This window comes from Micromonospora sp. NPDC049903, from assembly GCF_044460945.1.
Taxonomy (GTDB): domain Bacteria; phylum Actinomycetota; class Actinomycetes; order Mycobacteriales; family Micromonosporaceae; genus Micromonospora.
This window is the reverse complement of the sequence record NZ_JBITKL010000021.1, coordinates 55935-113605: the sequence shown is the minus strand read 5'-3', so window position 1 is coordinate 113605 and position 57671 is coordinate 55935. Positions and strand designations below refer to the sequence as shown.

The 57671-nt window shown below is 70.4% G+C and carries 46 protein-coding genes (2 of these 46 cut by a window edge); 17 read left to right on the top strand and 29 right to left on the bottom strand.

Annotated features, from left to right (window positions below):
* A protein-coding gene (gene pdxY / locus ACIBO1_RS25490) for a pyridoxal kinase PdxY (protein ID WP_350694592.1) crosses the window boundary here: on the top strand, positions 1 to 290 show its end. 562 nt of this gene lie to the left of the window's left edge; 290 of the gene's 852 nt are visible here — the last part of the coding sequence; the start codon falls outside the window, past its left edge; the stop codon is at positions 288 to 290.
* A 133-nt stretch (positions 291 to 423) separates the two neighbouring features.
* Here the strand turns inward: pdxY and ACIBO1_RS25485 are convergent, their stop codons facing one another.
* The 7 genes from ACIBO1_RS25485 to ACIBO1_RS25455 all read right to left on the bottom strand — a co-directional run bounded on the left by ACIBO1_RS25485 (position 424) and on the right by ACIBO1_RS25455 (position 8768).
* On the bottom strand, positions 424 to 2814 hold the full coding sequence (locus tag ACIBO1_RS25485; RefSeq protein WP_396750743.1) for a WD40/YVTN/BNR-like repeat-containing protein: 2391 nt from the start codon (positions 2812 to 2814) through the stop codon (positions 424 to 426).
* Between the two features lie 122 nt (positions 2815 to 2936).
* Entirely contained in the window at positions 2937 to 3404 is a 468-nt protein-coding gene (locus tag ACIBO1_RS25480) for a hypothetical protein (RefSeq protein ID WP_396750741.1), read from the bottom strand.
* A 17-nt stretch (positions 3405 to 3421) separates the two neighbouring features.
* Positions 3422 to 4297 carry a carbohydrate ABC transporter permease gene (locus ACIBO1_RS25475; RefSeq protein WP_396750739.1) on the bottom strand — a complete coding sequence of 292 codons (876 nt, stop codon included), beginning with the start codon at positions 4295 to 4297 and terminating at the stop codon, positions 3422 to 3424.
* Positions 4294 to 5292 (bottom strand): ABC transporter ATP-binding protein, encoded by a 999-nt coding sequence (locus ACIBO1_RS25470; protein ID WP_396750737.1) that lies wholly within the window; start codon positions 5290 to 5292, stop codon positions 4294 to 4296. Before ACIBO1_RS25470 ends, ACIBO1_RS25475 begins: the two co-directional genes overlap by 4 nt.
* The gene (locus tag ACIBO1_RS25465) at positions 5289 to 6575 is read right to left on the bottom strand and encodes an ABC transporter substrate-binding protein (protein ID WP_396750735.1); all 1287 of its coding nucleotides are present in this window, start codon (positions 6573 to 6575) and stop codon (positions 5289 to 5291) included. Before ACIBO1_RS25465 ends, ACIBO1_RS25470 begins: the two co-directional genes overlap by 4 nt.
* Positions 6572 to 7405, bottom strand: coding sequence for a carbohydrate ABC transporter permease (locus ACIBO1_RS25460; RefSeq protein ID WP_396750733.1), 834 nt, complete (start codon positions 7403 to 7405; stop codon positions 6572 to 6574). The genes ACIBO1_RS25465 and ACIBO1_RS25460 overlap by 4 nt, the downstream gene beginning before the upstream one ends.
* Positions 7406 to 7538: 133 nt before the next feature.
* The gene (locus ACIBO1_RS25455; protein WP_396750731.1) at positions 7539 to 8768 is read right to left on the bottom strand and encodes a PucR family transcriptional regulator; all 1230 of its coding nucleotides are present in this window, start codon (positions 8766 to 8768) and stop codon (positions 7539 to 7541) included.
* A 155-nt stretch (positions 8769 to 8923) separates the two neighbouring features.
* Between ACIBO1_RS25455 and ACIBO1_RS25450 the strand changes: the two genes are divergently transcribed.
* On the top strand, positions 8924 to 10033 hold the full coding sequence (locus ACIBO1_RS25450) for a DegT/DnrJ/EryC1/StrS family aminotransferase (protein ID WP_396750729.1): 1110 nt from the start codon (positions 8924 to 8926) through the stop codon (positions 10031 to 10033).
* 15 nt (positions 10034 to 10048) lie between these two features.
* On the opposite strand, the gene ACIBO1_RS25445 is transcribed toward ACIBO1_RS25450, so the two are convergent.
* From ACIBO1_RS25445 to ACIBO1_RS25435, 3 genes are all read right to left on the bottom strand, one after another.
* A complete protein-coding gene (locus ACIBO1_RS25445; protein ID WP_396750727.1) occupies positions 10049 to 10765 on the bottom strand; it encodes a class I SAM-dependent DNA methyltransferase in 717 nt (238 codons plus the stop codon).
* Positions 10766 to 10990: 225 nt separating this feature from the next.
* A complete protein-coding gene (locus ACIBO1_RS25440) occupies positions 10991 to 11356 on the bottom strand; it encodes a VOC family protein (protein ID WP_396750725.1) in 366 nt (121 codons plus the stop codon).
* Positions 11357 to 11630: 274 nt separating this feature from the next.
* Complete coding sequence (locus ACIBO1_RS25435) at positions 11631 to 12296, bottom strand: hypothetical protein (protein WP_191088645.1); 666 nt, start codon at positions 12294 to 12296, stop codon at positions 11631 to 11633.
* A 263-nt stretch (positions 12297 to 12559) separates the two neighbouring features.
* Here ACIBO1_RS25435 and ACIBO1_RS25430 point away from each other — a divergent pair, with 263 nt between their 5' ends.
* Both ACIBO1_RS25430 and ACIBO1_RS25425 read left to right on the top strand, forming a co-directional pair.
* Entirely contained in the window at positions 12560 to 13768 is a 1209-nt protein-coding gene (locus ACIBO1_RS25430; protein WP_396750723.1) for a methyltransferase domain-containing protein, read from the top strand.
* Positions 13761 to 15185, top strand: a complete 1425-nt coding sequence (locus tag ACIBO1_RS25425; protein ID WP_396750721.1) for an NDP-hexose 2,3-dehydratase family protein — start codon at positions 13761 to 13763, stop codon at positions 15183 to 15185. Before ACIBO1_RS25430 ends, ACIBO1_RS25425 begins: the two co-directional genes overlap by 8 nt.
* Positions 15186 to 15328: 143 nt before the next feature.
* Here ACIBO1_RS25425 and ACIBO1_RS25420 read toward each other — a convergent pair whose 3' ends face one another.
* The 13 genes from ACIBO1_RS25420 to ACIBO1_RS25360 form a co-directional block, all read right to left on the bottom strand.
* Positions 15329 to 16117 carry a DNA-binding response regulator gene (locus ACIBO1_RS25420; RefSeq protein WP_396750719.1) on the bottom strand — a complete coding sequence of 263 codons (789 nt, stop codon included), beginning with the start codon at positions 16115 to 16117 and terminating at the stop codon, positions 15329 to 15331.
* Positions 16114 to 17088: a DUF1702 family protein gene (locus tag ACIBO1_RS25415; protein WP_396750717.1), complete on the bottom strand. Its 975-nt coding sequence runs from the start codon at positions 17086 to 17088 to the stop codon at positions 16114 to 16116. The genes ACIBO1_RS25420 and ACIBO1_RS25415 overlap by 4 nt, the downstream gene beginning before the upstream one ends.
* Positions 17085 to 18281: a glycosyltransferase gene (locus tag ACIBO1_RS25410; RefSeq protein WP_396750715.1), complete on the bottom strand. Its 1197-nt coding sequence runs from the start codon at positions 18279 to 18281 to the stop codon at positions 17085 to 17087. Before ACIBO1_RS25410 ends, ACIBO1_RS25415 begins: the two co-directional genes overlap by 4 nt.
* Before the next feature lie 58 nt (positions 18282 to 18339).
* Positions 18340 to 20040: an FAD-dependent oxidoreductase gene (locus tag ACIBO1_RS25405; protein WP_396750713.1), complete on the bottom strand. Its 1701-nt coding sequence runs from the start codon at positions 20038 to 20040 to the stop codon at positions 18340 to 18342.
* A gap of 2 nt (positions 20041 to 20042) precedes the next feature.
* The gene (locus ACIBO1_RS25400) at positions 20043 to 21056 is read right to left on the bottom strand and encodes an NAD-dependent epimerase/dehydratase family protein (protein WP_396750711.1); all 1014 of its coding nucleotides are present in this window, start codon (positions 21054 to 21056) and stop codon (positions 20043 to 20045) included.
* Complete coding sequence (locus ACIBO1_RS25395) at positions 21053 to 22066, bottom strand: class I SAM-dependent methyltransferase (protein WP_396750709.1); 1014 nt, start codon at positions 22064 to 22066, stop codon at positions 21053 to 21055. The genes ACIBO1_RS25400 and ACIBO1_RS25395 overlap by 4 nt, the downstream gene beginning before the upstream one ends.
* 1 nt (position 22067) lies before the next feature.
* Positions 22068 to 23321, bottom strand: a complete 1254-nt coding sequence (locus tag ACIBO1_RS25390) for a beta-ketoacyl-[acyl-carrier-protein] synthase family protein (protein WP_396750707.1) — start codon at positions 23319 to 23321, stop codon at positions 22068 to 22070.
* 9 nt (positions 23322 to 23330) lie between these two features.
* The gene (fabG, locus tag ACIBO1_RS25385) at positions 23331 to 24116 is read right to left on the bottom strand and encodes a 3-oxoacyl-ACP reductase FabG (protein ID WP_396750705.1); all 786 of its coding nucleotides are present in this window, start codon (positions 24114 to 24116) and stop codon (positions 23331 to 23333) included.
* A complete protein-coding gene (locus tag ACIBO1_RS25380) occupies positions 24113 to 24916 on the bottom strand; it encodes a beta-ketoacyl synthase chain length factor (protein WP_396750703.1) in 804 nt (267 codons plus the stop codon). The genes fabG and ACIBO1_RS25380 overlap by 4 nt, the downstream gene beginning before the upstream one ends.
* On the bottom strand, positions 24913 to 26118 hold the full coding sequence (locus ACIBO1_RS25375; RefSeq protein ID WP_396750701.1) for a beta-ketoacyl-[acyl-carrier-protein] synthase family protein: 1206 nt from the start codon (positions 26116 to 26118) through the stop codon (positions 24913 to 24915). Before ACIBO1_RS25375 ends, ACIBO1_RS25380 begins: the two co-directional genes overlap by 4 nt.
* Positions 26115 to 26348, bottom strand: a complete 234-nt coding sequence (locus tag ACIBO1_RS25370) for an acyl carrier protein (protein WP_396750699.1) — start codon at positions 26346 to 26348, stop codon at positions 26115 to 26117. The genes ACIBO1_RS25375 and ACIBO1_RS25370 overlap by 4 nt, the downstream gene beginning before the upstream one ends.
* A 73-nt stretch (positions 26349 to 26421) precedes the next feature.
* Positions 26422 to 27462, bottom strand: a complete 1041-nt coding sequence (locus ACIBO1_RS25365) for an enediyne biosynthesis protein UnbU (RefSeq protein ID WP_396750697.1) — start codon at positions 27460 to 27462, stop codon at positions 26422 to 26424.
* Positions 27459 to 29234: a CRTAC1 family protein gene (locus ACIBO1_RS25360; RefSeq protein ID WP_396750695.1), complete on the bottom strand. Its 1776-nt coding sequence runs from the start codon at positions 29232 to 29234 to the stop codon at positions 27459 to 27461. Before ACIBO1_RS25360 ends, ACIBO1_RS25365 begins: the two co-directional genes overlap by 4 nt.
* A gap of 953 nt (positions 29235 to 30187) precedes the next feature.
* On the opposite strand from ACIBO1_RS25360, the gene ACIBO1_RS25355 reads away from it, so the two are divergent.
* Positions 30188 to 30727, top strand: a complete 540-nt coding sequence (locus ACIBO1_RS25355) for a hypothetical protein (protein ID WP_396750693.1) — start codon at positions 30188 to 30190, stop codon at positions 30725 to 30727.
* Positions 30724 to 31077, top strand: a complete 354-nt coding sequence (locus ACIBO1_RS25350; RefSeq protein ID WP_396750691.1) for a hypothetical protein — start codon at positions 30724 to 30726, stop codon at positions 31075 to 31077. Before ACIBO1_RS25355 ends, ACIBO1_RS25350 begins: the two co-directional genes overlap by 4 nt.
* A gap of 33 nt (positions 31078 to 31110) precedes the next feature.
* Here the strand turns inward: ACIBO1_RS25350 and ACIBO1_RS25345 are convergent, their stop codons facing one another.
* From ACIBO1_RS25345 to ACIBO1_RS25335, 3 genes are all read right to left on the bottom strand, one after another.
* Positions 31111 to 31680, bottom strand: a complete 570-nt coding sequence (locus tag ACIBO1_RS25345) for a nucleosidase (protein ID WP_396750689.1) — start codon at positions 31678 to 31680, stop codon at positions 31111 to 31113.
* Between the two features lie 66 nt (positions 31681 to 31746).
* Positions 31747 to 32469 (bottom strand): hypothetical protein, encoded by a 723-nt coding sequence (locus ACIBO1_RS25340; protein ID WP_396750687.1) that lies wholly within the window; start codon positions 32467 to 32469, stop codon positions 31747 to 31749.
* 44 nt (positions 32470 to 32513) lie between these two features.
* Positions 32514 to 33911, bottom strand: a complete 1398-nt coding sequence (locus ACIBO1_RS25335) for a PLP-dependent aminotransferase family protein (protein WP_396750685.1) — start codon at positions 33909 to 33911, stop codon at positions 32514 to 32516.
* Positions 33912 to 33951: 40 nt separating this feature from the next.
* Between ACIBO1_RS25335 and ACIBO1_RS25330 the strand changes: the two genes are divergently transcribed.
* Complete coding sequence (locus tag ACIBO1_RS25330; protein WP_396750683.1) at positions 33952 to 34827, top strand: DMT family transporter; 876 nt, start codon at positions 33952 to 33954, stop codon at positions 34825 to 34827.
* A 278-nt stretch (positions 34828 to 35105) separates the two neighbouring features.
* Here the strand turns inward: ACIBO1_RS25330 and ACIBO1_RS25325 are convergent, their stop codons facing one another.
* The 3 genes from ACIBO1_RS25325 to ACIBO1_RS25315 form a co-directional block, all read right to left on the bottom strand.
* Positions 35106 to 35372, bottom strand: a complete 267-nt coding sequence (locus ACIBO1_RS25325; protein WP_396750681.1) for a hypothetical protein — start codon at positions 35370 to 35372, stop codon at positions 35106 to 35108.
* A 52-nt stretch (positions 35373 to 35424) separates the two neighbouring features.
* Positions 35425 to 37185 carry a DUF6119 family protein gene (locus ACIBO1_RS25320; protein WP_396750680.1) on the bottom strand — a complete coding sequence of 587 codons (1761 nt, stop codon included), beginning with the start codon at positions 37183 to 37185 and terminating at the stop codon, positions 35425 to 35427.
* 107 nt (positions 37186 to 37292) lie between these two features.
* Positions 37293 to 37802, bottom strand: coding sequence for a DUF4352 domain-containing protein (locus ACIBO1_RS25315; protein WP_396750678.1), 510 nt, complete (start codon positions 37800 to 37802; stop codon positions 37293 to 37295).
* A 99-nt stretch (positions 37803 to 37901) separates the two neighbouring features.
* On the opposite strand from ACIBO1_RS25315, the gene ACIBO1_RS25310 reads away from it, so the two are divergent.
* The 10 genes from ACIBO1_RS25310 to ACIBO1_RS25265 form a co-directional block, all read left to right on the top strand.
* A complete protein-coding gene (locus ACIBO1_RS25310) occupies positions 37902 to 39845 on the top strand; it encodes an N-6 DNA methylase (protein ID WP_396750676.1) in 1944 nt (647 codons plus the stop codon).
* Positions 39846 to 40027: 182 nt separating this feature from the next.
* Positions 40028 to 43171: a DISARM system SNF2-like helicase DrmD gene (gene drmD / locus ACIBO1_RS25305; RefSeq protein WP_396750674.1), complete on the top strand. Its 3144-nt coding sequence runs from the start codon at positions 40028 to 40030 to the stop codon at positions 43169 to 43171.
* Positions 43168 to 47169, top strand: a complete 4002-nt coding sequence (locus tag ACIBO1_RS25300; protein ID WP_396750672.1) for an Eco57I restriction-modification methylase domain-containing protein — start codon at positions 43168 to 43170, stop codon at positions 47167 to 47169. Before drmD ends, ACIBO1_RS25300 begins: the two co-directional genes overlap by 4 nt.
* Before the next feature lie 38 nt (positions 47170 to 47207).
* Positions 47208 to 48386, top strand: a complete 1179-nt coding sequence (locus ACIBO1_RS25295; protein WP_396750670.1) for an AAA family ATPase — start codon at positions 47208 to 47210, stop codon at positions 48384 to 48386.
* Between the two features lie 83 nt (positions 48387 to 48469).
* Positions 48470 to 49063 carry a hypothetical protein gene (locus tag ACIBO1_RS25290; RefSeq protein WP_396750668.1) on the top strand — a complete coding sequence of 198 codons (594 nt, stop codon included), beginning with the start codon at positions 48470 to 48472 and terminating at the stop codon, positions 49061 to 49063.
* Positions 49063 to 52863: a DISARM system helicase DrmA gene (gene drmA, locus ACIBO1_RS25285; RefSeq protein WP_396750666.1), complete on the top strand. Its 3801-nt coding sequence runs from the start codon at positions 49063 to 49065 to the stop codon at positions 52861 to 52863. The genes ACIBO1_RS25290 and drmA overlap by 1 nt, the downstream gene beginning before the upstream one ends.
* Positions 52863 to 54758: a DrmB family protein gene (gene drmB, locus ACIBO1_RS25280; protein WP_396750664.1), complete on the top strand. Its 1896-nt coding sequence runs from the start codon at positions 52863 to 52865 to the stop codon at positions 54756 to 54758. Before drmA ends, drmB begins: the two co-directional genes overlap by 1 nt.
* Positions 54755 to 55525 (top strand): DISARM system phospholipase D-like protein DrmC, encoded by a 771-nt coding sequence (gene drmC, locus ACIBO1_RS25275; RefSeq protein WP_396750662.1) that lies wholly within the window; start codon positions 54755 to 54757, stop codon positions 55523 to 55525. The genes drmB and drmC overlap by 4 nt, the downstream gene beginning before the upstream one ends.
* An 8-nt stretch (positions 55526 to 55533) precedes the next feature.
* Complete coding sequence (locus tag ACIBO1_RS25270) at positions 55534 to 57516, top strand: class I SAM-dependent DNA methyltransferase (RefSeq protein ID WP_396750660.1); 1983 nt, start codon at positions 55534 to 55536, stop codon at positions 57514 to 57516.
* A gap of 40 nt (positions 57517 to 57556) precedes the next feature.
* A protein-coding gene (locus ACIBO1_RS25265; RefSeq protein WP_396750658.1) for a protein kinase crosses the window boundary here: on the top strand, positions 57557 to 57671 show its beginning. Its footprint extends 1544 nt past the window's final position; the window shows 115 of its 1659 coding nt (coding positions 1–115); its start codon is at positions 57557 to 57559; its stop codon lies beyond the right edge, outside the window.

The window sequence follows — 57671 nt, the reverse complement described above, 5'->3', positions numbered from 1 at the left end:
CGCCCGACTCGCTGGAGGTGGTGGCCGTCTCCGACGAGGGCGCCTGGGCGGTGACCACGCCACTGCTGCCGATCAGCCCGAACGGCGGTGGCGACGTCACCGCCGCGCTCTATCTGGCGCACCTGCGCAGCACCGGATCGCCCGCGACGGCGCTGGAACGCACCACCGCCTCGATCTTTGCGGTGCTGGAGGCGACCCTGGCGGCCGGCACCCGCGAACTGCAACTGGTCGCCGCCCAGGAGGCGATCGCCGACCCACCGGCCCGGTTCCCCGCCCGCCGGTTGCGGTGACCGCAGCGCACCACTGCCGGTGACCGCAGCACACTGGTCGTGGTGACCCCAGCACCGGAGGCCACCTCCCCTGGCTCGTGGGGAGGTGGCCTCCGGCGGGACCGGGGCCGGGGGAGGACGGCCTCCGGTCCGCCTAACCGGCGCGGCAGGACGCCAGGACGCCCACCACGCCGACCCCCGGGTCACGCACCGGCAGTCGGGTGGACGCGGCCGGGCAGCGGGGGACCGTGAGGTCGTAGATGCCCCGACCGAACGTCGCCGCCGTGAGCTGCCGCGACGGCTCGTGGTACCGCAGGTACATCACCGCCGCCTTCGGCAGGGCGGTGCCGAGCGCGGCCCACTCGCCGCCGTTCCACGCCGACACGAACACGCCCACGTCGGTGCCGACCAGCAGCAGGCCGTCGGCCGTCGGGATGACCGAGTTGACCGGCGCGTCGGGCAGGCCCCGTCCGATGTCGGTCCAGGTCCGGCCGCCGTCGCGGGTCATCATCACGTGCGCCCGGTCGCTGCCGGACCGGAAGGCGGAGAAGGTGGCGTACGCGACGTTCGCGTCCCGGGGGTTGACCGCCACCCGGGTGACCCAGGTGCCGGGCAACTGGGCCGGGTCGACCTGCTGCCAGGTCGCGCCGAGGTCACGGGTCCACCAGAGCCGGCCGTCGTCGGTGCCCACATAGAGCGTGGCGCTGTCGCTCGGCGCGGCGGCGACGGTGGTGATCGTGCCCCACGGGTAGCCGGACGGGTCGTTGGGGCCGCCGCCGGTCAGGTCCGGGCTGATCGCCGTCCAGGTCCGGCCGTTGTCCGTCGACCGGTTCACGATGTTGCCGGCGTAGTACATGACGTTCGGATCGTTCGGGTCGAACTGGAGCGGGGTCAGCCAGTTGCGCCGCTGCGAGGTGGTCTGGCCGGTCCCGATCGACTGGCGCGGGGTGCCGCCCGCGTTCTCCGACCGGTAGCAGGCGCCGTACTGGCTGCACCCGAAGACGATGTTCGGGTTCTCCGGGTGGATCAGGGTCTGCAACCCGTCACCGCAGCCGATCGCGTTCCACGGGCCGCCGACGCCGTTGTAGCCCCGGTTGCAGCCGTTGTCCTGGGTGCCGCCGACCTTCAGGCTCGGATCGGTCTGCGCCACGTCGACGGTGTAGAACTGGGTGTACCGCTCGTCGACGGCCTTCACCCACCCGCCGGTGCCGTTGGTCTGGGAGCGGTAGACGCCACCGTCGTTGCCCAGATAGACCCGGTTCGGCACCTTCGGGTCCCAGCGCATCACGTGCTGGTCGGCGTGCACCCCGCCGACGGAGGAGAAGCTCCGTGCGCCGTTGGTCGAGCGCATCAGGTTGACGCCCATCAGGAACACGTGGTCCGCGTCGCCCGGATCGACGAAGATCTTCCCGAACCACCAGCTGAACGTCGACTGCGACGCCTGGCTGGTGCTGACCGGCGTCTGCGTCCAGGTGTCGCCGCCGTCGTCGGAGCGGTAGAACGCCCGGAACGGGCCGAGGGCGGTACCCACGTACGCGTACAGGCGCTGCGGGTCGCTCGGTGCCAGGGTGAGCCCCCAGCGGCCCTGGTCGGCGTCGGTGGGCAGGCCGGTGGTCATCCGCGCCCAGGTCTCGCCGCCGTCGTCGGAGCGCCACAGGCTGGAGCCCGGACCCCCGTACGTGCGCTGGTGCGGCTCGCGCAGGTGGTCCCACATCGCGGCGTACACCCGGTCGGGATCGGTCGGGTCGATCACGACCTCGGTGGCGCCGGTGGTGTCGTTCGGCGGGGCGAGCACCTGCCGCCAGGTGTCCCCGCCGTCGTCGGTCAGGTAGACCCCGCGCTCGCCACCGGGCACGAACAGGTTGCCGCTGGCCGCCGCGAAGACGCGGTCCTCGTCGCTCGGGTCGACGGCGAAGCGCCCGATGGCGTGGCTGTCGGCCAGGCCGACGCGTTGCCAGGTCGCGCCCCGGTCGGTGGAGCGGTAGACACCGTCACCGCCGAAGGTGATCGACCCGCCGCCCGGCTGCGCCTCACCGGTGCCGGCGAACAGGACCCCGTCGCTGGTCATCGCGATCGCGCCGATGGCCTGCGCCCAGCCGTCCGGCCAGGCCGGGGTGAAGGTGGCCCCGGCGTCGGCGGAGCGCCACACCCCACCCGAGGCGGCGGCGATGAAGATCTGGTCGGGGACCTGCGGATCCACCGCGATGTCGACCACCCGGCCACCGATGTTGGCCGGGCCGAAGAAGGACCAGGGACGTTCGGCCAGGGGGCGGTAGGCGCTGCGGGTCCGGGTGGCGAGCCGGTCGGCCTCGCCGCGGGCCTGGGTGTACTTGACGACCGACAGGTCCCGGCTGCCGTCGCTCATCCGCTGGGCGGTCATCCACTCGTCGGGGACCTCCATCGGTCCGGTGGGATAGCTGGTGGCCAGCGACGGGGCGGCCGGTGGGACGGTGGCGGACGACGCCGTCAACGCGACCGTGGCGAGCAGCGCGACCAGCGCCGTCGCCGTCAGCCCGCGATGTCGCCGGACGAAGGTGGCCCTCATGCGGTCTCTCCTGATCCGAGCGCGGAAAGTGCTGTGTGCGCAGGCTAGACAGGAGATCGGCGAACGTCACCGAGCAGGTGTCGGGAAACGCGTCGTCCGGTTAGGACATCTGTCGAGGTCGATCAGCTGCCGCTGCGGAACTCGGGCAGTCCGGCGTCGTCGGAGTCCGGGCCGACCATCACGGTGAGCGTGCTGCCGTCGGCGCAGAGCGCCGAGGCCCGCAGGTACATCCGGCGCTGTTCGGCCCGGGTCAGCACCTCGGTCTCGAAGATCTCGTCCTCGATCTTCAGCAGGTCCACGTCGGCCCGCTGCTCGTAGTGCGCGCGGACGTCCAGCGGCGACATCCGGACGGTCGCCTCCACCGTGGTCAGCACGCCCTGCCGCACCACGGCGGTGACCCGGGCGCCGTCGGGCAGCACCAGGCCGGGCACGTCCGCCTCGACCTCCGGGTCCTCGTCCAGCGGCACCCGGTCGCAGCTGGGCAGGTTCGCCAGCAGGTCCCGTGGTCCGCCGTCGGGCGTCTCGGCACCGCCGCAGGCGGCCAGCACCGGCAGCAGCACGACGGTGACGGCGAGGTGACGCAATCTCACCGCAGCAGGATGCCAGCTCATCGGGGTACCCGCCAGCGGCGGACGGCGAGCAGCAGCCCGGTGATGATGGTCGCCGTGATCAGCATCAGCACGATGGTGACCAGCGAGCCGTACGCGAAACCGGAGAACTCGAAGGCCTGGTCGAAGATGTAGACCGGCAGGTAGAGCGTGGCGTTGGCCGGCCGCCCGTCGGTGAGCACGTACGCCGGGACGAAGTTCACCTGGAGGGTGAGCACGATGTCCCGCACCGCCAGCAGCACCAGCACCGGGGCCAGCAGCGGCAGGGTCAGTCGACGCAGTTGCCCGAACGGCCCGCACCCCTCCAACGCCGCCGCCTCGTACCACCGACCGGCGAGCAGCCGCCGGGCGGCCAGCACCACCACGAAGCCCTCGCCGATCGGGAACGCGAGCATCAGCACCACGCCCACCCGGGCCGTGGTCGGGTCGGCCAGCCAGTTGTAGCCGTCGTGCCCGAACAGCCCGAGCACCTGGTTCAACGGCCCGTAGAGCGGGTTGAGCACCCAGAGGAACAACACCGCCAGCGCCACGTCCGGCACCACCGTGGGCAGGTACACGGCGGTCCGGAACCAGCGACCGCCGACGCGCGGGGCGGCGAGCAGCAGACCCAGCCCGACCGCCGCGACGAACCGCAGCGGCACGGCCAGCGCCACGTGCACCAGCGACGCCTCCAGGCTGTCCAGCAGGAACCGGTCGTCGAGCAGTCGGCGGACGTTGGCCAACCCGACGAACTGCGGATCACGGGTCAGGCCGGTGTGGTCGGTGAACGCGTACCCGACGTTGAGCAGCGCCGGCACCGCGATCAGCAGGACCACCGCGACCGCGTACGGGGCGAGGAACACCCAGCCGGTCAACGACGTGCGGGTACGCCTCACCGGCGCCGCCCGTCGGCCGCGTCGAACAGGTGGCGCCGGTCGACCCGCAGCCGGATCTCGTCACCGGGCCCGACACCGGGGCGGGGACCGGTGCGGACGGTCAGCCGGGTGCCGTCCGGGCAGCGGGTCAACAGGATCGCCTCGCTGCCCAGCGCCTCGACCGCCTCGACGGTGGCGCCGACCGGTCCGGCGTCGTCGCGCACCAGGTCCTCCGGGCGTACGCCGACGGTCAGCGTCGGATCGCCGCCGAGCACACCGCCGCCGGGGACCAGGTTCATCGGCGGGCTGCCGAGGAACCCGGCGACGAAGGTGTCGGCCGGTGCGTCGTACACCTGCTGCGGCGGGCCGACCTGCCGGATGCGCCCGTCCGCCAGCACCACCACCCGGTCGCCGAGGGTCATCGCCTCGTGCTGGTCGTGCGTCACGTGCACGGTGGTGGTGCGCAGCTCCCGGTGCAGGGCGAGCAGGTCAGCCCGGGTGGCGAACCGCAGCGGCGCGTCCAGGCTGGCCAGCGGCTCGTCCAGCAGATAGACGCTGGGATCGCGCAGCAGCGCCCGGGCCAGCGCCACCCGTTGCCGCTGGCCGCCGGACATCTGGTCCGGGTAACGGTCGAGCAGGTCGGCGATGCCCAACCGCTCGGCGGCGGCCCGGGTCCGCCGGTCCGCCTCGGCGCGCCGCACCCGGCGTACCCGCAGCCCGAAGGTGAGGTTGCCGTGCACGGTGAGGTGCGGGAACAGCGCGTAGTCCTGGAACACCATGGCCACCGCGCGGCGGTGCGGCGGCACCGTGGCGACGTCGACCCCGTCGAGCAGGATCCGACCCCCGTCCGGCCGGTCCAGCCCGGCGATCAGCCGCAGGATGGTGGACTTGCCCGAGCCGGAGGGCCCGACCAGGGTGAGCAGTTCCCCGGCCCGGACCTCCAGGTCGACACCGTCGACGGCGACGGTGCGCCCGTACGTGCGGGTCAGCTCCTCCAGCCGGATGACACCCTTCACTTGCCCACCGGCAGGTCGAACAGCGGGCGGACGGTCTCCTCCAGCCGACGCAGCCCCTTCTCCCGCTCCACCCGGCCGTAGAACACCTCCTCCAGCAGGGTGTTCGTCTCCTTCTCGACGCGCGACCAGGTGCCGGTGCGGGGCGTGGCCCGCAGGTGCGGTTCGGCGTCGAGGAAGACCTGCGACGAGCGGGGCGCTCGGGCCGGATCGAGGAAGGCGGGGGAGTCGGCCACGTCGAGTCGGGACGGCACGGTCCGCCCCGACTCGGCCAGCACCCGCTGCCCGGTGGCGCCCATGGCGTACTCGATGAACCGCCACGCCGGCCGGTGGTCCGGCAGACCGGCGCTCATGCAGTACGCGTCGCTGTGCAGGATCGACGCCGGCACGCCACCGGGGGCCACCGGCAGTGGCGCGGCATCCCAGGTGAACCCGTCGATCGTCCGCAGGGTGGGCACGGCGACCCGGCTGTTGAGATACATGCCGAGCGTGCCGCGCAGGAAGCGGGCCTCGCTCGACTCGCTCTGCTCCTCCGCGTCCGGCGGCACGACGCCGTGGCGCAGCCGCAGGTCGAGGAACCAGTCCACGGCCGCGCGGGCGGCCGGGTCGTCGCGCAGCGTCAGCCGGGTCGGCCGATCCGGATGGTCGACCAGCTCGCCCCGGTTGGACCAGACGAACGGCGCCAGCCGCGCGACGGACGCCTCCACGCCCACCCCGTACCGGCCGTCGCGGGTCAGCGCCTTGCCGGCGGCGAGGAAGTCGTCCCACGTCCAGCCGGGGCGCGGGGTCGGCACACCGGCGGCGGCGAACAGGTCGGCGTTGTAGTAGACGACCAGCGAGGACAGGTTCTGCGGCAGGCAGGTCAACTCCTCGCCGTCGAACCGGAACGCGTCCAGGGCCCGGCTGCTGAAGTCGCTCTCCCGGATGGTGTCGCTGCCGTCCAGGTAGGACTGCGCCGGCTCGATCGCGCCCTGCGCCGCGAACTGCCCGTACCGGCGGTAGTTGAGCAGGAACACGTCCGGCGGGCGGCCCCCGGCGAACGAGGTGGTGAGTCGCGCCATCAGCTCGTCCTGGGTGGCGACGGGGGAGAGCGTGACCGGGACGTCGGGGTTCGCCGCGGTGAAACCGTCGACCAGGGTGTGGTAGCCGGCCACCTCCTCGGCGTCGCCGAACAGCACCACGGTGATGCCGCGGCGTTCCGCCGCCCGCTCGCCGGAGGTACAGCCGGCGGCGACGAGCAGGACGGTGAGCAGCGCCGCGCACGTGCGCCACCGGATCGGGGTCATCGGCGTCCTTTCGGTCGAAGCGCCGCCAACGGGTCGTCGGCGAGCAGGACCCGCTGGGCGAACAGGAAGACCAGCACGCACGGCGCGGTGGCGACCACGCTGCCGGCCATCAGCAGCGGCCAGTCCGTCGGGTTGAGCAGCAGCAGGAACCGCAGGCCCAACGGCCAGGTGTACCGGTCACCGCTGGTCAGATAGAGCAGCGGGTCGATGAAGTTGGACCAGTGGAAGGTGAAGGCCAGCACCGCGACCGCCAGCGTGGCCGGTTTGACCTGTGGCAGCGCCAACCGCCGCCAGATGGTCAGCCAGCCCGCCCCCTCCAGGCGGGCGGCCTGCAACTGGCTGTCGGGGATCCCGCCGAAGCTCCACGCGTACAGCAGCACGAGGAACGGGCTGACGGCCAGCGCCGCCGGAGCCAGCAACGGCAGGTACGTGTCGACCACCCCGGCCAGCCGGAACACCTCGAACCGGGTCGCCCAGACCGCCGTGACCGGCACCAGCAGCAGCACCAGCAGCCCGGTCAACGCCCGCCGCCGCCCGCCCCGGGACAGCAGCCGCAGCCCGAAGCCGCTCAGCGAGGCGACCAGCACGGTCAGCGGCACCGCCAGCGCCACCACCAGGGCGGAGTTCGCCAGATAGCGGAAGATCGGGATCAGCTCCGGCAGGCGGGTGTACGCGGCCGTGGTCGGCGCGGCCGGCCACCACTCCAGCGAGCGCGGTGGCGGGGCGCCGGTGGGGCGCAGCGAGCCGACCACCATGAACCACAGCGGGGCGACGAACACCAACGCGACCAGGGTGGGCAGCAGGTACCGGCCGAGCCAGCGTGCCCTCACCGCGTCGCCCCCTCCCCGCCGTCGCACCGGACGCCCCGGGTCCCGCCGAACCTATGGACCGCCGCGTCGACCGGTCATCGGTCACCTGTCGGAGATCTCCGCCTCCGGTTGCTACGCCTGTCGGAGTCGACCGTCACTCCTCGCCGCCGTGCCGCTCCGCCAGCCGGGCCAGTTTCAGCGCCAGGTGCAGGCAGAGCCGCTCGCCGCCGTCCTTGAGGTCGGTGCCGGCGAGCTCCTCGATGCGTTGCAGCCGGTAGTAGAGCGTGGTCCGGTGCAGTCGCAGGTCGGCGGCGGTGGCGTGGGCGTTGCCGGCCCGGTCCAGGTAGTGCTCCAGGGTGGTCAGCAGCGTGCGGTGGCCCGGCGTGGACACCAGCCGGGCCAGCCCCGGGTGGACGTCAGCCACCGTGAGCTGCTGCTCGCCGAGCCGGGCCAGCACCCGGTAGACACCCAGGCCGGACCAGGCGACCACCCGGCCCAACGCCGGCAGTTGCGCACCGACCCGGGCGGCGTGCAGCGCCTCGACGTACGACTCGACGACGTCGGCCAGCCGTGGCCTGGTCCGGCCGACCCCGACCACCGTCCGCTCCACGGAACCCAGGCTGCGGGTCACCTGTTGCAGGTCGTCGTCGAGTTGCCGTGCGGCCACCTCCGGCGTCGGCCGACCGGCGGCGGGTTCGGCCGGCAGCAGGAGCACCCCGTGGTCGTGCCGGACCAGGTGCAGCGCCTCCCGCGTACCGGCCCGACGGCGTGCGGCCACCAGCGACTGTTCCAGCGCGATCCGGGCCCGTTCGTCCGGCTGCCGTTCCTCGGGGGCGACGAGCCGGGCGACCAGCGCGGTCCGTGGTCCGTCGGCGTTGATCATCCCGGCCTCCAGCAGTGCCCGGACCGCCTGGTCGCGGCTGCCCGGACTGTCGGCGAGCAGGGTCCGGGCCGCCTCGGTCTCGCTCTGCGCGGCCAGCTCGCCGAGCAGGTTCTCCCGGTACAGCGCCAGCGACAGCTCCTTGAGCAGGCCGGTGGCCGCCAGGTCGACCTCGGTCATGGTCCCGTCGGGGTCGATGAACCAGACGAACCCGAGCAGCAGGTCGTGGTGACGCACCGGGACGCAGAGTCGGGGCAGCAGGTCCAGTTCCGGGCTGGCCGGTGTGCGTACCGCCCGGCGGGCGTCGGTGATGCCGAGGCCGCGCAGCCAGGCGATCACCTCCGGCGCGGTCTGCCGCCGCAGGATCGACGCGCGGCGGACCTCGTCCATCAGCCCGGTCTGTTCGCTGTAGACGACGACGCGTTGCCGCCGGTCCTCGATCAGTGCGGGACGGCCGACGTGGGCGGCGACCGCGTCGACGATGCGTTGCAACTCGCCCCGCACCGCACCCCCTCTCCCACGCCGTCCCGCCGGTTCCGGCGCACGGCATGATCGAATCTTGTCTACACCGGTGGAGAGCGTCGGGCCAGGCCCATTCGTTACGGATGCGTTTCCGCCCGCGCCCACCTCGACCGGTCGCGGCACTAGCCTTACCGACTATGAGCATCAACGTGTGGAGCTACCTCACCGAGTACGAGGCGGAACGCGAAGAGCTGCTCGAAGCTGTCGACAAGGTGTTCAGATCGGGTCAACTGGTGCTCGGGGCGAGCGTGCGGTCCTTCGAGACGGCGTTCGCCGCGAAGCATCAGCGCAGCCACTGCGTCGGTGTCGACAACGGCACGAACGCGCTGGTGTTGGCGCTGCGCAGCCTCGGTGTCGGGCCGGGGGACGAGGTGATCACCGTGTCGAACACGGCCGCCCCCACGGTCGTCGCGATCGACGCCGTCGGTGCGACCCCGACCTTCGTCGACGTACGGCACGACACGCAACTGATGGACGTCGGGCAGTTGGCCGCCGCCGTCACCGACCGCACCCGCTGCATCCTCCCGGTGCACCTGTACGGCCAGGCGGTCGACATGCGGACGGTGAGCCGGGTCGCCCAGGAGCGCGGGCTGGCCGTCCTGGAGGACTGCGCCCAGGCCCACGGGGCCCGTCAGGACGGCCGGATCGTCGGGTCGTTCGGTGACGCGGCGGCGTTCTCGTTCTATCCCACCAAGGTGCTCGGCGCGTACGGTGACGGCGGCGCCGTGGTCGTCGACGACGACCAGGTGGACGCCGCCCTGCGGCGACTGCGGTACTACGGCATGGCGGAGCGGTACTACGTCGTCGAGACGCCCGGGTTCAACAGTCGCCTCGACGAGGTGCAGGCCGAGATCCTGCTCCGGAAGCTCTCGCGGCTGGACCAGTACGTCTCGGCCCGGCGCGCGATCGCGGCCACCTACGACGAGGCGTTCGCCGGAACGGACCTCGGACTACCCACCGTGGTGCCCGGTAACGAGCACGTCTACTACCTGTACGTGGTGCGGCATCCCGCCCGCGACGAGATCATCCGACAGATGAAGGAGGCCGGGATCATGCTGAACGTCAGCTATCCGTGGCCGGTGCACACCATGAGCGGGTTCACACACCTGGGACAGGAGGTCTGCTCGCTGCCGGTCACCGAACGACTGGCGAACGAGGTCTTCTCGTTGCCGATGTACCCGACGCTGTCGGCGTCGGACCAGGCCCGCGTGATCGACGAGCTGCGCGCCGTCCTGTCTCGGCTGTGAACACCACCGGTCAGCTCACTGGTCGGCTCGCTCGAAGACCGAGATGACCAGTGGGCTGTCCGACTCGACCGGGGTCCGCTCCCAGTCGCACCAGCGCTCACGCAACCGCAGCCCGGCCAGCCGAGCCATCAGGTCGAGTTCCGCGGGCGATACCCCACGGCCGTCGAACGGGATGACACGCATCAGGTTCTCGCCGTAGATGATCTCGCGGATGTGGAACTGCTGCGACAGCGGGTCGACCTGGTAGGCCCAGAGCACGGTGGCGTTCTCGCCCAGGTGCGCGGGCATCACCCCGAAGTCGCCGGGTGCGCGGGCGAAGGTCTCCAGCACCAGCAGACCGTCGTCGGTCAGCATCTCGGCGGCGTTCAGGACGCACTGCGTCTGTGCGTCCTGGGTGGTCAGCAGCAGGAAGGTGTTGTCGAGACACGCGACGAGCCGGTACCGGCCGTCGACCGCGATCTGCGGCAGTTCGCTGAGCGCGGTCCGCACCGAGTCACCGCCGGGCTTGCCGGCCAGGGCCTTCAGCATCGCCGTCGAACTGTCCACACCGGTCACGGCGAGCCCGCGAGCGGCGAGGGGGATCGCGACCCGGCCGGTACCGACGCCCAGTTCGAGGACGGGCCCGCCCTCGGCCAGGTCGGCGAGGGTCGTCACCATCGAGTCGGGCGCCTCGGCGCCGTAGACGAAGTCGAAGAGTTCGGCGTAGCCCTCTCCGTACGTTTCTGCTGCCATGTCGGCTCCTGCCAGTGAGGGGTCGGGATTGAAATGCCCCGTGCACACATCAGCACACCCGACGGACCCTCCACAAGGGGCTGACATCGATCACCCGGAAACCACGCGGGGCACCCGAAACCCGATCCGTCGTGCGATCAGTTCCGAGTGCCCCGACCTGGTGAAACTGCCGGACGCGACGTCCGGCCACCATTCACACCCGTCAACGGGTGTCGTGCTGTGGTCCTATTCCGCCGGCGGCTCGTACTTCGGGTTCTCCCACACGAAGTTGACCTTGTTGCCGGCCGGGTCCACGATGTCGACCAGCTTGATGAAGTCGAAGTCCTGGATCTCGCCGGTGGGTACGCCCGCGCTGGCGAGGCTGGCGACATGGGCGTCGATGTCTTCCACACCGATCACGATGTTGGTCTTGCCGGTGGTCTCCGGATCCAGCGAGACCTGGATCCACGCGTTCTCCGCGATCTGCCACTCCGCGACGCCCTCCTGGGGCTCGACGTCGGGGTCACGCCCGATCCACTGCTTGTACCAGGCGACGGCAGCGGCGTGATCGGAGACCGGCAGAACCGCCGTGACACTCTTCAGGTTCGGCACGTTGGGCTGTCCCTTCAGTTGATTGCTCGTCAATTCCTACGCCGCGCTAGACGGTAGGCGAAGGTGTACGTTAGCAGCGTTTCATCCATTTCGCCTGGGTCGCCAGACGACAATGTCGCGTGTCGCGACCACGCGCAGACACACACTGTCGACAGTGTCCGTACTGGCCGGACCGGCGATCTCGCACCCGTGGCAGTGGGTGACCGCGAGCGCCGCCGCACCCGAGTACGGGGGTGCGGCGGCAGCGTCGAGCGAACCTCTGCCCGGTGTCGGGTCAGTCCGTGACCACCCGGCGCAGGGCGGTCTCGGTGAACACCTTGATGGCGACGACCTCGTTGTCGGCGTTCGCCATCGGAACGAGGCCCTCCTGGAAGTAGGAGAAGCCGATCGGCGGTACCTTGTTGACCGTCGCGAACATGTGCGCCGCGTCCGGGTTGTGCAGCGTACCGATCGGCGTCTCGACGGCCAGGAAGATCATCTGGTGGCTGCGCACCGTGTCACCGGCGGCGAAGTCGATCCCGAGCGGGATCTCCAGACGGCCGACCGACGGCGGCAGGTTGACGTCGAACGACCGCCCCACGCCGAGGGCCACCTTCTGCCCGGGGAACAGCACCTGACTGGTCGCCTCGGCCCGGTAGGACTTGATCTCGAGGTCGAGCCGGAGGGCGCCGTTGAGCGTGAGCACCGGGTCGTGGAGCTGGATGACGCAGGGCGACTCCGGGAACTCGAAACGCTCCCGCGGCATCGTCGTGTCGTTGGGGTCCTTGCCGGCGACGACCTCGATCGTGGTCTGTGCGATCGCGTGGTAGCCGCGGCTGCCGTCGGCGAAGGTGCGCCGAGGCGTCATGACCTCGAGCACCTGGCCGGCGCGGCCCCGCAGGGCGGCGGCCGGGTCGGCGATCTCGCTGGGGAGATCGCGGTCGAGCTCTTCGAGGAGCATGTCACCGATTTTGATCATCTCTTCGACCTTTCGTGCGAGTCGTCTTGACGGGTGTGATTGCTTCCGGTCGGCGGTTCGCTCGTAATCGCAACCCTAGGAGCGCATCGCGGAGCCGGGCACCGGCGAATCACGCCAGTCGATCCGACAGGCACGCCAGAAAACGTGGCGCACCTGGGACGCCGACCGGCGCGGCTGTGACTCGGTCGGGGTGATCCACGACGGGCGCCAGGCTGAGCCGGTGGTCAGCGCCTAGCATCCGCTACATGCCTTGCAGAGCCTGTGGCGACGCGGTGACGCAGTTCCTGGATCTGGGCCGGCAACCGCTGTCCGACGCATTCCGAATCCCCGACGATCCCTCCGAAGAGTTCTGGCTCCACCTCAGGGCCGTGGTGTGCCACGGTTGTCACGTCGTCCAACTCGCCGATCCGGTCCCGGTCGAGCGGATGTTCCACGAGGAGTATCCGTTCCGCACCTCGTCGTCGCGGCGCATGGCGTCCCATTTCGCCGCGACCGCCGAACGCCTCGTCGCGGGGTTGACCTCCCCGGATCCCTTCGTCGTCGAGATCGGCAGCAACGACGGCACCATGCTCGCCACCATCGCCGATCGCGGCATCCGACACCTCGGCGTCGACCCGGCCGCCAACATGGTGGACGAAGCGGTGGCCCGCCGGGTCAACGCCCGGGCGGAATGGTTCGACGCCGCCACCGCCGGCCGGATACGCGACGAGTTCGGCCCCGCCGACGTGGTGTACGCGGCGAACACGATGTGCCACATACCCGACCTGCGCGGTGTCTTCACGGGCCTGGAGACGTTGCTGGCCACAGACGGTGTCGTCGTCTTCGAGGATCCCTATCTCGGCGACGTGTTGCGTCTCGGCTCGTTCGACCAGATCTACGACGAGCACTTCTATCTCTTCTCGGCCACCTCGGTCGCGCGCATCGCCGAGTCGCACGGGTTCGCGTTGGTGGACGTCGAGCACCTCGGGGTCCACGGTGGAGAACTGCGCTACACGCTCGCCCGGGACGGGCGGCCCCCCGCGCCCGCCGTCGGCGCGCTGATCGCCGCCGAGGAGCGGGACGGGACGCACGACCTGCCTCGGCTGGAGGCGTTCGCGGCCGGCGTCGCCGACCGCCGGGAGCAGCTCCGGGACGTACTGGTGGCGGAGCGGAAGGCCGGCCGGAGCGTCGCGGGGTACGCCGCGACCGCGAAGAGCGCCACGGTCCTGAACTACTGCGGCATCGGGCCGGAACTGCTCCCCGTCGTCTACGACACCACGCCGGAGAAGCAGGGCCGCACGACTCCCGGGTCCCGCATCCCGGTCGAGCCGTTCCCGCAGGATCTCGCCGACTACCCGGACACCTTCCTGCTCTTCGCCTGGAACCACGCCGACGAGGTCGTCGCCAAGGAGCAGGAGTTCGTCGACCGGGGCGGCCGGTGGATCCGTTACGTGCCGGAGGTGCGGGTTGGTTGACCGTCGGGTGGCCACCCCGTCGCATCTCGTCGAGTCGCGTGCAGATCCGTCGCAGCTCGACGAGATACGACAGTGGCGAGAGGCGATGGGCCGCACCCGGTACGCGCGGCCGTCGAGACTTCCGCTCGATGCCGTACCGGGATGGAACACCGGCGTCGGGGAGGCGGCGCTCACGCATCGCAGCGGCCGGTTCTTCGCCGTCCGGGGGCACCGCGTGCGTACCGAGGACGGGCGGCACTCGTGGATGCAGCCGATGGTCGACCAGCCGGAGATCGGCCTGCTGGCGATCGCGGTGACACCCTCCGACCGGGGCTACGCGGCGCTCGTCCAGGCGAAGGCCGAGCCCGGCAACATCAACGGCATCCAACTGTCGCCGACCGTGCAGGCGACCCGGAGCAACCGGGAGCGGGTGCACGGCGGCCGACCGGTGCCGTATCTCGAACTCTTCGATCCCGCGACGGCCGACGTCATCGTCGACTCGCGGCAGTCCGAGCACGGCGGCGTCTTCTGGCGGAAGCGGAATCGGGTGATGATCGTCCGGACGCCGCGCTTCGAGCCGGGTGTCGGCTTCCGCTGGATCGAGCTCGCCGACCTGCTGGCGTTGCTCCATGACGACGACCTCGTGCACGCCGACACCCGTGCCGTCCTGGGGTGCGCGCCGTGGACGCTGCCCGGTGAGTTCGCCGTGTCCGGGGCGCGGTTGCCGGTCCTGCCCCGGACCCTGGCCGGTGCCGCCAGGTGCGACGTCCGGCCGCTGGCGCGCTGGCTCTCGGCCGAACGCGCCCGGCAGTCGTCCGTCTCCGTCCGTGTCGCCCTGCCGGACCTTCAGGGCTGGCGCCGGAGCGCCGACGCGCTCCGGCGCGACGACGGTACGGGTTTCGAGGTCGTCGCCGTCAGCGTCGACGCGGCCGGACGCGAGGTCGACCAGTGGTGCCAGCCGATGGTCCGGCCGGTGGGTCTCGGTGTGGTGGGCCTCGCCGTCGCGGACCGCGACGGTGAACTCCACCTGCTCATGCAGGCCCGTCCCGAGCCGGGCCTCGTGGACGACGTGGAGTTGGGTCCGACCGTGCAGATCGCGGGCGGCGAGACGCCACGGTCCGGCGCGGAGGCGGAGCTGCTGACCCTCCTGCTCGACAGCCCGGCGGAGGCGGTCCTGTTCGACGCGGTCCTCTCCGACGAGGGCGGACGCTTCCTGCACAGTCGCTGCCGGCATCTCGTCACGGTGGTCGACCACCACGACGCCCCGGCGGGCTTCCGGTGGTGCCCGGTCAGCGAGGTGATCGCCATGCTGGTGCACAGCCATCAGGTCAACATGCAGGCGCGCAGTGCGTTGGTGTGCCTGGTCGGCGCGGTGGCGGGGGAGTCGCTGTCGCGCCCGACCCCGCTGCGGCGCCCGGCCGCGCGGACCGCCGCGTGACGCCGCGGAGCGGCTGACCGCCCGCAGCGCTGGGCTCGGCGGCGGTGCGGCCCCCTTCGTCCGCAGGGCCGGCCACGGCACGGCTCGGCCTGCCACGGCGCTCGGGCACGATGTGGAAACCGGCCTCCGCGATCAGCCGGGCGTCACCGGCGGCTCGGGACCGCCGACACGGTCGCGGGAGGCTGCCGGTCCACACGGTGTGCGGAGTCGGCCAGGACCGCCCGGGGTGCGGTGCCGTTGCGGACGGCGGACCGGCTGTCGTCCGCCGCCCGCTGCCGCATGGCGTCCATGGAGCCGTCGAGGAGGCCGTGCCGCGCGGCGACCACCACGGCCTCGTGCCGGTTCGACACGCCGAGCGTGCGGTACAGCTCCTGGAGGTGCCGGAACATCGCCCGGGTCGAGAAGTTCTCGTGGCTGGCGAGCCGTTCGACACTCCATCCGCTGGCGAGCGCCGCGAGGCGCAGCACGTCGGACTCGTCCACCGACAGGTCCGCCTCGGTCCGTCCGGGGCGGCTGAGCAGGTCGACGGCGACCGCCCTGGGCAGCCGGACGGCACCGGCCCAGGTCGCTTCGAGCGCGGCCACGATCTCGTCCGGTGACGCCGCATAGTCGACGACACCCCAGGCACCGGCTTCGAGCGCGCGCCGGTAGTCGTCGGCGGCGGGGTCCACCAGCAGGGCGAGCAGTGCCACCGCGTCGTCGTGTGCCCGTAGCGCCGCGAGCACCTCGATGTCGGACTCGCTGCGGACGGAGAGCAGCACCGCGAGGCGGTACTCGGTCGGGTGGGCTGCATGACGAAAACGCCGGATCCAGGCGTAGCAGTCGCCCGGCTCGGCCGTCTCGTAGCCGGCGTTGTCGAGTTCGCGTGCGATGCCCTGCCGGTAGGCCGGGATCGGATCGCGGATGGCGCAGACGTGCCGGGGCTTGCTCATGCCGGTCGTCCAGGGAGCGGGAGTTCGGTGCGGAGCCGTCGCTGCCACGCCACGTAGCCGCCGTCGATGCTGGCGTCCCGTTCGGGTGGTTGCAGGCACCGGTCGGTGACCGTGGTGACCCAGGCGGCACTGGACCGGTCGAGCTGGTCGAGGAAGCTCTCGAAGCTGCGGGGTGACGCTTCCCGGCGCGCGGTCAGGCCGAACGCCAGCCCCTGGAAGTAGGCGCGTCGCTCGGACTCCTGATCCGAGGGCGCCTCCGGGACGCACCGCATCCGCCGCATCCCGGCGAACGCGGTCGCCAGGCCGAGACCGGCGTACAACTCCGGTCTCGACTGCGGTGCCAGCCGTGCGCACTGGTCCCGGAGAACCTCGGGGCGACCACCGGCGACGAACCAGAGCGCCCGACCGTGACCCTGCAACCAGAGCGTCTCGTACTCCGTTTCGGGGAAGGGGCAGGGCACGTCGAAACGCGGTGGCTTCGCCTTGAGGAAGCACGTCGCGAACGCCATGCCGTCGATGCCGAGGCCGGTGAAGAGACCGTCCTGACGCCAGAGCGGACTGCGTCTCATCGCCCGCGCGGCGAAGGGCCGCACGGCGTACCACCATCCCCAGCCGGCGAAGATCAGATACCGGTGGCCGGGCAGCGTGGCGAGCAGGTGGTGATGCGCGGTACGGGCCCGGCCCGGATACAGCGCTCCCGCCGCGGCGAGCGCCATCGCGGCGCCCTCCACATAGAAGGGGGCGAGATAGTCGTCCGCCATGCCGTCGAGTCGAGCGCGCACCGCCGCCGGATCGTACGTGCGCAGCGTGTCGTTGAAGCCGTACGCGAACTCGCGGCTGATCGCCCGGACGAGATCGCCCACGGCGGCGTCGACCGGCGTGAACAGCGCGAGCCGACGGTCCAGCCGCTCGTCGGTGAGTGCCATCCGGGCCGCGACGCGTGACCGTACCCGTTCGCCGGTGCCGGTCATCGGCGCGCGTTCTCGGCGTGGACCCGCTCGATGAACCCGACCGCCGCGTCGTCGATCGGCGGCACCGTCAGCGTCCGGGCCTGCAACCGGCGGGCCGCCCGCCGGTACGCCGGATCGCCGAGGACGGTGGTGGTCGCCGCCGCCACGTCCTCCGGGGTGAAACTCGTCCAGTCCAACTGCACGCCCATGCCGTGCTGCGTGAACCGCTCGGCGATCTCGAACGCGTCGAAGAGCAGCGGCACCGCGACGACGGGCACACCGTTGACGATCGCCTGGCGGGCGGTGGCCGGGCCGGCGTGGGTGAGCAGCATGTCGATGGAGCGCATGAGCAGCGCCTGCGGCACCCACTCGACGACGCGGACGTTGTCGGGCACCGGGACGCCTTCGATGATCTCCTTCCCGTGCCAGTCCAGCCCCTTGCCCGTGGAGACGATGACGTTCGCGTCGACGGCGCCCATGCCGGCGATCACCTTGGCCAGCGGCGGCCCGTAGGAGGGGATCGTCGAGGCCGCCGTGCCGAAACTGGCGTAGACCAGCGGGCGCCCGTCGTCAACCAGGTCCCCGATCCATTCCGGCAGCACCTCGCCGCGCCGGACGCCGTCCACCCGGACGGTGAACACGTTGGGCAGGTCGAGCTCCTCCGGCGCGAAGCTGGGGGACAGCATGTTGAGGTGTCCGTAGGCGTACTGCCGCAGGCCGTCCGGGTCCGGCGGCAGCCCGAACTGCTTGCGGCGGCGGTCGAGCGCGGCGACGACACCCTTGCCGAGCATCATGCCGTTGAAGTCGAGGACACCGACGGTGACGTGCGGCAGCCCGGCCCGCTCGGCGGCGAGGTATCCGCCGAGTTCGCCGGTGTCGCGCAGCACGATGTCGGGATTCCAGTCCGCGATCGCTCTGGCGACGTCCTCGCCCATCGCGACACACGCCTCTCCGCAGAACAGTTCGGCCATGAAGTTCTGCGTGAAGTCCTCCATCTCCTCGGGAAGGACGTCACCGTCGAGGCTGTCGAGGAAGTCGCCGACCCAATCCGGACCGGCGGTGATGTGCTCGATGCCGAGCGCCTCGACGGTGGCGGCGAAGCGCGCCGACACGGCGATGGCGACGTCGTGCCCGCACCGCTTCGCGGCCTCGGCGACGGGGATCATTTCCAGCAGGTGGTCGTGGGCCGGCAGACTGCAGAACAGCAACCTCATGGCGAGTCGTTCCTCCGTGGTGAGTGGTGCCGTGGGCGGTGGGTGGAGACGGGGCTCGTCATCGGCCGGCTCCGCCGCCCGCGAGACGAACGACGGCGAGATGCGCGGATTCCATCGCGCCGTCGAGGAAGGGATGGTCGATGACGTCGACGCCGGCGACGGCGATCCGTCCGACACCGTCGGCGAGCCGACGCTTGGCCTCGGTCGCGGCGCTGCCGTCGCCGGGACGGTCGCGCGAGGTGGCGTACCGCGCGTAGCCGTGCGGCCAGATCTCGACGCGGACGTCCACGATGTCGCGGTCGGCCACGAAACCACCGGGTGCGAGCGCCTCCGCCAGCAGACTCCGCAGTTCGGCGGCCATCTCCCGGCGTGCCGTGGCAGCGCGTAGCCGTCGACGCCCGGCGGCCGCACCGGCGGCGGGCGCGGTACCGGCCTCGGTGAGCGCGCCGAGCGCGGTCGCGGTCGTGGGGTCGTCGGGCGACGCGGACGGTGCGCAGGCGCCGATGGTGACCGGGAACTCCAGCCCGGCGATCTGCCAGGTGGGGTGGCCGGGCCAGGAGAGCCGGGAGATGCCGAGCGACTGCCAGGCACGCCAGTTCCGCACCGCGACGGAGGCCGACACGATCGGGTACCGGCCGAGGCAGGCGGCGGTGGCCCGCTGATCCGGCCCGAGTTCCGGGACGAGCCGCGCCGTGGCGTGGGCGGGGGCGGCGACGACGGCGGCGTGGGCCCGGTACGTGGTCGTGGCTCCACCGGCCGCTGTCACCTCGACCAGGACCGTGTCGGGACCGTCGTGGCGCAGCGCGGTGGCCGTGGCGTTCAGGCGGATCCGCACCTGGTTGTCCGGCCGGTCCAGCGCGTCGACGGACATCTCGGCGGTCAGCCGGTCGTCGACGGTGTCGGCGTCGAACAGGTCGGGGACCAAGTGATGGGCGAGCGCACGGGCGACGGTGGCGTTGCCGTCCGGGAACCGGAAGATCGGCGGGTCCAGGTGGGGGAAGAATCTCGCGCCGGTCCGGGTCAGTCCGTCCCACGGGTCGCCGCCGGGGCGGACACCGATCCCGTCCAGGCCCAAGTATCCGATCAGCGCGGCGTCCAGGGCGGGATGCTGGTCGAACGTCATGCCCGACTGCGCGGACGTGCTGTACCGCAGGAACCGGTGGGTGTCCTCGTCGAGCGCGGCGAAGTCGCGAAGCACCTCGTCACAGCTACGGCCTCGTAGTGCGGCGAGCTTCTCGTCGTCGGTCCTGCCGGCCAGCCAGTCGGTGGGTTCGTCGACGAGCGCGGCGACCTCCGGTCTGGCCCGTGGCGCGATCGGCGCGTCGGCGAAGTCGGCGGCGGCCGACGGGCCGTGGGCGACCAGGTGGCTTCGCCCCCAGATCGACGCGGCGAAGGCGAAGCCGTGCCCTCCGGCGCCCCGGTCGGTGTAGTGCGTCGCCACCGTGTCGGAGTGGAAGCGGTCGACGTCGACGCCGACGGTGGACAGCGCGGATCGTACGGCGGGGGCGAAGGCGGAGGGGAAGGTCAGTTCCTGTGCGCCGCCCGGCGAGACGAGTCGGCGGCCGTCGACGTCGAAGGTGTGCTGGATCGCGGGTCCGCCGATCCGCGGACCGGCCTCGACGATCAGCACCCGCGCGTCCCGGTCGACCTCGGTGACCCAGTAGAAGGCGGCCGACAGTCCGGCGACGCCACCACCGACGACGATCAGGTCGACGTCACTGGTGGGGTCGGTCGGCGACCCGGCGTCCGTGTTCGTCATGGTCAACCTCCTGCTCGCGGCGCGACGACGGTCAGCGGCCGACCCGACGGGTCGAGAGTCCACCGGAGACCGGCCGAGAACGTGCCCGGCACCCGCTGCTCGGCCCACTGGTCGCCGACGAGGGTGGCGAGGTCGGACCGTTGCGGCGTCCAGCCGAGCACCGCGCGGGCCGGACCCAGGTCGCAGGCGGGTCGGTCGTCGACGTCGGCGCGTACCGGCAGATGTCGGCGCGGCACCCGCCGTCGGGTGACGCGTTCCACGGCCGCGATGACGGCGTCGATCGTGGACAACCGGCCGCTGCCGATCTCGACGGCCCGGTAGCCCGCCACCGGTCGGCGGGCGGCGCAGACGACCGCCCGCGCGGCGTCGAGGACGTGCAGGTAGTCGCGGCCCGACGACCCGTCGCCGTAAACCTCGAACGGCCGGTTCTCGTCGGCGGCCCCAAGCGCCGCCGCGACGATGCCCCGGTCGGTCGGCGTGCGCGGCCCGCCGAGGGCGTTGAACCGCAACGAGACCCCGCAGCCGTACGCCTCGACGAGGCCCTCGGCGATCAGCTTCGACTCGGCATAGGCGGCCCGGTCGGAGTGTCGTCTGGTGTCCGTCGGGCCCAGGCCGTTGACCATCGCGGTCGACGCGAACACGACCCGGCATCCGCTGGTGGCGGCGACGGCGTCGAGGAGCAGGCGCGTCGCGTCGACGTTGCACCGCGCGTAGGTCAGGTCGGTACGTCGGCCGGGCTGCAACGGCGTGGCGGCGGCGAGATGGCAGACGGCGTCGACCTCGGCCACCGCCCTGCGCAACGCCCGACCCGTTCCCGCCCCCGCCACGCCGAGTTCCCGCCCGGGAAAGGTGGTGACGTGGTCACCGAGTGCGGCGAACCCCTCGGCGACCCACCTGCCGAGGACACCCGTCGCCCCGGTGACCAGGACCCGCACCGGACGCGCGGCGGCCTCCGCCTCGACGGCCGGTACGCGACCGAGGCCATCCGGTGCCCGCAGCGCCCCCCGTCCGTTCACCGCGCGGCCTCGGCGGCGGCGACGGCCACCATCACCAGTTCGGGGCCGGCGGTGTTGACCTGGATCTCCGCGTCGATCCCGGCGGCGTCGAAGTACGCCTGCCAGGCTGCCGCCGGATAGAAGCGGCTTCCCCGCCTCACGGCGTCGGCGGGCATCGGCAGGAGGTTGAAGATGAACTCCTGGTGCACGAGGTCGCCGGTGGCGCAGAGCGACTCGCTGAGCACCAGCGCGCCGCCGGGGCGGACCAGCGACCGGAGGTGGCGCAGAGTCGACGGGATGTCGGCGGCCACGTGCAGCGCGTTGACCGCGAGCACGACGTCGTGGCTTTCCGGAGCCAGGCCCTGGTCGTCGGCGAGGTCGAAGTCGAACCGGCGGAACTCCAGGCGTACCTGGGGCGGGGTGTTCCCGCTGTGCCTGCGACGGGCGCCGACCAGGAGGCTGGCGCTCATGTCGGTGACGGTGTAGTCGTAGGCGCCGCGAAGGTCGTCGGGCCACTGCGCCAGCAGGTGCGCGGTCGCACCGCCGGTGCCGGCGCCCACCTCGAGGATCCGGGTGCCGCCACCGGTCCGCAGGGTGTGGCTGACCGCCGCACCGGCGGCGGCGTTGAGCGGCCGGTACAGCAGGTTGTCGGACTGGAAGTAGCCGTGCCACAGCCGCATTCCCGGACCGGCGAGCAGGATCTTGCGGCCGGAGAAGGTGCCGTCCAGGAACCGGGGGTACGCGCCGGCGGCGTGGCGCAGCAGGTCGACCGTTGGCGCGTGGGCGTCCGTCGACGGGGCCGCCACCGGCGCGGGCCGGGCCAGTGTCCGGCGGTCGGCGGCCCGGCGTAGCCAGTCGACGCAGTGCCGCCGGTGGTCGTCGGTGGGGTCCACCGTCTCGGGATCGAGCGTGTCCAGGATCGACTGCGCGAGGTCGCCGGTCACCTGCCACGCGTCGGCGCACGCGTCGAGGTACGCCTCGTCCACGTAGGCGTCGACGTGGCCGGTCTGGGTCTGGGTCTGGTCGGCCATGTCAGATCGACTCCAGGACGATCGCGCCATAGAACCCGCCGAAACCGACGGCGGACTTGACGGCGTACCGGATGTGTCTCGACTCCCAGGCGGTCGGGAGGTCGAGGCCGTGGGCGGACACGGCGCCGGGCGTCCCGGGTATCCGCCGCTCCGCCATCGCCTTGAGCAGCAGGGCCGTCTCCAACAGCGACGACCCGCCGAGGTTGTGCCCGACGTACGGCTTGAGCGGTAGGCACACCGGTTGGCGGCCTCGGTCCGGCCAGAGTCGCCGGATCGTCCTGGCCTCGTAGGTGTCGATCATCCGGATCCCGGTGCCGTGCGGCACGACCACGTCGACGTGCTCCGGGTCGAGGGCCGCCTCGCGCAGCGCCCGCCGGATGGACCGCTCCTGGTTGGCGCTCGCGGGGTTGGGTGCGCTGACCCGCCACCCGTCCTGCGTGAACCCGGCACCGCGCAGGCGGCCGTAGATCCGGGCACCACGGCGTCGGGCGTGCTCCTCGTCCTCCAGGACGACGGCGGCGCCACCGTCGCCGAAGACGGTGCCGGAGGCCGCCGGGTCGAACGGCCGGGGGACACCGTCCGTCGCGTAGAGGTGCATGTCGGCGAACCACCGGAACTTGCCCGAGCTGAGCGGGTCGTCGGAGGCCACCGCGATGGCCAGCGGGTTGCGGCCCAGCCGGATCTGGGTGGCGGCGTTGTCGATCGCGGTGAGGCCGGACGCGCACGCGGAGTTGACGAAGCCGCACTCGCCGCCGATGTGCAGCGCGCGAGCGACGAGGTAGGGCGCGAGGAACGTGTTCAGCGCGAAGATCTGCTCCGACAGGTCGGTGTAGTCGGCCTGCGCCGTGGCCTCGTCGGCCACCGCCCCGTACAGCGTGCGGGCCAGACGCTCGACGCCCGGGTGTTCGTCGGCCACCACCAGCCCGACCTCCCGCAGGTCGAGGTCGGGGAAGGACCGCAGACCGGCGTCGTCGATGGCGAGTCCGGCCGCGGCGACCAGGTGTTTGATGTCGCGTTGCCGGTCGATGCCCTCGCGTTCGAGTTGGGCGCCGTCGACGTACGTCTCGGTGACGTCCGCGAGGCGGTAGTCCGGGGCCATGAAGACCTTGAACTTGCCGTCCTCCGGACGCGCGGAGGGCAGCTCGACCAACTCGGCGCAGGGCGGGTCGGCCTCGATGGTCCGCCAGGTCTGCTCGATGCCGATGCCGCCGGCGCTGACGACGCCGAGTCCCGTGATCACCACTGGCCTGGTCATCCGCGCCTCCTATGCGGTCAGCCCACCGTCGACCACGAAGGTCTGCCCGGTGATGTATCGAGCGCCGTCCGAGACGAGAAAGCTCACCAGCGGGGCGATGTCCTCCGGCTCCGCGAAGCGCCGCAGCGGGATCCGGCTCAGATAGGCGCGCTTGACGGCGGACGGCAGGTCGGCGGTCATGGCGGACTCCACCAGACCCGGCGCGACGCCGTTGATGGTGACGCCGAACTGCCCGAACTCGCGGGTCAACGCACGGATCATCGCCTCCATGCCGCCCTTGCTCGCGCCGTAGTTCGCCTGGCCCGCCACGCCGGCCCGCCCGGAGACGGACGAGATCAGGATGATCCGGCCGAACCCGGCGCGGACCATGTCCGCCCCGGCCAGACGGACGAACTGCATCGCGCCCCGCAGATTGGTGTCGAGGACGTCGGCCCAGTCCTCGTCGGCCATCTGCAACAGCGGCCGGTCGCGTCGGATCCCGGCGCAGTAGACGAGGACGCCCGGCGGCCCGAGCGCTTCGACGAAGCGTTCGTAGGTCGCGCGGACGGCGCTCGGGCTCCGCGTGTCGCACCGGCTGCCGACGCTGTCCAGGCCCGCCTTGTCGGCGTGGGCCAGCAGGTCGCGCATCGCCTCCTCGTTCGCGTGGCAGGTGAGCGCGAGACGGTGGCCGGCGTCGACGAGGGTGGTGGCCACCGCTCGCCCGATGTCGCCGCTGGCGCCGACGAGGAACGTGGTCGCCCGCGTCGTCCGGCCCACGGTCGTCGCGTCCGCCTCTACCGCTGGAGGGGCCGTCATCGCGCGACCGCCCCGGCCGCGACCGCGTCGGAGACACCGACGACTCCGTCCGCCGTGCCCGCGACGTCCCCCGCCGTGTCTGCCGCGACGGGCTGCGGGGCGAACGTGTTCGCGAACCCGACGAGGGCCGCCATACCGCCACCGTCGCCCCCCTCGGACGGTCCCGGCCGCGCCGCCGCCGGTCCCGCCGCGACGCCGGCCCGGTGCAACTGCGCGGTCAGGGGCGCCAGGTGACTCTCCCCGAGGGCAGTCGGGTCCGTGCTGAGAGCGATGAAGGCGGCGACGGTGCCGGTGCCGCCGTCCGAGAGCCGCTGCGACTCGAAGCCGCCGACGAACACGATGTCGGCGCTGCCGTCGACGAGCAGCGCGCGGGCCGTGTCGAGCGCCGACCACACCGAGTCGGTGCCCGCGCTCACCACCACGCTCGGGCCACGGCACTGGGCGGCGATCGCCGCGTTGCCGGCGGCGGCGTTGTGCACGGTCATCGGGAAGAGCGCCGGGTTGACGAGGTGGTCACCCCGGCGGATCGACTCGTCGAGGAACGCGTCGATGTCCGGGCCCGCGCCGGTCTCGGTGCCGAGGGCGATGCCGCGACGCTCGGGGGCGGGCAGTTCGGCTCCGGCACGGTCGAGCCACGTCTGCAAAGCCTGGACCACGACGGCGGAGCGCGCCGACCGGTATCGGCGGACGAGGGCGGGCAGGTCGCCCGACGGTGCCGGGGCAGCGGTGAGCGGTGCGAACCGGCCGAGGTCGAAGGTGGCGGCGACTGCCGCCGTGGCACAGTGGATCTCGTTCGTCATGCGGTGGCCTCCTCGTACGTGGGCCGCCGAAGGCCGACACAGGTGTTGTTGCCGCCGAAAGCGAACGCGTTGTTCAGCACCAGGTCGATCCGGGGCGCGTCGTCCTGACCGCCGGTCGCCGGCCGGACGCCGAGCGAGGTACCGGCGTCGTCGAGGCCCCACTGCGGGATCGTCCGCTGGTGCGCGAGCACGAGCGCGCAGGCGACCGCCTCGATCGCGCTGGCGGCGCCGAGGGAGTGCCCGATGAGTGCCTTGATGGAGCTGATCGGCGGGTGGGACCCGGTGAAGACCTTGCGGTAGGCGGCCGCTTCGGCGGCGTCGTTCTGCGGTGTGCCGGTGCCGTGGGCGCACACGTACGCGACGTCGGAGGGGTCCGCGCCAGCGATCGCGGATCGCATCGCCCGGGCCACACCGTCGCCGGACAGGTCCGGTGCCGCCGGGTGTTTCGCGTCGCACGTGAGGCCGTAACCGGTGATCGTCGCGCGCACCGGTACGCCACGGGCGGCGGCGTGCGCGGCCGACTCCACGACCAGGACGGCGGCGCCCTCGCCGAGCAGCAGTCCGTCCCGTGCGTCGCTGAACGGGCGACAGCGCTCCTGCGCCATGCCGCGCATCCGCGAGAAGCCGGTGAAGGCCATCCGCGAGAGCGCCTCGGCCCCGCCGCACACCACGACGTCGGCGGAGCCGTCGGCGACGAGCTGTGCGGCACGGATCAGCGCCATGTTGCCGGCGGCGCACGCCGTGACGAACAGCTCCACCGGTACCGACCCGCCGAGGTGCCGCGCGATCCGGGTACGCAGTGACCCGTCCACGTCCAGCGAACCCGGCCGACCAGCACCGCTGCGCACGACCTCGCGCCGTGCCCGCTCGTGATCGGCGACGTCACCGACGGTCGTCCCGACCAGCACGCGGTCCGGCCGGAGGTCGCCGAGCCGGGCATCGGCGATCGCCTGGTCCAGCGCCGCGAGCGCGAACGTCGCCGTGCGGTCGCCGTCGAGCCGATCGGCGTCGACGGTGCCGAAGCCGGATGTCCAGGGGCCGATCTCGCCCGCGATGTGGTTCGGCAGGTCGTCGGTCGGGAACAGCGACACCGTACGGAATCGGGGTGTGCCCTGTTGCAGACCCTGCCAGAAGTTCGTGGCACCGATGCCGGCGGCGCTGACGACGCCGAGACCGGTGACCACGGGTGTCCTGGCGGTCATGCGGCCGCCAGGGAATCGGCGAACTCGACGACCTCGTTGATGGTGTCCAGTTGTGGGGTCTGGTTCTCCGGCAGGATCTTGCCGAGGTGTTGTTCGACGTGGGCGATCAGCTCGAGGCGACCCAGCGAGTCGACCCCCAGTTCAGCGAAGGACGTGTCGAGTCCGATCTCGTCGGGCTCGGCCATGACCAACATCGCGACCGTCTCTCGAAGTGTCTCTGCGAGTTCCACTGTTTCTCCTTTCGGCCCGCCCACCAGCGCGTGAACGCCAGGACCAGGTGTCGACGAACGCACTCGGGACCCGCTACGTCGCGTGGTTCGTGGCGATCTTCGGCGAGCTTCCATCCATGCGGGATTCGGTGGACGCGGTACGGGACGCGCGCCGCGCCGTGATCCACAGACCGGCTCCGCGGCAGGCACTGACGATCGTGAGCGCGAAGAAGACGCCGAAGGCCACATGGAAGAGCATCAGCACGCCGTAGACCGCGGCGACCGAGAGGCCGAACGTGATCTGGCCGGACGTGGACCTCGGCGTCGTACCAGGGTCGGTGATCATGTAAAGCGTGAAGAGCAGCAGCGCCATCCCGGTGAGCGGGGACATCGCGGCGGGGAAGGAGGTGTCGTCGGTGAACACCGCGCGGATCGCCGCCTGGGCGGTGAAGCCACCGATCCACGCGAAGATCAGCGGGAGCTTGCCGGTGAAGATGAAGTTGATGAACAGGCCCAGGCAGGCGAGGAAGGCGGGGAGTGCGATGTCGCCGAAGTGACCGAGGTTCTCGGTGAACTGGTACGGCGGCGCGATGCTGACGGTGCTGGCGTACAGCACCAGCATCACCGTGATGCCGAAGTTCGAGGGGTTGAAGAAGTGCTTGTCGCCCTTCCCGGTCCGGACCCGGAAGATGTACTTGCTGCTGATCGTGACGACCGCGGCGACGACGAACAGGTCGAGACGGTCGCTGATGAACAGCAGCATCGCCAGCGCGAATCCGCTGATGTGCGCCGGCAGGAGGAAGTTCACCAGCGACAGCACCCGCTCGCGTCGGGTGGGCGCCTCGGTACGCGCCAGGTACGCCGGCCGCCTCGCATCCCGCCTGGCCACGAGCGTCTCGAGCGCGATCTCGGTGACGTAGCACATCAGGACCACGAGGATCATCTGCGCGATGGTCTGCTCGAAGCCGAGGAACAGATGGCCGACGATGTTGAGGACCATGATCGCGACGGCGAACCGACGCAGCGCCGCGAGTCGCAGCTTCGCCGGGTCGGTGGGCCGCATCTTCGCGGGCAGGTCCCGAAGCCGGGTACGGGGTGGCGCCGTCGGCGTGGGGAGCGTCAACGTCCCGGTCATGGCAGCACCACCGTGTGCCAGCCGCGACCCACCCGCACCTCGGCGTTCTGCACCGTCCCGGTGGCGTCTCGCCAGGTCAGTGCCACGGTGTTCGTGTCACCCGCGTCGTCGCCGAGGCCGAAGTGGACGTCGGTGCTGCTCTGCCCGCTGTGCCCGTTGCCGCCGTCGACATAGGAGCGGAACGACGTCCCGCTCGGCGTGGTGACGGTGGCCGTGGCACCCATGGCGGCCGCGCCCCGCACCTCGTGCGTGGCCCGGAGACCCGCGAGCACCTGCGGCGTACCCGTCGAGGTGCGCTCGGTGCTCCGCAGGATCCGCAGGCCGACGAACCCGTCGCAGCCGTCGCAGTCGTTCACGACCAGCCGGGCGTCCGCCCACTGGTTCGCCTCGATCCAGTCCAGGTCGCCGTCGCCGTCGATGTCGGCCAGTGCGATGCCCCGCATCACGCCCCCATCGTCAAGGCCGGAGGATTCCGCGACGTTCGCGTACCGGCCGTCGTCTGTCGGTGTCATGACGACCCGAGGCGCCGCCCCGCTGATGTCCGCGTCCCTCAGGTCGGGCCAGGCGCGGGGGTTGGCGATCAACGTGTCGTTGGAGAGTGCGAGTTCCTGGATCTCCGGCCACCGGTTCACCGGGCCGCGTACGAAGCCGGTCGCCTGCAGCAGCTCGACCCGCCCGTCGTTGTCGAGATCGCCGACCTTGTTGTCCCAGGAGAAGGCGGTGCGGGCGAGCCCGAGGGCCTCGGCACCCGGCCGGAAGGTGGGTACGCCGTCGTCCTTCACGCCGTCGCCGAGGAAGAGCAGTTGGCTCTCGAACAGGCCGTACTCGTGGGTGATGTTGCTGACGTAGACGTCGTACTCGTTGTCCCGGTCGACGTCGGCGATCGTGACGCCCATGCCCTTGAAGGAATCCCGGCCGATCATCGTCGACCGGGGGTTGAGCAGTCCCTTGTTACCGCCGTCGACGTTCTCGAACTTCAGTTCGCCGTCGACCGACCGGTTGACGAAGAAGCGGTCGGGGCCGAAGTCGTTGGCAACGTACAGCTCTGGCAGCGCGTCGCCGTTCATGTCGGCGGCGGCCACCGCCAACGTCCAACCCCGCGAGTGATCGTCGGAGAAGGCGTCCGCGACGAGCTCGTACGAGACGGCGGGGAATCCGCCCCGGCCGAGAAGCACGTAGTTCTTCCCGCCGTTCATCGCGCGGGACAGTGAGTCGTTCATGTCGACTCTCTTCGGCGACCCGGTGTCGAGGAGTTGGGCCCCGTCGGCGAAGTAGTTGCCGATGAAGATGTCCAGGACGCCGTCACCGTTGAGGTCGCTGAAGACCGCGGTGTTCGTGTACCAGTCGAGGTCGGCGCCCCCGTCGAGCACCTCGTGCGGCGCGAACGTCATGCCGCCGGAGTTCAGATAGGCGACCGGTCCGCGTCCCCAGAAATAGACCAGGGCGTCCGTCCAGCCGTTCCCGTCGAGGTCGGCGAGTCGACAGCCCATCGGGGCCTGGGTGTCCTTGTCGTAGGCGAGTCGCTGTCCTGCGGGGCCCGGTGCGATCCCGTTCTGGTCGAGCAGCGTCACCACAGGATTGCTGGTCTTCGTGGACCGGTCGATCTGGTGCACGCTGACGGAATTCGATCGCGGGTCGACCAGACAGACCTCGTTGGCGTACGCGTCACCGTCGAGATCGGCGACGGCGGCGCCGGCGCCGACCGAGCTGATCCACGGCGCGATGTGGTCGACGGAGGCATTGACCTGGCGGACCATGCGGACCGGATCCACCGCCGGCTCAATAGGAGTGACACTGAGGGCAAAGGGTTCGGCGCTCGCCGAACTCGGGGCGGACGGGACGACGAATCCCAGCGTTATCGCGACGAGAGGAACCGCGACAAGCGCCGCTTGGTACATCGGTCGTCCCTGGAAACCTATCGGCATCGCACTCCCAGTTCTCAAGTGCCAGCCCACCTGCAGCGAGAAACCGGAGGAACTGCTGGCGTCGCGTTCGCTTGAGCGGAAGACAACGGTGGCGTCCTGGACGCGAAAAGCGACCACCGTAGCCATGACAATCAACCTTGACGGGACCGTCCACTGTGGGCGCCACCGTCCGTCGGCGGAACTTCCACACTGGTGGTTATCCCACAGGTGAGACGGCCGGCGCAAGTGGGACGGAGCCTCCTGAGCATCGAGATGCGACTATCGGCAACCAAAATCTAGCCACCCTGACCAGGGAAAACTCGACAGATGCGAGCGCTGAACGATCGTTTGCGAAAGACGACACCCTGCACTGTCGAGTACCTTGTCCACAGCGGCGAGCTGCCTCCGTGTCCGGTCGGACGAGGGGCGGCGCTCGTCCGGCGTCGCGTGCCGACCGGCGCGCGGCGGAGGCGTCACTTCGGATTCCCGCAGCCGATAGCCCCTTGCTTTCGGCGGCGCAAGTTTGTTAAATCTCAGAGGCTCGATACGGCACCCTCCACTGAAGGGAGTCGATGGTGCTAGAGGTTTCGACCGAGACGATCCAGCCGATGAATGCGGCGGAGGTGGGTGTTCTCTCACCCACGACGAAGGCGGCCGTGCTGGCGGCGAGGCGATGCGGTCCGGCGTGGAGAGAAAGCAATTCTTCGGTTTCGAAAACGGGGATCACCCATCGACGGTGATGGGTCGTCATCTCGTCCACCTGGCGTCGCCTGTTCGTCAACCACCCCCGACCTCCGAGAACCCGTGAAGTGAGGACTCCGATGAATCGGCTCAACTCCCAGTACCACCGTCCCGCACTGCTGCTCTTCCTCGTCATCGTGGTCGCGCACTGGGCCGAGCATCTCGTCCAGGCGTTCCAGATCTGGGGCCTCGGATGGACCCCCGCCGAGTCCCGCGGCGTCCTCGGGATGCCGTTCCCGTGGCTGGTCACGGAGGAGTGGATGCACTACGCCTACGCCCTGATCATGCTGGCCGGGTTCATCGCGCTGCGGCCCGGCTTCACCGGGACAGCCAAGACCTGGTGGACCATCGCCCTGGGCATCCAGGTCTGGCACCACTTCGAACACCTGTTGCTGCTCATCCAGGTGCAGTCCGGCACCACGTTCTTCGGTCAGGCCGGTCCGGTGAGCATCGCCCAACTCGTCGTGCCCCGGGTCGAGCTGCACCTGTTCTACAACGGCATCGTCTTCCTGCCGATGGTCGTCGCCATGTTCCTGCACCGTCGCCCCGGTCCGGACGAGGCGGACGAGATGAACTGCACCTGCGCACCCCGCGAACTCACCGGAGCCGGCGTCTCATGAGATCGCGCCACCGGCGGTGGGGCCTCGCGGCGGGCGCGCTGATCGTCACCGTCGGGGTGGCGCTGGCGCTGCGTCAGGGCGAGCCGGGCGCACCACCGGTGGCGCCCTCGTCCGGTCACCAGCACGGTGCCCCGCCCGATCCGCTCACCAGCGCGGTGCTCGCCCTCAACGTGATGGTGCTGCTCGTGCTCGCGGTGCTGGCCCGCTCGTGGCCGGCGGGAGTCCGCCGCAGGGGTGCCACCCGATCGATGTGGCGCTACTCCGAGCAGGACCAGGACGCCCCACCGGCCGACGACGACGACCCGTCGGCCGACCCGTCGACGGCCTCGTCCCGATCGGAGCGACGATAGGGGCCGGATCGCACGGCTGGGTCCGGGACACGGTCAGAGGTGGTCCCGGACCCAGCCGGCGAGCACCCGCGCGCAGTCGTCCACCGACTCCTTCCAGGTCCGGTCCGCCCCGGCGCCGGCCTCGTCACTGACCTGCTTGACCAGCCGCACCGGTACGCCGAACCGCAGCGCCGTCGAGGCCACCGCGTAGCCCTCCATGTCCACCAGCTGGGCGCGTGCGGCCAGTTCGGCGCGCGCCTCGTCGTCGGCGATGAACCGGTCGCCGGTCGCCAGCACCGGCCCGTCGCCGCCCAGCGCCAGCGGCGCCCCGACGCTCTGCCCGGTCAACCGGCGGAGGAACTCCGTGTCCAGGTCGTGCTGGAGCACACTGCCGACCTGGTGGGTGCCCGTCCAGTCGGGGTGCAGCGCACCGGCCGTACCGAGGTTGACCACCGCCGACGGCAGCGGGCCACGGGCCAGCGTCGCCGCCACCGCGACCGCCGCGTTCACCTTCCCCATCCCGGTGAGCAGCACCGGCAGGCGCGCATCGAGGTAGACGGCCTCCTCGGCGATGGCCAGGACGAGCAACGGACGGTCCGGGCTGATCGTTCCGCGAAGATCCATCCGGCGATGGTAGCGGCTGTTCGTGACCACCCCGTTGCCGGCGGCCACGGCCGGACAGGGGAGCAGTCAGCGTCTCCCCACGGTGGCAGCGGCGGCGGCGAGCAGGGTCCGCAGCTCGGCGTGCGGAAACCCGCCGGTTGCCGGTGCCCCACGGGTGCTGTAGAAGTCGCGCTTCTGCCCGTCCTCCTGGGCGGCCCACCGATTGCCGTCCTCGTCGCTCTGCCAGACGACGCCTTGACCGCGGAAGTCCGCACCCTGGAGCCAGTCCGTCCCACGCGGCCAGTAGCCGTCCCACTCCGGCGGTCGCAACGAGGCGTACGCCGCCTCCACCGCCGCGACCGCCGCGTCCACGTCGTCGTCGGCGAAGACTGCGGCGTACCGGCAGAGCAGCGCCAGCGGTGCCCCGGGATGCGAGTAGCCCGGGTCCAGGGCGGCGATCGCCCGGCAGATCAGGTCGAGTTCCGACCAGCGCAGCGCGTACGGGTGCCAGTGCGCCAGATCGTCCCAGCCCAGCTCGGCCGGCTTGGCCGAGCCCGGCACGACGATCTCCAGACTGTGGAAGTCGATCCCGACGTCGGCGGTCAGCAGCAGGCGACAACCGTCGCCCACCTCGAACTCCGCATCCGGGTCGTCGTCCTCCCCGTCGTCGTCGTCAGGTTCGGCATCAAGGTCGTCGTCGAGCAGGTCGCCGAGCCGGTCGGCGCCCGCGCCGTCCGCGTGGGCGAAGGTGTAACGAGCCCAGAACGAGGGACTGTGCAACGACTCGGACAGGGGTGCGGAGGTGGCCATCGCATGATTCTCGTCAAGCGGTACGACACGATGCCGGAGGGTGGTCACGCCACCGTGCGCAGCGCCCGGGCGAGTCGGCGAACGGCCTCGTCCATCACCTCCGGCGGGGCGGCGGCGTAGGTGAGGCGCAGGTGCGGCGCCGGTGGTTCCGCCGCGTACCAGGGGCGGCCGGGGAAGACGACGACCCCTTCGGCGGCTGCGGTCGCGGCCAGCGCCACGTCGTCGGTGCCGTCGGGCAGGCGTACCCAGAGGTGCAGACCGCCGCGCGGCACGGGCTGCCCGGCTAGGCTCGGCAGGTGCCGACGCAGCGCGGCCAGCAATGCCTCGCGACGGGTACGCAACGCGGTCCGCAGCGCCCGACGGTGTCGCGCCCAGGCCGGCGCGGTGACGACCTCGATGGTGGCCTGCTGCAACGGCCCGGCGACGAAGAAATCGTCGAGTAGTCGGGCCGCGCGCAGCCGGGCCCCGGCCGGGCCCCGTGCGCCGATCGCCGCGACCCGCAGACCGGGAGCGGCCGACTTGGTCAGTGACCGCAGGTAGACGACGTGCCCGTGCGGGTCGTCGGCGGCCAACGGTGTCGGGGCCACCCCGTCGAGCGTGAGATCGCGGGCGTAGTCGTCCTCGATCAGGAACGCCCCCGCGTCCCGTACCGCCTCGGCGACCGAGGTTCGCCGGTCGGCCGCCAACGTGGCACCGTGTGGGTTGGCGTGCAGTGGCTGGCAGTAGAACAGCCGCGCGCCGGTCCGGGCGAAGGCGGCGGCGAGCTGGTCGGGGCGTACCCCCTCGGTGTCGGCGGGCACCGGCACCACCCGCAGCCCGGCGGCCCGCGCGGCGGCCAACGCACCCAGGTAGGTCGGCGACTCGACCAGCAGGGTGTCGCCGGGCGCGGCGAGCGCCCGCAACGCCGTCGACAACGCGGCCTGCCCGCCGGGACAGATCACCATGTCCTCGGCGCGCAACCCGGTGCCCGCCTCGCGGGCGAACCAGGCCCGCAGGTCCGCCCGCCCCTCGGTCGGACCGCGCTGCCACGCGGCGGGCTGCCGGGCGGCGCGTGCGAGCGCGGCACCGAGCGCGGCGGCCGGCTGCAACTCCGCGCCCAGGTAGCCACCGGACAACGGGATCGCGCCATCCGGGAGTAACGCCAGTAACGCTTGCAGCTCCTCCTCGCCGGCCGGGCGAGGGCCGAGCGCCACCGTCTGCCAGGACAGGTCGGGTGCCGGTGGCTCGTCCGGCCGGGCGGCCACGAAGGTGCCCCGGCCGGACCGCGCCTCGATCAGCCCTTCGCCCACCAACTGCCGGATCGCCTCGGCGACGGTGACCGGTGACGCGCGGTGCCGGGCGGTCAGCTCGCGCACCGACGGCAGCCGAGCGCCGGGCTCCGCGGTCGCCACCAGCCGCCGCAGGTCCAGGACAACGCGAGCGGATGCGTTATCGTGATCCATGAGAGCACAGAGTAGCGGTACTGTCCGCACGGCGATAACGGTGGACCGGCCGCTCGGCCTCGCCCTCGGCGCGCTCGGCGTCCTCGCCTTCTCCCTGTCACTGCCCGCGACCCGCGTCGCCGTGCAGCACCTCGACCCGTGGTTCGTCGCCTTCGGCCGAGCCGTCGGTGCCGCGCTGCTCGCCGGGGCGTACCTGCGACTCACCGCAGCCCGGCCGCCCACCCGCCGCCAGTGGCGACGCCTGGCGACCGTCGCCCTCGGCGTGGTCGTCGGGTTCCCGCTGTTCACCTCGCTGGCCCTGACCACCCAGACCGCCGCCCACGGCGCCGTCGTCGTCACCGTCCTGCCCGCCATGACCGCCGTGTTCGCGGTGCTGCGCGCCGGTGAACGCCCACCGAGGCGGTTCTGGCTCGCCAGTGCCGCCGGACTGCTCGCCGTCCTCGCCTTCCTCGTCGCCACCGGCACCGTGCACGGCGCGCTGTCCCTGGCGGACCTCTATCTGCTGGCCGCCGTCGTCCTCTGCGGCCTCGGCTACGCCGAAGGCGGCGCACTCGCCCGCGAACTCGGCGGCGCCCGGACCATCTGCTGGGCCCTGCTGCTCTCGCTGCCGGTCACCCTGCCCGTCACCGCCGCGGCCGCCGTGACCCACCCGCCGACGGCCGACGTCGCCGCCTGGACGGCCTTCGGCTATCTCACCGTGGTCTCCATGTTCCTGGGCTTCTTCGCCTGGTACGCGGGCCTGGCCCGAGGCGGCATCGCCCAGGTCGGCCAGATCCAACTCGCCCAGCCGGTGCTGACGTTGCTCTGGTCCGCGCTGCTGCTCGCCGAGACCGTGAGCGCGGCGTCGATCCTCGCCGCGCTGGTCGTGCTGGTCTGCGTCGTCTGGACCCAACGCACCCGCGTTCCCGCCGGGTGAGTGGTCTTGGACGTCACGGAGCGGCCGGCGCCATCTCTGCCGGCGTGGACACGGTGGCATGGGCTAATGGCCCCGGCCACCGTGTCCGCTTCGGCTGCTGTCGAGCTGACCCGTTCATGCTGTCGAGGCGCAGGCCGACGCTGCGGAACCTCGACCACCGGTAGGACCGGATTCGTGTCACCAGATCTACCTCGACATACTCCCCGCGAAGGCGCCACGCGGCTGCTCCATGAGCACTACGGCATCGGGCCGGACGGGCACCACGTGGGGCGGACTGCTCACCTTCGTTGCGCTGCCCGGAGATGACCGACCAGAATCTCTACCGGTATGCCCAGCACGCCGGCCAGCAGCGTCAACGGCTCCGGATGGCCTCGCGCGTTCAACTCCTCGTAAAGGTCCAGCAGGCCGCGAAGCCGGGCATCGACATCCTCCGGTCGGGTCGGCAGGTCGGCTAACCGTTCCTGCACGTACCGGCGCACGACGATCTGCTCCGCGCCGGTCTCGAGAGTCTCCGCGTCTGGCGGCATGTTCCGGTCGTTCGGCACAGCGATTCCCTCCCGATCGTTGTGGCGTGAGAGACGGAATGGTCACCGGACGTCAGGTCGATTCGGGTGCGTTGATCCCGACGACCTCGACCTCCACGCCCTCGGCCCGCAGTGACTTCACTGCCCGATAGAGCGCCACCTGCGCGAACGTGAACAGCGTCGTCGAGGTGACCGGGCGGCCAGAACCCAGGGCGATGGCGTAGACGACCTTCCTCGGCCGGAAGCCTGGTGCCAACCTCCGCCCGGACTGTTGCGCCACCATCTCGATCAGCGCCCGTCGTGCCTCTTTGTCATAGAGCAGCGCGTCGACGGAGACCGCGCCCTGGGCGAACAGATGGCTCAGCGGTGCGCTGGTGTCCGCCCGCTTGACGTGCACCAGTTCGTCATCGGGCCCGAGCAGGTCGCAGCCCTCGATACCCCGGGGATGCTGGCCCGTACGCAGCAGCTTGCGGTCCAGCAGCACCATGCCCGTACCCGCCGAGCGCCGGTTGTAGGTCTGCTCGTCCTCACCGGGTGGCCAGGCCGGCAGGACGACTCCGCTGGGACGGGCCAGGATCTGGTCGATCTCGTCGCGCAGGAACCGCCGGTGCTGGTCACCGATCTCGTACCAGCGGCCCTCGTGCAGCATGAGCTGACTCGTGCGGTGCGACAGTTGGGCGGTGAGCCAGTGCGAGGCGGGAGCGGTGGCGATCTCGTCCTGCCCCGTCGCATCGGCGCACACGGTGATCTGCCCCGTGCGCATGCTCTCCCACCGCCGGCCGGGGGGCACCCCACGGGTGTGTGCGAGGAGGTCGGCCAGCTCCAGGTCGGGAGAGACCGACCGGCGGCGCCCGGACCGAGGAATTCGGATCGTGTACGAGCCGGCCTGTCCCACGACCTCCACCGCGTGTCCCGGCACCGCCACACCGACGTCTGCGGGAACGTCCTGCCCCAACTGCCGATCGAGCTCGTCGTTGAGCGTCGCCAACCGGCTGTCCGTGGAACGGACCGGACGGATCTGCGTGATGAACTCCAAATCCGCCAGCGGTGACGCCTGGCGGCAGACCCGGGTCACCTCGCGTAGGTCAGCCCGGAGGCCGGCAGGCGCGACAGCCAGTCGGAGCTGGAGGGAGTCACTCCCGGTCACCCGCATCGCGCGCCGCGTGCGACGACACTCGGTGAGCCTCGGGTTGTCGGTCCGGCCACTGATCTGCCCGACGATCTCTCCCCACTTGTCGATGCCGTACATTCGGATGTGCGTGCCGCCGGGCACCAGGCTGCGGTCGACCCGCCCGCGCGTACCCATCACCCGGCGCCGGATCTGGCGGATGTCCTCGGGTACCAGCGCGCGCACGGCGAAGTCGATGCCGAACGTGGGGTCCATGGCGTCTTCGGCGATCATGAATCGGCCGAGCGTGCCGTACGTCAGCGCGTAGGCCTGCGCGTCGACCCCCAGCAGTAGCGCGGAGCCGCCGGTGCTGTAGCCCAGTTCCATCTCCTCACCGGTCAGCGAGGCAAGCGGGTCGCACCAGTCGGCGCGCTGTCGGGCGACGACGCCGTACACCAGCAGCGCCGGCGAGTCGCCGACGGTTCGCCGCTGCGCGGTGAATCCCTGTTCCCGCAGGTAGCGGTGGTGCAGCGCAGCGGTGAGACCGTCGTACGTCGGCGTGGTGCGCAGCCGATAGACGGTCGTCGGGTAGGTGGACGACAGTTCGCGGGGCGGCGGTTCAGTGGGCGTGGCCTCGAAAAGAGCTGGCTGGTGAGGGCGCCGGCTGTCCCGGCGGCTCGATGGGCGACCGAGAGGGCTGTTCGTCCGTGGCGTCGCACGGTTCATGGCGGATCTCCTCGCGTAGAGATTCGGAATGAGGGTGGTGCGGGGGAGGGACGCGTTGGTGGGGCGGGCTTCGCGGGACCCGCCCCGAGCGGCGACGTGCCGCCGTCTCAGCTCAGCGCGACGACCACGCCGCCGGAGAACATCGAGTCGTGCAGCGAGAGCTTGGTGAGCTCGACGTCCTTGGGGACGTCGAAGACGATCACGCCGGTGACCTGGTTGCCGGGGTTGATGTCGTTCAGGAACGTCTCGGCGTTCTTGTTGGCGTAGAGGGCGGCGGAGCCGTCGGCGGAGTACTCGGTGCCATCGGCCGCGTACGCCTTCTGGCTGCTGCCGTCGAACATCTGCGACTCCTTGCCGATGTTCTTGACGTTGACGGTGACCAGGCAGAACTGGCCCTGAGCCTTGGCCCCGAGCAGGTCGCTGCCCACCTTCTTGACCCCGCACTTGTTGGACTCGACGGTGAACTCGAATTTCCCGTCCCGAGCCGCGTCACCGATCTTCGCGGCCTTCTCCCCGCTGGCACCAGCCGTGCCGGCGACCTCCTCGGTGGCGCCGGCGCCGCAGCCCAGCGCGACGAGAGCGGTGGCGAGCAGGGCGAAAGTCGTGGTCTTGCGCATCGTTGTCCTCCCGATGTGAGTGTGGCGGCGTCAATAGGAGCATCGTCCGTGAACTCTGTCAACAGACATCATGCTTGACGGGTGTGACACACTTCGACCGTGCAGGAGACACCGACCATCACGGCGGCGGAGATCGCCCGGCTCGCCGGCGTCGGTCGGGCCGCCGTCAGCAACTGGCGCAAACGGCACGCCGACTTCCCCCACCCGATCGGCGGCACCCCGGCCAGCCCCGAATTCGACCTGATCCAGGTCGAGCAGTGGCTACGCGCCCAGGGCAAACTCCCCGAACTCGCCACCGCCGACCGGCTCTGGCGACGCCTCGCCGCCACGAAGGACTCCTCCGCCGCCGGCCTCGCCGCCGTCGGCGCGCTGCTGCTGGCCCGGCAACGCGGACGACGCACCCGTCCCGAGGACCCACACCTCGCACCGCTGGTGCCCGACCTCGACACCCTCACCGACGAACTCGGTCCACAGGGGGCGTTCGACGAGCTGTGGCAACGCTTCTCCGCACCCGGCCCCGGTCGTGCCTTCGCCACTCCTGACGCACTCGCCGACCTGATGATCGGGCTGACCGGTCCGGGCGACGGGTCCGTCCTCGACCCGGCCGCCGGCTCCGGAGCCCTGCTGCGGGCCGCCGTCCGTGCCGGATACACCTCGGCGTACGGGCAGGAACTGGACGACGACCTGGGCCGCCTCGCCGGACTGTGGCTGGCCCTGCGGGAGGTGCCCGGCGAGGTGCACGTCGGCGACTCGATCCGTGCGGACCGGTTTGCCGGCGAGACGTTCGACGCCGTCGTTTGCCACCCGCCGTTCGGCGCCACCAACTGGGGCGACGACGAACTCGGCACCGACCCCCGCTGGATCGTCGCCAGCACTCCGCGTACCGAACCGGAGTTGGCCTGGGTCCAGCACGTCCTGGCCCACCTGCGGCCCGAGGCGACTGCCGTACTCCTGATGCCGCCCACCGTGGCCAGCCGCCGCGCGGGCCGACGGATCCGCGCCGAGCTGCTGCGCCGTGGCGCACTGCGCGCCGTGGTTGCGCTGGCGGCGGGGGCGGCACCGCCGCATGGCGTACCGCTGCACCTCTGGGTGCTGCGGCGACCCGCGCCCGACGCGCCGCCACCGGTGCGGGCGCTGCTCGTCGACGCGGCGAGCGGCGACCTGGCCGAGACCGCGCCCCGGATCCTCGCCGCCTGGCGAGCTTTCGACGCCGACACCGGCATCGGGGAGACCGGCTTCGCGCACGCGGTGCCGGTCATCGAGCTGCTGGACGAGGAGGTCGACCTGACCCCCGCCCGCCGGCAGCCCGCCGCATCGGGCGTGGACACCGGAGCGCATCTGGTACGCACCAGAGAACGACTCGCTGCCGTCGTCGGCGACCTCGCGGCGCTGATGCCGCAGGTCACGCCCACCCCCGACGGGCCGGACGGTGAGTTCCTGACGGTGGGGGAGTTGGCCAGATCCGGCGCACTGCACCTGCTCGGCCCAGTCCGAGCCGCGTCGACAGACGAGAGCGAGGCGGCCAGCGGTGGACCGCAGGTACTCACCGTGCAGGACGTGATCAACGGCGAAGGCCCGTCCGGTCGCGACGACGGTCGCCTCGGTCAGGAGATCCCGCTCGCCGTCGGCGACGTGGTGGTGCCGATGGTCGCCCGGAGCCTCACCGCCCGAGTGGTGTCGGTCGACGGGGCGCTGCTGGGACGCAACCTCTATCTGCTGCGGCCCAACCCGGCGGCGCTGGACCCGTGGTTCCTGGCCGGGCAGTTGCGGACGTCGACGAACGAGAAGCAGGCGTCGAGCCTCTCCGGCACGTTGCGCTTCGACATCCGACGGGCCCAGGTGCGACGGCTCTCCCTCGACGAGCAGCGGGCACACGGGGAGGCGTTCCGGCGGCTGGACGCCTTCGAGTCGGCGATCCGGCAGACCGCGAAACTCGGCGCCGAACTCGTCCAACTCACCGCTGACGGATTGGCCCGGGGAGCGGTACTTCCATCACCGGCCCCGCTGACACCCCGACGCGAAGGTTCGTCGACTCGAAGCTGATCCATCCGGTGTCGTCTAGCCGACAGCCAGTCCGATTGACCGGACCACAGTCCACTGGTCTTCTAGCTACCTCGTGTCGGGCTGTGAACCGAACAAACAATCCTTTCGGGTGACCCATCGTTGCACAAAGCGGACGTACGGTCGCTGAGTTCGAGTGGGGGTCAAGTGAACATGGGAGCGCGATGCCGAGCATGACGGGCAAGGTCGACGAGCCGGCAATCAGCAAGCTGGTCGCCGTACGTGGCCAGCGCTGGGTGGTCAGCAACATCGAGCGGGCCGGGCAGAGCACCCTCGTCACGTTGCAGAGCGTCGAGGACGGCCGCTACGGCCACACCCTGGAGGTGATCTGGGAAGTCGAGCCGGGCCGGCAGGTACTGCCCAGCGGTTCTCTTCCCGAGGTTGGCGAGGGCAGGTTCGACTCGCCGCAGCGGTTGGCCGCCTTCCTCGACGCGGTCCGCTGGGGGGCTGTCACGTCGGCGGACGTGCGGACGCTCCAGGCGCCGTTCCGTTCCGGCGTGGCGATCGAGGACTACCAGCTCGAACCGGTCGCCCGCGCGGTCGACGCGCCCCGGGTCAACCTGCTGCTCGCCGACGACGTGGGCCTCGGCAAGACCATCGAGGCCGGGCTGGTCGCCCAGGAGCTGCTGCTGCGCCACCGGGCCCGCCGCATCATGATCGTCTGCCCGGCCGGGCTGACCCTCAAGTGGCGCGACGAGATGGCCGAGAAGTTCGGCCTCGACTTCACCATCATCGACTCGGAACGCTGCGCCGCCGTCCGCCGCAGCCACGGCTCGGCCGCCAACCCGTTCCAGGTGTACCCGTTGAGCATCGTCAGCCTGCCTTGGCTGCGTGGCCAGAAGGCACAGCGACTCCTGGACGAGGTGCTGCCCGCCGACGGCCCGACCTATCCGCGCACCTTCGACCTGCTCGTCCTGGACGAGGCGCACCACGTCGCCCCGGCCGCGCCGAAGCAGATCTACGCGGTGGACTCGCAGCAGACCAAGCTGATCCGTCGGCTCGCCCCGCACTTCACCCACCGGTTGTTCCTCTCCGCGACTCCGCACAACGGCTACCAGGCGTCCTTCACCGCCCTGCTGGAGATCCTGGACAACCAGCGTTTCGCCCGCGGCGTCAAACCCGACCCGGCGGCGGTGACGGACACGGTCGTGCGTCGGCTCAAGCGGGACATCGAGAACCCCGACGGTACGCCCCGATTCGTGGAGCGAAAGGCGTCCGCGATCCCGGTCATCTACCCCGACGACGAGCGGCAGATCCACGCCCTACTCACCCAGTTCGCCGAGTTGCGCCGCAAGCGGCTGCACTCCCAGCGTGGCCGCAAGGCCACCGACCTGGTGACCCTGCTGCTCAAGAAGCGACTCTTCTCCAGCCCGGCCGCGTTCGCCCACACCGTCCGCGTCTATCTCGACACCCTGGCCAGCCGGAAGGGCTCGCCCAGCCTGACCGTTGGCGACGACGTGCCGGAGTGGCTGGACGAGCTGATGGACGACATGGCCACCTACGACGATGAGCAACTCGCCGACGCCGAGGACGACGCGCTCAACCGGGTCCGCCCAATGCAACCCGACCCCACCGACGACGAGACGGCTCTGCTGGAGAAGATGCTCGACTGGGCCGAACGTAAGGAGGCCCAACCCGACGCCAAGGCGCGCGAGCTGATCAACTATCTGACCGCGATCTGCCGCCCCGACGGCCTGCGCTGGATCAACGAGCGGGTCGTCGTCTTCACCGAGTACCGCGACACCCAGACCTGGCTGGCCGACCTGCTCCGGCAGGAGGGCCTCGGCGGCGACGGCCTCGCCCTGTTGCACGGCGGCACCCCGCCCGACGAGCGGGAGCAGATCCGACTCGCTTTCCAGGCTCACCCGACCGAGCGGCCGGTGCGGGTGCTGCTCGCCACCGACGCCGCCAGCGAGGGCATCGACCTGCAGAACCACTGCCACCGTCTGGTCAACTACGACATCCCGTTCAACCCGAACAAGCTGGAACAGCGGATCGGCCGCATCGACCGGTACGGCCAGACGATCCACCCGGAGATCCAGCACTTCGTCGGCACCGGCTTCGGAAAGCCGGTCGACGCGTTCGAGGCCGACCTGGAGTTCCTGTCCCGGGTCGCCACGAAGGTCGCCCGGATGGAGGAGGACCTCGGCTCGGTCAACGCCGTCCTTTCCGACGCGGTGCAGCGCCGCATGCTCGGCGAGCAGGTCGCCATCGACGTAGACCAGGCAGGCAAGAAGAAGCCCAGCGTGCCCACCGAGTCGAACGTGCGGGAGCAGGTCCGCAAGCTCCGGGCCGACCTGGACAAGACCGTCGAGGAACTCGGCATCACCCCGCCCGCGATCAAGCGGGTGGTGGAGACCGCCCTGGATCTGGCCCGCCAGCAGCCTTTGACCCGGCACGTCGACGACACGCACCTGCTCGACGACCTGCACACGGTGCCGCCGCTGACCGGCTCCTGGCAACGTGCCGGCGCCGGACTCACCGCCAAACTCACCGACGGTGACGAGCCGCCCCGCCAACTGCCGGTCACCTTCGATCCGCAGGTGGCCAAGGTCGACCGCGACAGCATCGTCCTCGCCCACCTCAACCACCCCCTGGTGGCCATGTCGACCCGGCTGCTGCGCGCCGCCGTCTCCAACCCCGACATCGGCCTGTACCGGGTCACGGCCGTGGTCAGCGACGACCCGTCGCTGGAGGACGTGCTGGTCGGGGCGTACTCCCGGTTCGTGCTGGTCGGCGCGGACGGCGTCCGGCTGCACGAAGAGGTCCTGTACGCCGGCGGCTGGGCACCCGAGCTGGGCCGATTCCGCCGCGTGGAGAACCTGACCACGCTTAAGGCCGTCCTCGACCAGGCGCTGGCCACCGGCATCCCCGCCGCCCCGGTCGTGCAGGCCCGGCTGGCCGAACGCTGGCCTCGCGTCCGCGACGGCCTGCTCTCGGCCATCGAGTGGCGGACAAAGGCCCGGCAGGAGTCGCTGGACCGCAAGCTCGCCCAACGAAAGGAAGCCGAACGGCAGCGCATCGTCCACAACCTCGACCAGTTCGCCGCCACCCTGCGCGGTGCGCTCGACGCCGACGACAGCGAGACCGAACAGGCGCTGATCAGCCGCGCCGAGGCCAGCAAGAGCAAGGAAGAACTGGCCCAGTACCGCAAGGACCGCCAATCCTGGGACGAACGCCTGAAGGCCCTACAGACCGAACGCGACCGCGAACTCGAAGCGGTCGACGCCCGCTACCGCAATCCGAAGGACCACAGCTTCCCGGTGGCCGTGGTCTTCGTCGTACCGAAGCGAGAGGCCACCCGATGAGCCGCAGCTTCCGCCGTCCGGCCCCCGACGGCGTCGAGCAGCACCGCAACTGGCTGAGCCTGGTCGAGGTGAACGGCCCGTTCCTCAGCCTGCCAGTGCTGCGCCGCACCTGGCCCACCCTCGACAGCCTGGACAAGCGCAGCCGCGAACGGCTGCGCCAGGAACACACCACCTGGCAGGCTGACACCGTCGCGGGCCAGCAGGACTGGATCGGGTACGTGTTGGGCGAACTGCTCGACTGGCGCGACACCCGACACACCGACAACCTCGACGAGCTGGCGCACACTGTCGCCGAACACGACACCGAGCTGCGCCCGTCGTTCGCTCTGGTCGAGCTGGGGGAGGAGGTCAAGCCGGACAGCGTACGGCTGCTGGGTCTGATCTGCCCGCCCGGCCAGCAACCCACCGCCCGGGTAAAGGACTCCACCTGGGCGGCGACGCCCGCCGACCGGCTCGCGTTGCTGTGCCGGCATCACAACATCGAGCTGGGCCTGGCCACCGACGGCCGCTGGTGGTCCCTGGTCTGGGCGCCACGCGGCGGCGTCACCACCACCGCCACCTTCGACGCCGTCTCCTGGCCGGAGGCCGCCGAACGGGACGTGGTCCGTGCCTTCGTCTCGCTGCTGTCCCGGCACCGGTTCTTCGGCGTCACCGACACCGAGCGGCTGGTGCCGCTGCTGCGCGACAGCCTCGGCAGCCAGGAGGAGATCACCGAGGCGCTCGGCGTCCAGGTCCGCCAAGCCGTCGAACTGCTCGTCGCCGCCATCGGCCGGATCGACGTGCGTGAACGGGAAGCCGGCGGACGCGGCCTGGCCCATATCGAGGCACACGAGGTCTACCGCGGCTCCGTTGCGGTGATGATGCGGATCGTCTTCCTGCTCTTCGCGGAGGAACGCCGCCTGCTCCCCGCCGACAACGAGCTGTACGCGACGGCGTACTCCGCCGGGCGGCTCTGCGCGGAGCTGGAACAGCGGGTCACCGAGGGCAGCGAGGAGGACCTGGAACACAGCACCGCCGCGTGGCACCGGCTGCGCGCCCTGTTCAACGCCGTCTACCACGGCATCGACCACCCCCGACTCACCCTGCACGGCCACGACGGCTCGCTGTTCGACCCCAAGCGGTACGACTGGCTACCGCTGACCGTCGACGACCGGACCGTGCTGCACATGCTCCGCGCGGTGCAATACGTCCAGGTCGGCACCGGCCGCTCGCGGGAACGCCGCACGGTCAGCTTCCGCACCCTCGACGTCGAACAGGTTGGGTACGTATACGAGGGCCTGCTCTCCTTCGAGGGCTTTCGCTCCGAGGATGTCACCATCGGCCTGATCGGCAAGGATGGACTGGAGGAAGAGGTCCCGCTCACAGACCTGGAGGCACTTGCCGTTCAGATGGTCGATTTGCCGGGGCTGGCCGATGCGCTCGCCGTCGAGTATAAGGACTCGAGAATCGGCTCGGCTGCGGCCTTGGCGAAGAAGCTCACGCCGCTAGACGGCGCGGAACGCGAGGATGCCCGTAGGAGGCTTCTCGCCGTTACTGGTGGCGCCTATCAGCTCTCCGAGCGACTACTGCCCTTCGTTGGGATTATCCGCACGGACCTGCGCGGACTGCCCGTGGTGATCTTGCCTGGGGCACTCTATGTAACTGAGTCGGCAATGCGTCGTAACACCGGCACCCACTACACGCCACGTTTCCTCGCCGAGGAAGTCGTGGAGGGTGCCTTGGAACCGCTGGTCTACGAGCCGGGACCGTTGCAGACGGCCGATAGGTCCCAGTGGAAGCCGAAGTCTGAAGCGGAGATCCTAGCCCTCAAGGTCGCCGACATCGCCATGGGCTCGGCAGCGTTCCTAGTAGCCGCCGCGCGTTATCTGGCCGGTCACCTGATCGAGGCATGGTCGCGAGAGGGCGACGAACGGGCGCTGGCCTACCGGCAGCGTGGCGTCAACCGGACGGTGGGCGCCGACGACGACCCGCTGGTCATCGAAGCGCGGCGGCAGATCATCGAGCATTGCCTGTACGGGGTAGACATTAACCCGATGGCCGTGGAGATGGCGAAGTTGTCGCTCTGGCTGGTCTCAATGGACCCGCAGCTTCCCTTTACCTTCCTCGATGACAGGCTTGTCGCCGGCGACTCGCTGCTTGGCCTCGGTAAACTGGCCGTGCTGCCTGGGAGCGTAGTCAACGATTTGCGGCTGGATAGGGACCTGTCTCTAGTCTTGGAGTTGCGGCAAAGAATTGCCGCACTACCGGACACTTCAGAAGCGCTGTTGGAGAAGCGGCGGTTGCTCTGCGAGGCAGGAACCCTGCGGCGTCGGGCCGATGCCTACGCCGATCTTGTGACCGGGGCGTCATTGGCGTCGGTTAAGCGCGGCCAGGATTCGGTCATCATCGCTGAACGGGTCGGCAGGCTGGCGCAGCATCTTGCGCAGGGCGGCGGCCTCGAGACGCTGGATGCGCAGGCGCGCGATTGGTTGGCCAGCGAACAGGCGTCGCGTACCTTCGATCGAAATCCCCTGCACTGGCCTCTAGAGTTTCCCGAGGTCTTCGAGCGCGGCGGTTTCGACGCCATCATCGGCAACCCGCCCTTTCTTGGCGGCAAGAAGATTAGTGGGGCAATGGGTCTCGCGTATCGGGAGTATCTCGTCGCGGTGCTCGGACAAGGCGTGAAGGGAAATGCTGACCTGGTCGCATACTTCGTGCTCCGAGCGCACGATCTGCTTTCGAGCGGCGGGCAGACCGGCCTGATCGCCACCAACACCCTAGCGCAGGGTGATACCCGTGAGGTCGGCCTCGACCAGGTCGTCGCAGGCGGCTCCACCATTCGCCAGGCGATCAAGAGCCGACCTTGGCCGTCCCGGTCGGCGGTGTTGGAGTTCTGTGCGGTGTGGACCAGCCGGGCTGCGCTACACGCGAACGCCGAGCGATGCGTGGACGGAGTGCCGGTCGTCGGCATCACATCGTCCCTGGACTCCCAGTCACGGGTGACGGGCAACCCGTACCGCCTGGTGCGAAACGCGGGGACCTCCTTCATTGGCTCGTACGTGCTGGGCATGGGCTTCACGATGGAGCCGGCCGCGGCCGAGGCGTTAATCGCCAAGGACGAGCGGCACCGAGAGATCCTCTTCCCCTATCTCAACGGCCAGGATCTCAACTCACGCCCAGACTGCTCGGCGAGCCGCTGGGTCATTAACTTCTTTGACTGGTCCAAAGAGCGGGCACGCCTGTTTGGCGAAGTCTTTGATATTGTGGAACGCGAGGTCCGCCCGGAACGACAGCGACGCAAGCCGGACGGTAGCTTTGCTCTCCGCAAGCCCTTGCCTGACCGCTATTGGCACTATGCCGACAAGCGTCCAGCCCTATATGGAGCCATTGCTGGCCTGCATCGGGTCGTCGTGATCGCGCTGGTGAGTAAGACCGTGATGCCGATGATGGTGCCAACTGGCCAGGTGTTTTCGCACGCGCTTGGGGTGTTCGCTACGGATGAGCCGGCGATGCTGGCGTTTCTGTCGAGCGCCCCGCACTACTGGTGGGCTGTCACCCGGGCTTCGTCTATGAAGGCTGACCTCCGCTACACCCCGTCCGACGTCTTTGAGACGCTTCCACTGCCGGAGGTCACTCCCGAGTTGCAGAATCTGGGCGAACATCTCGACGCCTATCGGCGGAACGTGATGCTGAGCCGGCAGGTTGGGTTAACGGCGAACTACAACCGTGTGTTCGACCCAGCCTGCCAGGACGACGACATCGTGGAGTTGCGGCGGATCCACCGGCACATCGACGTGGAGGTGTGCCGAGCTTATGGCTGGAACGACCTGCTGGCGTCGGGCCTCGACCACGGCTTCCACAAGGCCGGAGCCTACACCCGATACACCATTGGCCCAGCGATCCAGCGCGAGATTTTGGACCGACTGCTGGAGCTGAACCATCAGCGCCACGCTGAAGAGGTCGCTGTTGGTCTTCATGAGAAGATGGTCGGTCGGCAGAATCAGGCGAGTCTCTTTTAGTGGAAGTGGGGATAGCGGTGGGGATACAAAATCGCCTAGTGCGGCTGGAGGTCGAGAACTTTCGGAGCCTGCAAAAGGTGTCCGTGCCATTGGGGCCCTTGGCTGTCATGGTGGGGCCGAATGGTGCCGGCAAGACAAATCTCTTGGACGTCTTTAGATTCTTGGCCGACATTATACAGACCGATCTCGCGCCGGCCCTAGAGCAACGAGGTGGGTTCGACCAGGTTCTCTTCCGTGGTGGGGATGAGCGGGCTGCCGCGATGAGCATCAGCCTGGCGGCGACTTGGACACCGTTCAGCAATCCGGAAAACCCGGACGAATACCGTTTGGGGGTCTGGAGGCGGTCGAATGAGCTCTTCCGTCGCGAATCATTCCGGTATCGACTTCCGAGGGGTAGCCATCAGGAAATTTCGGTGAGTGGGGAGGAGATTTCGGTTTCTGCCGCCAGTCGAGAGGAAATCGGGCCCGTCGCGAAGAATATTGGGATTACCCGTTTTAGTAGCGCTCTGTCGACGCTTCCGCGGCTTAGTCATGACTGGGGAGGAGGGGAGGTTGCAACAATAGCGAAGAGCCTTTCATCCTTCAGAGCGTTTGAGGTGCACGTAGACGCCGCTCGCCGACCGTCACGATTTCCGCGAGGAGACACCGAGGTGCTGCGCGACGATGCATCTAACCTAGCTGCGTTTCTTTTCACGTTATCTGAACAGCGCCCCGACACATGGCGGCAGTTGGTCGATGATGCAAAAGAGGTGCTGCCGCAGTTGGACGACATCGAGTTTGATCGCCCCTCTGGCGCGGCCAGAGAAGTCGTTGTTATGCTGCGCGAGCGTGGGCTGCGGCGGGCAACGCAGTTAGCTGACGCCTCATATGGCACGATCCGCTTACTTGGCTTGCTGGCTCTCCTCTATGACCCACAGCCGCCTGCTCTGACTTGCATCGAGGAAATCGACCACGGTCTTCATCCCCAAGCCTTGGAGCTGTTGGTTACGAGGTTGCGGGAGGCCAGCGAAATTACGCAGTTGCTAGTGGCGACTCATTCCCCCGCCTTGGCCGACCAGCTCGCCCCGCATGAGCTCATTGTGTGCGAGCGCGACGACGACGGCGCGTCGGTGATCCCCGCTGTGTCGATCGAGGACATCGAGCGAATCGTCCAGGCGAGCGAGGGAGAGCCGCTCGGCAGATTGTGGTTTTCGGGCGCACTCGGCGGTGACCTGTGAGGGCGCGTGGTGGAACTCGGATCCGCGCCACCCGTAAGCCTGTTGTAGTACTCGTCGGCGAAGATAGCAACGACCGGGAGTCCATGCGAATCTTGCTGGAGGAAATTTGCCCTCAGTTGCGGGGCCGGCTTGTCGAGATCAGGGATCCTGCACGGCTGCGGGATGCGAAGGGGACGCTTGAAGCTCGTGTCGACGCTCTCCTAAGGCTGGCGAAGGGTCGCGCGGCGCGGGAGAATGCTGAACTTGCCTGCGTCTTTGTGCACGAGGATCTCGACGTCTCCGATGGTGACGAGTACATCGAGAAGCGGGCTAGGGTACAGCGGGTGCTTGAACAGCGGTTCGGCAGGGCTCACTACGTGCTGTCAACGGCAGCAATCGAGGCGTGGCTGCTTCTGTTTCCGGATGCATTGAGTGGTACAGCGTCGTCCTGGAGAGTGCCGAGGCAATACCAAAACCGAGACACGGGAATGCTAAACAACCCGAAGAGCATTCTGAAATACGAAGTAGGCGGTCCGTCGCGGCGTTATCAGGAGACTGATTCGCCGAAAGTGTTCGCCAAAGCGGTCGAGCTCGGCTGCCTCGACCAGCCGCGTGGCAGCAACCGGTCATGGAGGCAATTTCGGATGGATGCGAGCACCTGTTGTCAGCAGCACCTCGGGCAACAGAGGAAACCGTAATGGCGATCGACGCCCAGGGCGGGCTCTTCCCGCACTCTCGCGGCGAGCAGCAGGCGCTGAGCCCGCCGCTCGACATGCCGCAGAGCTTTCCCGAGGCGACCTCCTACCAGGTGCGGGACGAGTTGGAGGAGTTGATCGGGCGGGACCTGCTCGGGCCGTGGGACGGGGAGCAGGAGGAGTTCCGGCCGGGGGCGATGGGGCCTCGTGAGCGGTACCTGGTGGGGATGCTTGGGCCGAAGCAGCGGCCACGCGCCGACAAGCGGGACTCGGCCGAGGTGCAGGACGTGGACGCCGCCGTGCAGGGGGACGGTAGCGAGGCGGAGCTGCCGGAGGTGGTCACGCCGCTCAACCTGGGCAAGATGTGGGCCTCCTCGATGGGGTTGTCGTTCGCGGTGGCCGGCGACACCGACGTGTTGTCGGTGACCGTCGAGTGGGGGCGTTACGACCTGCGCGAAGGCGAGGACGAGAAGGGCAAGAAGAGCCGCGTCTGGTATCGCGAGCCGGTGTCGTGCGCCAAGGAGGTCCGGCTCGACGGGGACACCTCGTACCGGATTCCGCTGACGGTGGCCGACCAGGACGCGCCGGGTGTGCATCTGGCGGTGGAGGTCCGGCGGCGCGATGGGCGACGGGTGGTGCAGCTCGCGCTGATCAACTCGCAGCTTGAGCCGGAGAGCAACGCGGACACCGCCTGGCTGTTCCAGTCGGCGTTGACGGTGACCGCCCTGGACGGGCATGCGGCCGTGTTCCTGCCGATCGACGACCCGCTGGACGGGGTGAAGGGGATCAGCGACGACGACGAGGAGACGCACCTTCGGCTGCTGTACCGGTCGCAGCGCCGCTACGCCGCCGGTCGCAACGTGGCCGTGCACCCCTGGGTGCGGTCCGGGGAACGCTACGCACACAAGCTGTTCACCACCTGGCTGCCCACCTACAACGTGCCGGCGACGGTGGCGCCGGTGGGCAAGGGCACCCGACTGGCCGAGGTCGAGCTGTCCATGGACACCTTGGCCGTCGTCGACATCGACCGGCTGCGGACCGGGCTGGCGATTCTCGCCGACGGGTACGAATCGTGGCTCGACGGCGAGGAATCTAAGATCCCCGAGCTGCCGGAGCCGTTGCGGGCGACCGCAGAGCGGGCGGTCTTCACCGCCGGTCAGGCTGCCACGCGGATCCGGGCCGGTATCGCGCTGCTGACCGACCCGGACGCGCCCCGGCACGGTGAGGCGCTGGCTGCGTTCCGGTTTGCTAACCAGGCGATGGCGTTGCAGCGGCGGCACAGCGAGGTGGCCCGGCTGCGGGAGGAACAGGGCCTGTCGTACGCGGACGCCAAGGCCGCCGTCGACGCGCGTGGCGCTGTCGCCGCCTCCTGGCGGCCGTTCCAGCTCGCGTTCGTGCTGCTGAATCTGCCGTCGCTGACCGACCCGGCGCACCCGGAGCGGGCCGCGAACCGCGACGCGGTGGTGGACCTGCTGTTCTTCCCGACCGGTGGTGGCAAGACCGAGGCTTACCTCGGCCTGACCGCGTTCACCTTCGCCATCCGCAGGCTCCAGGGGGTGGTCGGCACCGGGGTCGACGCGCGCAGCGGCAACGCCGGGGTGTCGGTGTTGATGCGGTACACGTTGCGGCTGTTGACCGCCCAGCAGTTCCAGCGGGCCGCCGCGCTGATCTGCGCCGCCGAGGTGCTGCGGCAGCGCGACGAACGCACCTGGGGCGGCGAGCCGTTCCGCATCGGGCTCTGGGTCGGCGGGGGAGTGTCGCCGAACTGGTACGACGAGGCGGCGGGGCAGATCGCCGAGGCGCGTGAAGCCGGCCACGGCAAGTTCACCAACGTGTTGCAGACCCTGAGCTGCCCGTGGTGCGGGTCGAAGCTGCGCGCCGAGCGGGATCTCGAACCCAAGGAGGATCTGCGGCGGGTACTGCTGTTCTGCGCGGAGGGGGAAGGGGCCGGAGCCTGCCCGTTCTCGCGCACCCGCAGCACCGAGGGCCTGCCCATCCTCACCGTCGACGAGGAGATCTACCGATACGCGCCGAGCCTGGTCATCGCCACCGTCGACAAGCTCGCCCAGCTGCCGTGGCGGGGCTTCGCCGGGCTGCTCTTCGGCCGGGTGCGGGAGTACTGCCCCCGGCACGGCTACCGGCACGACGACCTGGACACCCGCACCGGCTGCGGCTCCCGACACAACAAGAAGGGCAGTCTGGAGGCGGTGAGCAGCCAGCCGGTGATCCGGTTGCGCCCACCGGATCTGATCATCCAGGACGAGTTGCACCTCATCTCCGGCGCGCTCGGCACCACCGTCGGTCTCTTCGAGGCGGCTGTCGACCAGCTCTGCACCTGGCCGCTGCCGGGTGGCGGCACCACCGGGCCGAAGATCGTCGCGTCGACGGCCACCACCAAGCGGGCCCGGTCCCAGGTGCTCGGCGTCTTCGGCCGGGATCTGGCGGTCTTCCCGCCGCCGGTCATCGACATCACCGACACGTTCTTCAGCCGCCAGGTGCCGGTCACCGTCGACAACCCGGGCCGCCGCTACCTCGGCGTCTGCGCTCACGGAGTGCGGTTGAAGTCGGCCGAGATCCGACTGGCGGAGATCCTGCTGCTCGCCGGGCAGACCCTCTTCGACCGGTACGGCGCGCCCGCCGACCCGTACCAGACCCTGGTGGGTTACTTCAGCGCCACCCGCGAGCTGGCCGGTATGCGTCGGCTCCTCGACGACGACGTGACCACCCGGGTCCGCACCCACGGCCGCCGTAAGGGCATGTCCGACCGGCTGACCGGCTCGCTGATGCTCAACGTCCAGGAACTGACCTCCCGCATCTCCTCCGGGGACATCAGCGAGGTCCTCAAGCGCCTGGAGATCGGGTTCGATCCGGAGACCGACACCACCGCCCGGCGCAGGGCGATCGCCGAGGACATCCGGGAGGCGATGAAGGCCAAGACCGCCTCGAATCCGCGACTCGCCATGCACCCGCTGACCGACCGCTTCTATAAGCGGCAGAACGAGGGCCAGACACCCGTGGACGTCGTGCTGGCCACCTCGATGCTTCAGGTGGGCGTCGACGTGTCCCGGTTCGGTTTGATGGTGGTCACCGGGCAGCCGAAGAACACCGCCGAGTACATCCAGGCGTCCTCCCGGGTCGGTCGAGATGCCCGTCGTCCCGGACTGGTGGTCACCCTCTATAACTGGACCCGGCCCCGGGACCTGGCCCACTACGAGGACTTCGAGTACTACCACGCGACCTTCTACCGCCAGGTGGAGGCGCTGTCGGTCACCCCGTACACCCGGCGGTCGCTGGACCGGGGCACCGCCGCGACCCTGGTCGCGGCCGTGCGCAACGCGGAGGAGACGTTCTCCCGCAACACCGACGCGCACGACGTGCCGCTGGACGGCCCGCAGGTGCAGCGGATCGTCGGCCGGCTGATGCAGCGGGCCGAGGACATCGCCGGGGAGCGTGGCCGCGACTACCTGCTGGAGCGGATCAACCGGCTGCGGGACGAGTGGAACAAGCGCAAGACCGGTGCCGTGCGGCTCGGCTACGACCACGGCAGCTTCAAACAGCAGCGCCTTGTCGGCTTGCTGGAACGGGCCGGTGCCGGGCGGTGGACCGACCTGACGGTCGGACAGTCGATGCGGGAGACGGAGAACGAGATCAACCTGTTGCTGCCCGCCGGGGACAAGCTCTTCGACGCGCTGTACGGGGCGCCGGAATGGTCGTTCGGGCCGCCCAGCGACGACGTCCGCGACGAGGACCGGCCTCCCGGGGACGAGATGGGCGAGTCGACGCTTGCCGGAAAGGGGAACTGATGGCAGGCAGGCATTTCCGGCGGGTCGGTGCAGTCCGCCCCAGCCACCTGATGTTCACCACCGGTGTCGGCGCCATCGTCGACCTGCCGAACTTCTCCGTGCTGGTTCGCGGCCTCGACGACTGGAACCACAACGCGGTGCCCGACTGGGAGCCGATCGCCGAGCCCCGGCTGCTCGCCGCCGTCCGCAAGCTGCTCAACGACAAGTCGATCAAGGAGCTGCGGCCCGCGCCGTGGATGGACGGCGGCGACGAGCCGAACAGCCCGGCCTCGAAGGTCGGCGTGCCGATCACCCCGTTTCCCGGCTGGCTGCGCTGCACCGCCTGCGACGAACTGGCCCCGATCGAGGGCGGCGTGTTCGGCTTCGAGAACACGAAGGCCCGTAAGCCACACGAGGCCCGGTTCTTCCACACCGTCTGCGGGCGCAAGAAGTCCGGTCGACGGCCGATGGCGGTGGCGGCCCGGTTCGTGCTGGTCTGCTCGCACGGGCACCTCGACGACTTCCCCTACACCCAGTTCGTGCACCAGGGTGGCGCCTGCCCGGACGTGTCCCACCCGAAGCTCCGGATGAACGATCGGGGCGGCAACCTCGGTGCCAACGTCGAGATCCGGTGTGTGCCGTGCGGGGCGCGGCGCAACATGAAGGAGGTCCTCGGTCCGCGGGGCGCGCAGAAGCTGCCCCGCTGCCGGAGCCGTCGGGCCCACCTGGGTGACTTCGAATCGGGTGGGTGCAAGGGTGAGCTGAAGCTGCTGGTGGTGGGCGCGTCCAACCAGTGGTTCGCGCAGACGCTCTCCGCCCTCGCCGTGCCGCCCACCGGCGTCAGCGAGTTGCAGGCGAAGGTGGTGCAGCACTGGTCCACCTTCGAGAAGATGGAGAGCGTCACCTTCCTGCCGTTCGCCCGCGCCGCCGTGCCGACGCTGCGGGAGTTCGACAGGTGGACCGACGAGCAGATCTGGGCGGCCGTGGAACGGCACCGCGCCGGCTTGAAAGGCGACGACGACGAGAGCGGCTACCCGGACCTGCACACGCCGGAGTGGGAGATCTTCTCCGCCGCCGAACTGCCCGAGGCCAGCGACGACTTCACCCTGCGCCGCGACCCGGACGGGGTGCCGGCTCAGTTGAAGGAGATCTACGCCGACGTCATCCAGGCCGAACGGCTGCGCGAGGTGCGGGCGCTTGTCGGGTTCACCCGCCTGGACGCCCCCGACCCCATGGATCCGGACCTGGTCCAGCGTGCCCCGCTGGCCCGGGCCCGGTTGGAGTGGGTGCCGGCCAGCGAGGTACGCGGCGAGGGGATCTTCCTGCGACTGCCGGAGGACCTGTTGGCCGACTGGGAGGCCCGGGTCGCCGACACCGAGACCATGCAAACCCACCGGGAGGCGTACGGAAGGTTCCGGCGTAGCCGCTATTCCGGGCGGATCCGAGGCGGCTTCGAGCCGATGAGGCACTGGCCGGGGGAGCGGTTCATCGCCCTGCACACCCTGTCGCACCTGTTGATCCGGACCATCGCCCTGGAATGCGGTTACAGCTCCGCGAGCCTGTCCGAGCGGATCTACTCCGGCACCGCAGAGGACCCACATCGTGCCGGCATCCTCATCTACACCGCCGTGCCCGATGCCGAGGGAACACTCGGCGGTCTGGTGTCGCTTGCCGAGCCCGACGCACTGGTCCGGCTCACCCGCCGGGCGCTCAACGATGCCCTGCACTGCTCCTCCGACCCGCTCTGCGCCGAGCGGCTGCCACACGAGCCGGCCGAGTTCCTGCACGGTGCCGCCTGCCACGTCTGCCTCTTCGTCTCCGAGACCACCTGCGAACGCGGCAACCGGTTCCTGGATCGCCGGTTCGTCGTACCGATCGACGACCCGGCGCTGGCCCTCTTTCCCGAGATGCCGTGACCTGGGAACCGGCCTTCGAGGCGGCGGCCGAGGCGGCGGTGCACCGGCTCGGGCCGGCACATCTGCGGGTGCTGGCCGACCGGCTCGGCGGTGGTTGGCCGGAGCAGGCGGTCCGCCATGCCGTGCCGGTGTCCGGCTTCGCCGAGGCTGCCGGGGCGGTGCTGGCCGCCCGACAGGAGTCCGGGTTGTCCGAGGCCGAGGCGGCGGCTTACCTGCGCGGACTCGCCGCCGGACACGCGCAACGGTCGGCGGCGGTGCGGGTCGAGTCGGTGTGGAGCGGGCCGAGCACCCACCCTGTTCCGGTGCGGGCGACCGCGCAGGTGCTCATCGATCTGGTCCGCGACGCCCGCAGTGAACTGTTGCTGATGACCTACTCGGCCACCGCGTACCGGCCGTTGCTGACGGAGTTGGCGGCGGCGACGGCACGGGGCGTGACCGTGGTCGTCGTGGTGGAGACGCTGTCGGGAGCCGCCGGAGCGCTACGTGGGAAGGAACCGGCCGCCGCGTTCGCGGGCGTTCCCGGCGTCGAGATGTGGCACTGGCCGACCGAGCGACGGGCAGAGAGACCGGCCAGGATGCATGCCAAGATCGCCGTGGCGGACCGGCGGACGTTGCTGCTGTCCAGCGCGAACCTCACCCAGTCCGGGGTCGATCGCAACATCGAGGCGGGCCTGCTGGTACGTGGCGGTTCCGCACCGCAACGGGCCGCCGAGCACATCGCCGAGCTACAGACCCGGGGCATCCTCGCCCGGCTCGGTACGGCCTGAGGCCGGACGTGGGACCGCACACCGCCGCAGCCGGCCGGGCGACCGCCGCCACCGGCGACATCGCTCGCCTGGCGAACGTCGGTCGGGCGGCCGTCAGCAACTGGCGCCGCCGCTTCGCCGACTTCCCTGCCCCGGTGGGCGGCAGTTCGGCCAGCCCGCAGTACGCCCTGGCGGAGGTGCAGGCGTGGTTTGCCCGCCACGGCAGACCGTTCGTGCTGCGCCCGGTGGACACCGTCTGGCAGTCGTTGCGGGGCGCCACCGGTGACCTGCTGATCGGTGATCGCATCGGCTACCTCGGTGCCGTCCTGGCGCTGCTCGACCGAGATCCCAAGCGCTGGCAGCGCCTCGCTGAGCAGCCCGACGCGGATCTGATCACTGAGCTGCCCGCCGCACTGCGCGACGCCCTGCCGGAGATCGACCATCTGATCACCGACGAGCCGAACGGCGACGAGGTGGTCATTGCCCGGCTCACCGTCGAAGCGGCCGAGCAGGACGGCCACCTGCCGGTCTTCGACTTCCTCTGCCAGCGCTACCGGGAAGTTCACTCGCGACGGCAGAGCGTCACCCCGCCGGATCATGCGCGACTCATGGTCGAGCTTGCCGACGTGGCAGGCGCCCGGGTGCTGGACCCGGCGTGCGGTATCGGCGAGCTGCTGACCGCCGCGAGCCGAGCCGGCGCCGTCGAGGTGTCCGGGCAGGAACTCAGCGTCACCGACGCCCGCCTGGCCGCCGTGCGGCTGCTGCTGGCTGGAGTTTCCGCCCGGGTGGTGGCCGGTGATTCGCTACGCCGTGCGGCCTACCCACCTGGGCGGCCCGACGTCGTGCTGTGCGACCCGCCCTTCGGCGAGCGGTCGTCGGGACACGACGATGTCGTTGACGAGAGCCGCTGGGAGTACGGCCTGCCGCCGCGCGGGGAACCAGAACTGGCCTGGGTGCAGCACTGCCTCGCCCAGGTACGGCCCGGTGGCCGAGTCGCGATCCTGATGCCGCCCGGCTCCGCCAGCAGGCGTGCCGGTCGGCGGGTACGGGCGAACCTGCTGCGCGCCGGTGCGCTGCGCGCGGTGGTCAGCCTGCCTGCGTCCACGCTTACCGCTGCCGCCCCCAACCTGTGGTTACTTCAGCGGCCCCACCGGGAGCGGCCACCCGCACACTTGCTCGTGGTCGATGCCAGCACCGACTCTTCGCGGGCCACACAGGCGTGGGCCGCGTTTGACGCCAAACCGGCCGGCGGGCTACCGGCAGGCAGCCGTGCTGTGCCGATCATCGACCTGCTCGACGACGAGGTTGACCTCAGCCCCGGCCGGCACCTGGTTGCCAGCAGCCCGCCGACTGACTACCCGCCCGCGGTCGAGCGGCTGCGGAGTGCCGTTGCCAACCTTCTGCCACTGTTGCCCGATCTCACCGTCGATGGGGCGGCCGACGATATCGTCACGGTCACCATTGCCGAGCTGCTGCGTACCGGCGCGCTGCTCATCCGGCAGGCACCGCAGCGGCTGACCACGGACGGCGAGGGCGGACACCCCGTGCTGACCGCCCGGGACGTACGGCTCGCCCAACCCGCCTCAGGCCGAGCGGACCGGCTCGACGACGCGGTCACCATCGAGGTCGGGGATGTGGTGACACCGCTGGCACCGCGCAGACCGGCCGTGCGGGTGGTCAGCGAGCCCGGGGCGCTGCTCGGGCCCCGGCTCTACCTGCTACGGGTCGACGCGGACCGGCTCGATCCCTGGTTCCTCGCCGGCTTCCTGCGGATCGCGCAGCGGGCTGTCACCTCCGACGGCGTCTCGCCGGCCCTGCGGTGGGACATCCGTCGGACCCGGGTACCCCGCCTGTCACTGACCGAGCAGCGGGCCCACGGCGAGGCGTTCCAGCGGCTCACGGCGTTCGAAGCGGGGCTGCGGGAGCTGCGCGCACTGGGGGAGGACCTGGTCGAGCAGGGCCTGCGTGGCCTGGCCGGCGGCGACCTCCGGCCGGCACTACACCATGACTGACCGCGATGCGCGGGAACCGACGACGGGAGGAGCGGTCGGGATGGCAACAATTGTCAACGGCCGGTACGAGCTGGAGGAACTACCCGTCGGCCGGGGCGGGATGGGTGAGGTGTACCTCGGCCGGGACATCAAGCTCGACCGAGAGATAGCCGTCA

Coding starts and splice junctions, on each gene's coding strand:
- ACIBO1_RS25405 (WP_396750713.1), bottom strand. CDS start 20,040: ATGACGAACACGGACGCCGGGTCGCCGACCGACCCCACCAGTGACGTC.
- ACIBO1_RS25350 (WP_396750691.1), top strand. CDS start 30,724: ATGAGATCGCGCCACCGGCGGTGGGGCCTCGCGGCGGGCGCGCTGATC.
- ACIBO1_RS25355 (WP_396750693.1), top strand. CDS start 30,188: ATGAATCGGCTCAACTCCCAGTACCACCGTCCCGCACTGCTGCTCTTC.
- ACIBO1_RS25445 (WP_396750727.1), bottom strand. CDS start 10,765: ATGGCAGCAGAAACGTACGGAGAGGGCTACGCCGAACTCTTCGACTTC.
- ACIBO1_RS25390 (WP_396750707.1), bottom strand. CDS start 23,321: ATGACCAGGCCAGTGGTGATCACGGGACTCGGCGTCGTCAGCGCCGGC.
- drmD (WP_396750674.1), top strand. CDS start 40,028: ATGCCGAGCATGACGGGCAAGGTCGACGAGCCGGCAATCAGCAAGCTG.
- ACIBO1_RS25340 (WP_396750687.1), bottom strand. CDS start 32,469: ATGGCCACCTCCGCACCCCTGTCCGAGTCGTTGCACAGTCCCTCGTTC.
- ACIBO1_RS25380 (WP_396750703.1), bottom strand. CDS start 24,916: ATGACGAACGAGATCCACTGTGCCACGGCGGCAGTCGCCGCCACCTTC.
- ACIBO1_RS25435 (WP_191088645.1), bottom strand. CDS start 12,296: ATGCTCCTCGAAGAGCTCGACCGCGATCTCCCCAGCGAGATCGCCGAC.
- ACIBO1_RS25335 (WP_396750685.1), bottom strand. CDS start 33,911: ATGGATCACGATAACGCATCCGCTCGCGTTGTCCTGGACCTGCGGCGG.
- ACIBO1_RS25420 (WP_396750719.1), bottom strand. CDS start 16,117: ATGAGCAAGCCCCGGCACGTCTGCGCCATCCGCGATCCGATCCCGGCC.
- ACIBO1_RS25320 (WP_396750680.1), bottom strand. CDS start 37,185: ATGAACCGTGCGACGCCACGGACGAACAGCCCTCTCGGTCGCCCATCG.
- ACIBO1_RS25485 (WP_396750743.1), bottom strand. CDS start 2,814: ATGAGGGCCACCTTCGTCCGGCGACATCGCGGGCTGACGGCGACGGCG.
- ACIBO1_RS25415 (WP_396750717.1), bottom strand. CDS start 17,088: ATGACCGGCACCGGCGAACGGGTACGGTCACGCGTCGCGGCCCGGATG.
- ACIBO1_RS25395 (WP_396750709.1), bottom strand. CDS start 22,066: ATGGCCGACCAGACCCAGACCCAGACCGGCCACGTCGACGCCTACGTG.
- ACIBO1_RS25365 (WP_396750697.1), bottom strand. CDS start 27,462: ATGACCGGGACGTTGACGCTCCCCACGCCGACGGCGCCACCCCGTACC.
- ACIBO1_RS25315 (WP_396750678.1), bottom strand. CDS start 37,802: ATGCGCAAGACCACGACTTTCGCCCTGCTCGCCACCGCTCTCGTCGCG.
- fabG (WP_396750705.1), bottom strand. CDS start 24,116: ATGACGGCCCCTCCAGCGGTAGAGGCGGACGCGACGACCGTGGGCCGG.
- ACIBO1_RS25410 (WP_396750715.1), bottom strand. CDS start 18,281: ATGAGGTTGCTGTTCTGCAGTCTGCCGGCCCACGACCACCTGCTGGAA.
- drmA (WP_396750666.1), top strand. CDS start 49,063: ATGGCGATCGACGCCCAGGGCGGGCTCTTCCCGCACTCTCGCGGCGAG.
- ACIBO1_RS25465 (WP_396750735.1), bottom strand. CDS start 6,575: ATGACCCCGATCCGGTGGCGCACGTGCGCGGCGCTGCTCACCGTCCTG.
- ACIBO1_RS25430 (WP_396750723.1), top strand. CDS start 12,560: ATGCCTTGCAGAGCCTGTGGCGACGCGGTGACGCAGTTCCTGGATCTG.
- ACIBO1_RS25300 (WP_396750672.1), top strand. CDS start 43,168: ATGAGCCGCAGCTTCCGCCGTCCGGCCCCCGACGGCGTCGAGCAGCAC.
- drmB (WP_396750664.1), top strand. CDS start 52,863: ATGGCAGGCAGGCATTTCCGGCGGGTCGGTGCAGTCCGCCCCAGCCAC.
- ACIBO1_RS25345 (WP_396750689.1), bottom strand. CDS start 31,680: ATGGATCTTCGCGGAACGATCAGCCCGGACCGTCCGTTGCTCGTCCTG.
- ACIBO1_RS25375 (WP_396750701.1), bottom strand. CDS start 26,118: ATGACCGCCAGGACACCCGTGGTCACCGGTCTCGGCGTCGTCAGCGCC.
- ACIBO1_RS25450 (WP_396750729.1), top strand. CDS start 8,924: ATGAGCATCAACGTGTGGAGCTACCTCACCGAGTACGAGGCGGAACGC.
- ACIBO1_RS25290 (WP_396750668.1), top strand. CDS start 48,470: ATGCGAATCTTGCTGGAGGAAATTTGCCCTCAGTTGCGGGGCCGGCTT.